Annotated in this window: 56 protein-coding genes and 2 riboswitches (1 of these 58 only partly in view); of the genes, 21 read left to right on the top strand and 35 right to left on the bottom strand. The window is 72.4% G+C overall.

The features are described from left to right. From ABZ899_RS08560 to ABZ899_RS08540, 5 genes are all read left to right on the top strand, one after another. Positions 1-564 carry the 3' portion of an ATP-binding cassette domain-containing protein gene (locus ABZ899_RS08560; RefSeq protein ID WP_361342683.1) on the top strand. 228 nt of this gene lie to the left of the window's left edge, so only the last 564 of its 792 coding nucleotides appear in the window; its start codon lies beyond the left edge, outside the window; its stop codon occupies positions 562-564. Continuing rightward, positions 536-2,620 carry a YhgE/Pip domain-containing protein gene (locus ABZ899_RS08555; protein WP_361342680.1) on the top strand — a complete coding sequence of 695 codons (2,085 nt, stop codon included), beginning with the start codon at positions 536-538 and terminating at the stop codon, positions 2,618-2,620. The genes ABZ899_RS08560 and ABZ899_RS08555 overlap by 29 nt, the downstream gene beginning before the upstream one ends. Positions 2,621-2,643: 23 nt before the next feature. Then, entirely contained in the window at positions 2,644-3,273 is a 630-nt protein-coding gene (locus ABZ899_RS08550; protein WP_361342677.1) for a helix-turn-helix domain-containing protein, read from the top strand. Between the two features lie 381 nt (positions 3,274-3,654). Continuing rightward, the gene (locus tag ABZ899_RS08545) at positions 3,655-4,272 is read left to right on the top strand and encodes a DUF4126 domain-containing protein (protein WP_361342674.1); all 618 of its coding nucleotides are present in this window, start codon (positions 3,655-3,657) and stop codon (positions 4,270-4,272) included. A 55-nt stretch (positions 4,273-4,327) separates the two neighbouring features. Continuing rightward, positions 4,328-5,836: an NAD(P)/FAD-dependent oxidoreductase gene (locus ABZ899_RS08540; RefSeq protein ID WP_361342671.1), complete on the top strand. Its 1,509-nt coding sequence runs from the start codon at positions 4,328-4,330 to the stop codon at positions 5,834-5,836. Positions 5,837-5,866: 30 nt separating this feature from the next. On the opposite strand, the gene ABZ899_RS08535 is transcribed toward ABZ899_RS08540, so the two are convergent. The 6 genes from ABZ899_RS08535 to ABZ899_RS08510 all read right to left on the bottom strand — a co-directional run bounded on the left by ABZ899_RS08535 (position 5,867) and on the right by ABZ899_RS08510 (position 10,877). Further along, on the bottom strand, positions 5,867-6,817 hold the full coding sequence (locus tag ABZ899_RS08535) for a hypothetical protein (RefSeq protein ID WP_361342669.1): 951 nt from the start codon (positions 6,815-6,817) through the stop codon (positions 5,867-5,869). Positions 6,818-6,874: 57 nt separating this feature from the next. Continuing rightward, positions 6,875-7,798 (bottom strand): methylenetetrahydrofolate reductase [NAD(P)H], encoded by a 924-nt coding sequence (metF, locus tag ABZ899_RS08530; protein WP_361342666.1) that lies wholly within the window; start codon positions 7,796-7,798, stop codon positions 6,875-6,877. Positions 7,799-7,978: 180 nt separating this feature from the next. Continuing rightward, a complete protein-coding gene (gene thiE / locus ABZ899_RS08525; protein WP_361342663.1) occupies positions 7,979-8,626 on the bottom strand; it encodes a thiamine phosphate synthase in 648 nt (215 codons plus the stop codon). A 215-nt stretch (positions 8,627-8,841) separates the two neighbouring features. Further along, the gene (locus ABZ899_RS08520) at positions 8,842-9,207 is read right to left on the bottom strand and encodes an Rv2175c family DNA-binding protein (RefSeq protein ID WP_361342661.1); all 366 of its coding nucleotides are present in this window, start codon (positions 9,205-9,207) and stop codon (positions 8,842-8,844) included. Positions 9,208-9,283: 76 nt separating this feature from the next. After that, complete coding sequence (locus tag ABZ899_RS08515) at positions 9,284-10,468, bottom strand: FAD-dependent oxidoreductase (RefSeq protein ID WP_361343547.1); 1,185 nt, start codon at positions 10,466-10,468, stop codon at positions 9,284-9,286. A gap of 61 nt (positions 10,469-10,529) precedes the next feature. After that, positions 10,530-10,877: a hypothetical protein gene (locus ABZ899_RS08510; protein ID WP_361342658.1), complete on the bottom strand. Its 348-nt coding sequence runs from the start codon at positions 10,875-10,877 to the stop codon at positions 10,530-10,532. 52 nt (positions 10,878-10,929) lie between these two features. Continuing rightward, positions 10,930-11,041, top strand: a riboswitch (TPP riboswitch). Between ABZ899_RS08510 and thiO the strand changes: the two genes are divergently transcribed. The 6 genes from thiO (at position 11,039) to ABZ899_RS08480 (ending at position 16,792) form a co-directional block, all read left to right on the top strand. Then, on the top strand, positions 11,039-12,199 hold the full coding sequence (thiO, locus tag ABZ899_RS08505) for a glycine oxidase ThiO (RefSeq protein WP_361342655.1): 1,161 nt from the start codon (positions 11,039-11,041) through the stop codon (positions 12,197-12,199). (Overlaps the previous riboswitch by 3 nt.) Further along, on the top strand, positions 12,196-12,396 hold the full coding sequence (gene thiS / locus ABZ899_RS08500) for a sulfur carrier protein ThiS (protein WP_361342652.1): 201 nt from the start codon (positions 12,196-12,198) through the stop codon (positions 12,394-12,396). Before thiO ends, thiS begins: the two co-directional genes overlap by 4 nt. A 2-nt stretch (positions 12,397-12,398) precedes the next feature. Then, positions 12,399-13,193: a thiazole synthase gene (locus ABZ899_RS08495; RefSeq protein ID WP_361342649.1), complete on the top strand. Its 795-nt coding sequence runs from the start codon at positions 12,399-12,401 to the stop codon at positions 13,191-13,193. A gap of 118 nt (positions 13,194-13,311) precedes the next feature. Then, on the top strand, positions 13,312-15,243 hold the full coding sequence (gene pknB, locus ABZ899_RS08490; RefSeq protein WP_361342647.1) for a Stk1 family PASTA domain-containing Ser/Thr kinase: 1,932 nt from the start codon (positions 13,312-13,314) through the stop codon (positions 15,241-15,243). 90 nt (positions 15,244-15,333) lie between these two features. Then, complete coding sequence (locus tag ABZ899_RS08485) at positions 15,334-16,227, top strand: deoxyribonuclease IV (RefSeq protein WP_361342644.1); 894 nt, start codon at positions 15,334-15,336, stop codon at positions 16,225-16,227. A 73-nt stretch (positions 16,228-16,300) separates the two neighbouring features. Beyond that, positions 16,301-16,792 (top strand): DUF4396 domain-containing protein, encoded by a 492-nt coding sequence (locus ABZ899_RS08480; protein ID WP_361342641.1) that lies wholly within the window; start codon positions 16,301-16,303, stop codon positions 16,790-16,792. Positions 16,793-16,811: 19 nt separating this feature from the next. On the opposite strand, the gene ABZ899_RS08475 is transcribed toward ABZ899_RS08480, so the two are convergent. After that, complete coding sequence (locus ABZ899_RS08475; protein WP_361342638.1) at positions 16,812-17,444, bottom strand: sulfite oxidase-like oxidoreductase; 633 nt, start codon at positions 17,442-17,444, stop codon at positions 16,812-16,814. 175 nt (positions 17,445-17,619) lie between these two features. Here ABZ899_RS08475 and bfr point away from each other — a divergent pair, with 175 nt between their 5' ends. Beyond that, positions 17,620-18,096: a bacterioferritin gene (bfr, locus tag ABZ899_RS08470; protein WP_361342635.1), complete on the top strand. Its 477-nt coding sequence runs from the start codon at positions 17,620-17,622 to the stop codon at positions 18,094-18,096. 21 nt (positions 18,097-18,117) lie between these two features. Here the strand turns inward: bfr and ABZ899_RS08465 are convergent, their stop codons facing one another. Both ABZ899_RS08465 and ABZ899_RS08460 read right to left on the bottom strand, forming a co-directional pair. Next, complete coding sequence (locus tag ABZ899_RS08465) at positions 18,118-18,375, bottom strand: (2Fe-2S)-binding protein (protein WP_361342632.1); 258 nt, start codon at positions 18,373-18,375, stop codon at positions 18,118-18,120. A 109-nt stretch (positions 18,376-18,484) separates the two neighbouring features. Then, complete coding sequence (locus tag ABZ899_RS08460; protein ID WP_361342629.1) at positions 18,485-19,837, bottom strand: class II 3-deoxy-7-phosphoheptulonate synthase; 1,353 nt, start codon at positions 19,835-19,837, stop codon at positions 18,485-18,487. A gap of 96 nt (positions 19,838-19,933) precedes the next feature. On the opposite strand from ABZ899_RS08460, the gene ABZ899_RS08455 reads away from it, so the two are divergent. Both ABZ899_RS08455 and ABZ899_RS08450 read left to right on the top strand, forming a co-directional pair. Then, the gene (locus ABZ899_RS08455) at positions 19,934-19,990 is read left to right on the top strand and encodes a trp operon leader peptide (protein ID WP_079033853.1); all 57 of its coding nucleotides are present in this window, start codon (positions 19,934-19,936) and stop codon (positions 19,988-19,990) included. Positions 19,991-20,084: 94 nt separating this feature from the next. Next, positions 20,085-21,965, top strand: coding sequence for an anthranilate synthase family protein (locus tag ABZ899_RS08450; RefSeq protein ID WP_361342626.1), 1,881 nt, complete (start codon positions 20,085-20,087; stop codon positions 21,963-21,965). Here ABZ899_RS08450 and ABZ899_RS08445 read toward each other — a convergent pair. The 5 genes from ABZ899_RS08445 to ABZ899_RS08425 form a co-directional block, all read right to left on the bottom strand. Continuing rightward, complete coding sequence (locus tag ABZ899_RS08445; protein ID WP_361342623.1) at positions 21,917-22,912, bottom strand: 2-hydroxyacid dehydrogenase; 996 nt, start codon at positions 22,910-22,912, stop codon at positions 21,917-21,919. The two genes, ABZ899_RS08450 and ABZ899_RS08445, sit on opposite strands and share 49 nt — an antisense overlap. 81 nt (positions 22,913-22,993) lie before the next feature. Then, entirely contained in the window at positions 22,994-24,022 is a 1,029-nt protein-coding gene (locus ABZ899_RS08440; RefSeq protein WP_361342620.1) for a 6-phosphofructokinase, read from the bottom strand. A gap of 138 nt (positions 24,023-24,160) precedes the next feature. Beyond that, entirely contained in the window at positions 24,161-24,853 is a 693-nt protein-coding gene (locus ABZ899_RS08435) for a response regulator transcription factor (RefSeq protein ID WP_361342617.1), read from the bottom strand. Further along, positions 24,850-26,085: a DUF5931 domain-containing protein gene (locus ABZ899_RS08430; RefSeq protein ID WP_361342614.1), complete on the bottom strand. Its 1,236-nt coding sequence runs from the start codon at positions 26,083-26,085 to the stop codon at positions 24,850-24,852. Before ABZ899_RS08430 ends, ABZ899_RS08435 begins: the two co-directional genes overlap by 4 nt. Positions 26,086-26,233: 148 nt before the next feature. Then, the gene (locus ABZ899_RS08425; protein WP_361343544.1) at positions 26,234-26,941 is read right to left on the bottom strand and encodes a lysophospholipid acyltransferase family protein; all 708 of its coding nucleotides are present in this window, start codon (positions 26,939-26,941) and stop codon (positions 26,234-26,236) included. A gap of 205 nt (positions 26,942-27,146) precedes the next feature. Here ABZ899_RS08425 and ABZ899_RS08420 point away from each other — a divergent pair, with 205 nt between their 5' ends. Further along, positions 27,147-27,926, top strand: a complete 780-nt coding sequence (locus tag ABZ899_RS08420; RefSeq protein ID WP_361342611.1) for an alpha/beta fold hydrolase — start codon at positions 27,147-27,149, stop codon at positions 27,924-27,926. Then, entirely contained in the window at positions 27,919-28,557 is a 639-nt protein-coding gene (locus tag ABZ899_RS08415; RefSeq protein WP_361342608.1) for a hypothetical protein, read from the top strand. The genes ABZ899_RS08420 and ABZ899_RS08415 overlap by 8 nt, the downstream gene beginning before the upstream one ends. 21 nt (positions 28,558-28,578) lie before the next feature. Here the strand turns inward: ABZ899_RS08415 and ABZ899_RS08410 are convergent, their stop codons facing one another. The 6 genes from ABZ899_RS08410 to ABZ899_RS08385 all read right to left on the bottom strand — a co-directional run bounded on the left by ABZ899_RS08410 (position 28,579) and on the right by ABZ899_RS08385 (position 33,771). Beyond that, complete coding sequence (locus tag ABZ899_RS08410; RefSeq protein ID WP_361342605.1) at positions 28,579-29,334, bottom strand: endonuclease/exonuclease/phosphatase family protein; 756 nt, start codon at positions 29,332-29,334, stop codon at positions 28,579-28,581. A 125-nt stretch (positions 29,335-29,459) separates the two neighbouring features. Beyond that, positions 29,460-30,413 (bottom strand): ROK family glucokinase, encoded by a 954-nt coding sequence (locus tag ABZ899_RS08405; RefSeq protein ID WP_361342602.1) that lies wholly within the window; start codon positions 30,411-30,413, stop codon positions 29,460-29,462. 135 nt (positions 30,414-30,548) lie between these two features. Further along, positions 30,549-31,085 carry a DUF5304 domain-containing protein gene (locus tag ABZ899_RS08400; RefSeq protein ID WP_361342599.1) on the bottom strand — a complete coding sequence of 179 codons (537 nt, stop codon included), beginning with the start codon at positions 31,083-31,085 and terminating at the stop codon, positions 30,549-30,551. 57 nt (positions 31,086-31,142) lie between these two features. After that, complete coding sequence (locus ABZ899_RS08395; RefSeq protein ID WP_361342597.1) at positions 31,143-32,318, bottom strand: ArsA-related P-loop ATPase; 1,176 nt, start codon at positions 32,316-32,318, stop codon at positions 31,143-31,145. A 63-nt stretch (positions 32,319-32,381) separates the two neighbouring features. Continuing rightward, complete coding sequence (locus ABZ899_RS08390) at positions 32,382-32,822, bottom strand: SRPBCC family protein (RefSeq protein ID WP_361342594.1); 441 nt, start codon at positions 32,820-32,822, stop codon at positions 32,382-32,384. Between the two features lie 142 nt (positions 32,823-32,964). Beyond that, entirely contained in the window at positions 32,965-33,771 is an 807-nt protein-coding gene (locus tag ABZ899_RS08385; protein WP_361342592.1) for a metallophosphoesterase, read from the bottom strand. Positions 33,772-34,067: 296 nt separating this feature from the next. Here ABZ899_RS08385 and ABZ899_RS08380 point away from each other — a divergent pair, with 296 nt between their 5' ends. Then, on the top strand, positions 34,068-35,864 hold the full coding sequence (locus tag ABZ899_RS08380) for an AMP-binding protein (protein WP_361342590.1): 1,797 nt from the start codon (positions 34,068-34,070) through the stop codon (positions 35,862-35,864). A gap of 85 nt (positions 35,865-35,949) precedes the next feature. Here ABZ899_RS08380 and ABZ899_RS08375 read toward each other — a convergent pair whose 3' ends face one another. Beyond that, entirely contained in the window at positions 35,950-37,092 is a 1,143-nt protein-coding gene (locus ABZ899_RS08375) for a glycosyltransferase family 4 protein (protein ID WP_361342587.1), read from the bottom strand. A 119-nt stretch (positions 37,093-37,211) separates the two neighbouring features. On the opposite strand from ABZ899_RS08375, the gene ABZ899_RS08370 reads away from it, so the two are divergent. Beyond that, on the top strand, positions 37,212-38,447 hold the full coding sequence (locus ABZ899_RS08370) for a glycosyltransferase 87 family protein (protein ID WP_361343541.1): 1,236 nt from the start codon (positions 37,212-37,214) through the stop codon (positions 38,445-38,447). Between the two features lie 16 nt (positions 38,448-38,463). On the opposite strand, the gene ABZ899_RS08365 is transcribed toward ABZ899_RS08370, so the two are convergent. The 5 genes from ABZ899_RS08365 to ABZ899_RS08345 form a co-directional block, all read right to left on the bottom strand. Next, positions 38,464-39,657 (bottom strand): hypothetical protein, encoded by a 1,194-nt coding sequence (locus ABZ899_RS08365; RefSeq protein WP_361342585.1) that lies wholly within the window; start codon positions 39,655-39,657, stop codon positions 38,464-38,466. A 32-nt stretch (positions 39,658-39,689) separates the two neighbouring features. Next, complete coding sequence (locus ABZ899_RS08360; protein WP_361342582.1) at positions 39,690-40,703, bottom strand: NlpC/P60 family protein; 1,014 nt, start codon at positions 40,701-40,703, stop codon at positions 39,690-39,692. Positions 40,704-40,932: 229 nt separating this feature from the next. Further along, positions 40,933-41,967, bottom strand: a complete 1,035-nt coding sequence (locus ABZ899_RS08355; protein ID WP_361343538.1) for an NlpC/P60 family protein — start codon at positions 41,965-41,967, stop codon at positions 40,933-40,935. Positions 41,968-42,177: 210 nt separating this feature from the next. Further along, positions 42,178-43,521, bottom strand: coding sequence for an NYN domain-containing protein (locus ABZ899_RS08350; protein WP_361342579.1), 1,344 nt, complete (start codon positions 43,519-43,521; stop codon positions 42,178-42,180). Positions 43,522-43,555: 34 nt separating this feature from the next. Beyond that, positions 43,556-43,795, bottom strand: a complete 240-nt coding sequence (locus tag ABZ899_RS08345; RefSeq protein WP_361342576.1) for a hypothetical protein — start codon at positions 43,793-43,795, stop codon at positions 43,556-43,558. A gap of 165 nt (positions 43,796-43,960) precedes the next feature. On the opposite strand from ABZ899_RS08345, the gene ABZ899_RS08340 reads away from it, so the two are divergent. After that, positions 43,961-44,710 carry a rhomboid family intramembrane serine protease gene (locus ABZ899_RS08340; RefSeq protein ID WP_361342573.1) on the top strand — a complete coding sequence of 250 codons (750 nt, stop codon included), beginning with the start codon at positions 43,961-43,963 and terminating at the stop codon, positions 44,708-44,710. Next, positions 44,707-44,988 carry an Lrp/AsnC ligand binding domain-containing protein gene (locus ABZ899_RS08335; RefSeq protein WP_055624522.1) on the top strand — a complete coding sequence of 94 codons (282 nt, stop codon included), beginning with the start codon at positions 44,707-44,709 and terminating at the stop codon, positions 44,986-44,988. The genes ABZ899_RS08340 and ABZ899_RS08335 overlap by 4 nt, the downstream gene beginning before the upstream one ends. 55 nt (positions 44,989-45,043) lie before the next feature. Here the strand turns inward: ABZ899_RS08335 and ABZ899_RS08330 are convergent, their stop codons facing one another. The 6 genes from ABZ899_RS08330 to ABZ899_RS08305 form a co-directional block, all read right to left on the bottom strand. Beyond that, positions 45,044-46,411, bottom strand: a complete 1,368-nt coding sequence (locus tag ABZ899_RS08330) for an aminotransferase class V-fold PLP-dependent enzyme (RefSeq protein ID WP_361342570.1) — start codon at positions 46,409-46,411, stop codon at positions 45,044-45,046. A gap of 126 nt (positions 46,412-46,537) precedes the next feature. Continuing rightward, positions 46,538-46,654, bottom strand: a riboswitch (SAM riboswitch). A 72-nt stretch (positions 46,655-46,726) separates the two neighbouring features. Next, positions 46,727-47,791, bottom strand: coding sequence for an anthranilate phosphoribosyltransferase (gene trpD, locus ABZ899_RS08325; protein ID WP_361342567.1), 1,065 nt, complete (start codon positions 47,789-47,791; stop codon positions 46,727-46,729). Between the two features lie 138 nt (positions 47,792-47,929). Further along, the gene (locus ABZ899_RS08320) at positions 47,930-49,567 is read right to left on the bottom strand and encodes a cytochrome bc complex cytochrome b subunit (RefSeq protein WP_361342564.1); all 1,638 of its coding nucleotides are present in this window, start codon (positions 49,565-49,567) and stop codon (positions 47,930-47,932) included. Continuing rightward, a complete protein-coding gene (locus ABZ899_RS08315; RefSeq protein ID WP_361342561.1) occupies positions 49,564-50,613 on the bottom strand; it encodes a Rieske 2Fe-2S domain-containing protein in 1,050 nt (349 codons plus the stop codon). The genes ABZ899_RS08320 and ABZ899_RS08315 overlap by 4 nt, the downstream gene beginning before the upstream one ends. Further along, the gene (locus ABZ899_RS08310; RefSeq protein ID WP_361342558.1) at positions 50,610-51,422 is read right to left on the bottom strand and encodes a c-type cytochrome; all 813 of its coding nucleotides are present in this window, start codon (positions 51,420-51,422) and stop codon (positions 50,610-50,612) included. The genes ABZ899_RS08315 and ABZ899_RS08310 overlap by 4 nt, the downstream gene beginning before the upstream one ends. 80 nt (positions 51,423-51,502) lie before the next feature. Beyond that, positions 51,503-52,123 (bottom strand): heme-copper oxidase subunit III, encoded by a 621-nt coding sequence (locus ABZ899_RS08305; protein WP_361342556.1) that lies wholly within the window; start codon positions 52,121-52,123, stop codon positions 51,503-51,505. A gap of 147 nt (positions 52,124-52,270) precedes the next feature. On the opposite strand from ABZ899_RS08305, the gene ABZ899_RS08300 reads away from it, so the two are divergent. Continuing rightward, positions 52,271-52,672, top strand: a complete 402-nt coding sequence (locus ABZ899_RS08300; RefSeq protein ID WP_361342553.1) for a hypothetical protein — start codon at positions 52,271-52,273, stop codon at positions 52,670-52,672. Between the two features lie 46 nt (positions 52,673-52,718). Here ABZ899_RS08300 and ABZ899_RS08295 read toward each other — a convergent pair whose 3' ends face one another. From ABZ899_RS08295 to ABZ899_RS08285, 3 genes are all read right to left on the bottom strand, one after another. Further along, positions 52,719-53,969: an Ig-like domain-containing protein gene (locus ABZ899_RS08295; protein ID WP_361342551.1), complete on the bottom strand. Its 1,251-nt coding sequence runs from the start codon at positions 53,967-53,969 to the stop codon at positions 52,719-52,721. Between the two features lie 131 nt (positions 53,970-54,100). Beyond that, complete coding sequence (locus tag ABZ899_RS08290; protein WP_361342549.1) at positions 54,101-54,499, bottom strand: cytochrome c oxidase subunit 4; 399 nt, start codon at positions 54,497-54,499, stop codon at positions 54,101-54,103. Further along, positions 54,496-55,266, bottom strand: a 771-nt coding sequence (locus tag ABZ899_RS08285) for a cbb3-type cytochrome c oxidase subunit I (RefSeq protein ID WP_361342546.1), incomplete at its 5' end; no start/stop codon positions are given. The genes ABZ899_RS08290 and ABZ899_RS08285, both read right to left, overlap by 4 nt.

Here is a 55,266-nt window from a genome sequence, read left to right as displayed (position 1 = left end):
ATGGCGGCGGTGCGGCGCGTCAGCGCCCTCGCCCATGTGCCCGGGGTGACCGACCTCGACCCGGCCCTGACCGTCGCCGAGCACCTGCGGGAACGCGCGCTGCTCCAGTGGCGGTTCGGCGACTCGCTGCGGGCGCTGCTGCGCCCGCGCCACGAGGGGCGGGAGGAGCGGCGGCAGCGGATCGACGGCGCCCTGACCGCCGCGGGCCTGGACCTGGAGTCCCTGCCCAAGGGCGCGCGTACCGCCGTACGCGACCTGGAGCGGGCGGAGGCGCTGCGGCTGTCCCTGGCGCTCGCGCTCGTCGCGCGCCCGCGCGTGCTCGGCGTCGACGACACCGACATGAAGCTCTCGGACGCCGAACGCGCCGAGGTCTGGGCGCTGCTGAAGTCGGTCGCCGAGTCCGGGACCACGGTCCTGGCGGTGTGCCGCGAGGCCCCGGAGGGCACGGTGCGGGTGTCCACCACGGGCGCGGACGGGGCCACCGGAGAAGACGGGGACCGGGACGAGGACGGGACCGACGGAAAGGAGGCCGCCGATGCGCTCACCCAGGCTGGCCGCGCTTGAGCTGCGGCGCTTCGGCCGGGGGAAGCTCCCCCGTGCCGCGCTGGTCGCCCTGCTGGTGCTGCCCCTGCTGTACGGCGCCCTGTACCTGTGGTCCTTCTGGGACCCGTACGGCCGCCTCGACCGCATCCCCGTCGCCCTGGTGAACGAGGACACGGGGACGACCGTGCGCGGGAAGAAGCTCACGGCGGGCGACGACATCACCGAGGGGCTCCACGAGAGCGACGTCTTCGACTGGCGCGAGGTGAGTGCCGACGAGGCCGAGAGGGGCGTCGAGGACGGCACCTACTACCTGTCGCTGACCATGCCGTCCGACTTCAGCGAGCGGATCGCCTCCAGTGCCGGCAAGAGCCCGGAGACGGGCGCCCTGCAGGTGCGGACGAACGACGCCAACAACTACATCGTCGGGCAGATCTCCCGGACGGTGTTCAGCGAGGTGCGCGACGCGGCGTCCACCAAGGCGTCCCGGTCGTTCCTGGACCGGATCTTCGTGTCGTTCTCCGACATCCACGGCGAGACCGTGAAGGCCGCGAACGGCGCCGACAAGCTCGAGGGCGGCATCGGCAAGGCCGAGAAGGGCTCCAAGGACCTCGCCGAGGGGCTCAAGGACGCCAAGGACGGCAGCGGCAAGCTGTCGTCGGGTCTGAAGCGGCTCGACAAGGGTGCGCGGGACCTGGAGGACGGCTCGCGGCGGGTCGCCGCCGGCACCCGGACGCTGGCCGACAAGGTCAACGCCGTCGACAAGAAGGTCGGCCCGTTCCTGGCGGACAACGAGAAGACCATCGGCGACACCGCCCGGCTGGTCTCCGACTCCTCGGGCGCCCTCCGTGACAACCTCGACGACCTCGTCGAGCGCGCGCCGGGAGCCGCCAAGGGCGCCCACGCCGCCTCCGACGTCCTGGACACGGTCTACCGGGAGCGCTGCGAGGACGCCGTCCTGCCCGACCCGGTCTGCGCCGACCTGAAGAAGGCCAAGCAGTCGGCGGCGGACGTGGCGACGATCGCGGACGACCTGAACACCCTGATCGCCGATCAGCACGGCGATCTGAAGAAACTCGACAAGCACCTCGCCACGCTCCAGAAGCAGGCCGACGCCCTCGCCGAGCGCGCGCCCCGCCTCTCGGAGGACCTCGACGACGCCGTCAGCCGGATCAACAAGCTGAACGACGGGGCCGCGAAGGTCGCCGCCGGGGCCAGGAAGCTGCACACGGGACTCGGCACGGCGAGGACCGGCGCCGTGGATCTGGACACCGGTGTGGGCCGGCTGAAGTCGGGCGCGTACGACCTGAACGGCGGCATGTACAAGCTGGTCGACGGCTCCGGCAAGCTCTCGAACGGGCTGCACGAGGGTGCCGGGAAGATCCCCGACTACGACAAGAAGGACCGCGACCAGCGCACCGAGGTGATGGCCGACCCGGTCCAGCTCGTCTCCCGGGACCTGCACAAGGCGCCCAACTACGGCACCGGCTTCGCCCCGTACTTCATCCCGCTGTCCCTGTGGGTGGGCGCGATGGTGGCGTACATGCTGATCGCGCCGATGAACCGGCGCGCGCTCGCCGCGGGCGCCTCGGCGTGGCGGATCGCGCTGGCGGGCTGGCTGCCCGTGGTCGCCATCGGTGTGCTGCAGACCGTGGCGCTGATGTCCGTGCTGCACTGGGCGGTCGGGCTCCAGATGGCGCGGGCGGCCGGGACGGTGGGCTTCCTCTTCCTGGTCACGGCGTGCTTCGCGGCGATCGTGCAGTGGCTGAACGCCCGCTTCGGCGCGGCCGGACGGATCCTCGTCCTGGCGCTGCTGATGCTCCAGCTCACGTCCGCGGGCGGCACCTACCCGGTGCAGACCAGCCCGGGCTTCTTCAACGCCCTGCACCCGTTCCTGCCGATGACCTACGTCGTCGAGGCGCTGCGCCGGCTCATCACGGGCGGCGGTCTGCAGCCGGTGTGGACCGGATGCCTGGTCCTGGCCGCCTTCACGGCCGGCGCCCTGGCGCTGACCGCGCTGTCGGCCCGCCGCCGGCAGGTGTGGACACTCGACCGGCTGCACCCGGAGCTGAGCCTGTGAGCGGGCGCGGGACAATCGGGGCCATGGAAAGCAGCAGCGCCGCGTCGGGCGGCAGCACGCGCCGTGAGGCCACCCGACAGAAGCTCTACGAGGCGGCCGTCACGCTCATCGCCGAACAAGGCTTCTCCGCCACCACGGTGGACGAGATCGCCGAGCGTGCCGGGGTGGCGAAGGGCACCGTCTACTACAACTTCGCCAGCAAGTCGGTCCTCTTCGAGGAGTTGCTGCGGCACGGGGTCGGCCTGCTCACGGCCTCCCTGCGGGACGCGGCCGAGACGACTGCCCGCGAGGGCGGGAGCAGGGTGGACGCGCTCGACGCGATGGTCCGCGCGGGGCTGGTCTTCATCGACCGCTACCCGTCGTTCACCCAGCTCTACGTCGCCGAGCTGTGGCGGACCAACCGCGCCTGGCAGTCCACGCTGATGGTGGTCCGGCAGCAGGCCGTGGCGGTCGTCGAGGGCGTGCTGCGCGAGGGCGTGGAGGGCGGCGAGTTCAGCGACGAGATCGACATCCCGCTGACCGCCGCCGCCCTGGTCGGCATGGTGCTGGTGGCCGCGCTGGACTGGAAGTCGTTCCAGCCGGAGCGCTCCCTGGACGACGTCCACGCGGCGCTGTCCCGGCTGCTGCAGGGCCGGGTGAGCGGGCGCCGCTGAGCCCCGCACCGGCACGCGCACACGAAAGCGCCGGTCCGTGACGGCCGCGTCCCCCGCGGGCCGTCACCGGACCGGCGCCTCCTCGTGCACCCCCGTGCTCCCCCGTTCCCCCTGGACCCCCGTTCGGTCCGTCCCCCGGGTCCCCCGGTCTCGCTCCCGCCGACGCCGGGCCGGCGGAAGGAGCGGGTCCGGGGCCGCTCCGTTCCGGCGCCCCGTGTCGCCGGTGCCGGAGCCGGTCCCCTTCTCCGTGCCTCCACTCTCCCGTCCGGGCAGGTCGCGCCCCATCCGCGCGCGTACTCATCCAGCCCCCTAGGTACGGGTACTCAGAGCTGCGCGCCGGACCTCATGACCCGCCGTCGCCGACTGGCTACGATCCCCTGCGTGTCCGTACTCCCTCTGGTGTTCACAAGCGGCTGGGCCAGCGGCGTCAACGCGTACGCGGTGGTCCTGCTCCTCGGCATATTCGGCGCGACCGGGCTGAGCGACGACGTCCCCGACGCCCTGCAGCGCCCGGACGTCCTGATCGCGGCCGGTGTGCTGTTCCTGTGCGAGGCCGTCGCCGACAAGATCCCGTACGTGGACTCGGCCTGGGACGCGGCGCACACCGTGATCCGCCCGGTGTCCGGCGCGGTCGTCGCCGCGCTGCTCGCCGGTCAGAGCGGATCGGTGCCGGAGCTCGCGGCGGGCGCGCTCGGCGGTTCCACGGCGCTGGTCAGCCATCTGGTCAAGGCCGGGACGCGGATGGCGGTCAACAGCTCCCCCGAGCCCTTCAGCAACATCGTGGTGAGCCTCGCCGAGGACCTCGGGGTGGCCGCGCTCCTCACCTTCGCGATCTTCCACCCGGTCGCGGCCGCCGTCATCACGGGCGCCCTGCTGCTGGCCGGGGTGCTGCTGCTGTCCTTCCTCGTCTCGCGCATCCGCCGCTTCCTGCGTCGCCGGGCCGAGCGGCGGGCCGAGAAGCGCCCGGCACGCACCGCCGTGACCCGGCGCCCCGGCTGAGCTGCGGCGGATCCCGGCGGTCCGGTGGTCGGCGGCGGCCGATAAGGTCCCCTCCATGGCACGGATTGCGGTGATCGGCGCCGGGATGGGCGCCCTTGCGGCCGCGGCCCGGCTGGCCGTCGCGGGCCACCGGGTGGCGGTGTACGAGCGGACGGAGACGTACGGCGGAGCGGTGCGCCGCTTCGAGCGCGACGGCTTCGCCTTCGACACGGGCCCCGGTCTGCTCCCGCTGCCCGCCGTGTACCGCGACCTGTTCGTCAAGACCGGCAAGGAGCCGCTGGAGGAGTGCGTCGACCTCGTCCAGGTCGACCCCTCCGCGCGGCACCTCTTCGCAGACGGCTCCGAGGCCGCGCTGCCGAACGCCTCACGCGCGGGCGTCGTCTCGGCCCTGGACGAGGCTCTGGGCGCCGGAGCGGGGCGCCGCTGGGGCGACTTCCTGGTCCGCGCCCGCGAGACCTGGGACCGCACCCGCAGACCGCTGCTGGAGGAGCCCCTGTGGCCCGACTGGCAGGTGCTGGCCGGCCGTGAGCCCTACCCGTCGGTCCCCCACAAGCGGCTGCTGCGCACCCGCCGCGCCGGCACCCTCGCCGAGGTCGGCGCCTGGGAGCTGCGCGACCCCCGGCTGGCCGCCCTCCTGGAGAGCCACGCCCTCGCGTACGGCCTCGATCCCCGCGAGGCTCCGGCGAACGCGGCGGTGCTGCCGTACATGGAGCACGCCTTCGGGACCTGGTATGTGCGCGGCGGTATGCGGGAGTTGGCGCGGGCGGTGTACGAGCGGTGCGTGGCCCGCCGGGTCGCGTTCCACTTCGGCGCGCGGGTCGCGGCGGTCCCGGAGAAGGACGGCCGGGCGGCCGGGCTGGAGCTGGCCGACGGGACGGCGGTGGAGGCCGATCTCGTGGTGAGCGGGGTCGCGCCGGGCGTACTGGACCGGCTGGTGCGGGGCACGGCGGTGCGCGCCGAGGGCGAGGTCCCGCCGAGGCACGCGGCCCCGAGCCGGCTGACGGTGCTGCTGGCCCTGCGGGGCGGCCGCCCGGACGGCACGGCGCACCGCACGGTGGTGCACGCCGAGGACCGGGACGCCGAGCTGGACGCCCTGTTCGGGGCCGCCGCGGGCATGGCGGCGCGCCCCACGGTCTCGGTGCTGCGGCCCGGCGACCCGGCTCTGGTCCCGGACGCCGGTCATGAGGCGGTCACGCTCGTGGCGACGGTGCCGGCCGGGTCCGGCGGCGGTTCCGCCGAGGAGACGGCCCGGTGTGCGGACGCCCTGGTCACCGTCGCCGAGCGGGCGGTGCCCGATCTGCGGGAGCGCCTGCTGTGGCGCGAGGTCCTGACCCCCGCCGACGTCGCGGAGGCGACGGGCGCGGAGGGCGGCGCGGTTCCGGCTCCGGCGCTGGCCGCCGCGGAGGGGCGGATGCTGCACGCCTCCAACAGCACGGCCCTGGCAGGGCTGTTCACGGTCGGCGGCTGGTCGCACCCCGGCGGCGGGCTTCCGCACGCGGGCATGTCCGGCGCGCTGGTGGCCGGGCTGATCGTGGAAGGGCCTCAGTTCCAGGGCTCCCGGTGAGCCGGGCGTGAGCCCCGGTGCGCGGCCCCGTCAGAAACGGTACTGCTCGTCGTAACCCGGGCCCTGCTGCTGCCCGTTGCCCTGGTAGGGGTACTGCTGCTCGGGCGGGAGCTCGGCGCCGTACTCGTCGGTGCGCTGCTGCGGGACCCAGACACCGCCGGGCGGGGTGCCCTCGGGGTAGGTGCCGGTGGCGTACGGGTCCTGCCCGTAGAACTGCTGGCCGTACTGCTGCTGCCCGTAGGCGTCGTACGAGGCGCCGCCGTAGGTCTGGGTGCCGATGTACGGGTCGGAGTAGGCGGCGTACTGCTGCTGGCCGTTCGCGTCGTAGCCGTACTGCTGCTGGTCGTACCCGGCGTAGCCGTCGTACGAGTAGCTCTGGTCGGCGGTGGCGTACTGCTCCTGGGACTGGCCCGCGTCGGCGTAGCCCTGCTGCTGGGCGGCCGCGTAGGCGGCGTCGCTGTACACGCCGTAGGAGCCGGTGTCCTCCGGCAGGGGCTGCGGCTCGTAGACGGCGGTGGACTCGGCGGCCGCGTCCCGGCCGCCGCGCGCGGGCGTGAAGACGTCGTCGTGGTCGTAGTCGTCGGTGCCGTAGGCGGCCTGGTCGCGGCCGTGGTCGGCGCCGTCGTCCATGTAGCCGTCGGCGGCCTCCAGGTCGGAGACCTCCAGGGTCGGCTCCTGGCGGTCGGCCTCGTCGCGGCGGCGCCTGGCGCCCAGCGGGCCGAGGGCCGGCGCGGACACCGCCCAGCCTGCGGAGAAGCCGCGGCGGAACGACAGCGTGACGTAGGTCTGCCCGATCGCGAACGCCGCGGCGCCCACTCCGATGACGATCACGGACTGCGTGAGCACGCCGAGGACGACGCCGAGGAAGCCGACGAAGGCGACCAGCCGCCAGCGCAGCCGCGCTTTGTACTGCAGCAGCACCTCACCGAGCAGCCACAGCGCGACGACGCCGAACGCGATGTAGAGGACCGTCAAGCCCATGTACGCCCCTCTCCCAGTGGCCGCCTACGCAGTGTGACGTATATCAGGACGACCGGTCTAGGCCTGCGGTGGGTGGTGCAGGCCCAGGTTCTCGTGGATTTCCAGTGTCGCCGTGGAGTTGTTGAGCGTGATGAAGTGCAGTCCGGGCACTCCCTCGGCCAGCAGCCGTGCGCAGAACTCGGTGGCGAACTCGATACCGATGGAGCGTACCGCCGCGGGATCGTCCTTCGCTGTGAGGATCCGCTCTCTCAGGGCGTCCGGGAACTCGGCGTTGGTGAGGGAGGGGATCCGTTCCAGCGTCCGCACGCCGGCGATGGGCATGATCTCCGGGATGATCGGGGTGTCGCAGCCGGCGGCGGCGACCCGGTCGCGCAGCCGCAGATAGTCCTCCGGATCGAAGAACATCTGCGTGATCGCGTAGTCGGCGCCGGCACGGCACTTGTCGACGAAGTGCCGCACGTCGGTGTCCCGGTCGGCGGAGCGCGGGTGCATCGCCGGGAAGGCCGCGACGCCGACGCAGAAGTCCCCCGACGCCTTGATCAGCTCGACGAGTTCGGCGGCGTAGGTGAGGCCGCGGGGGTGCGGCACCCAGTCGCCCAGCGGGTCGCCCGGCGGGTCGCCGCGCAGGGCCAGCATGTTGCGGATCCCCGCGTCGGCGTACTGCCCGATGATGTTCCGCAGGTCGGCCACCGAGTGGTCGACGGCGGTGAGGTGGGCGATCGGCGTGAGCGTGGTGTCCGAGGCGATGGCCTCGGTCGCCTTGACGGTGCCGGCGCGCGTGGAGCCCCCGGCGCCGTACGTCACCGAGACGAAGTCGGGCCGGACGGCCTCGACCCTGCGCAGCGCGTTCCACAGGTTCCGCTCGCCCTTCGGGGTCTTGGGGGCGTAGAACTCGAAGGAATACGTCGTCTTGCCGGTCGCGAGCATCTCGCGCACGGTACGAGCGTGGTCCGACCTGATGGATGCGGTGCCGAGGGCCATACTCGCAGGTTAACCAGGGGTACCCGGTCCCCCAACCGGACGCCGGACATTTGCCCGATTTGTCGCGTCCCTGTCCATCCCTTGGACAGATCGGGACGGAAAAGCGCCCCGCACGGCCCCCGAGATCCTCGGACGCCCACCATCCGAGACGCCGCGGTGCGGAAAATGAGACGAGCCGGTTCAGTCCTGCTTCAGTCGCCCGGCGAACTCGGCCGCGGCCGCGCCCGGGTCGTCCGCCTCCGTGAGGGCCCGTACCACGACGACCCGGCGGGCTCCGGCCTCCAGCACCTGGTCGAGGTTGCCGAGGTCGATGCCGCCGATGGCGAACCAGGGACGCTCGGTGCCGAGGGCGGCGGTGTGGCGGACCAGGTCGAGACCGGGGGCGGGCCGGCCGGGCTTGGTCGGGGTGGGCCAGCAGGGGCCGGTGCAGAAGTAGTCGACGCCCTCCTGGACGGCCGCCGCGGTGGCCTCCGCCTCGGTGTGCGTGGAGCGGCCTATCAGGACGTCGGGGCCGAGGACCGCCCGGGCGGCCGGGACGGGCAGGTCGCCCTGGCCCAGGTGGAGGACGTCGGAGCCGGCGGCATGGGCCACGTCGGCCCGGTCGTTGACCGCGAGGAGCTTGCCGTGCCGGGCGCACGCCTCGGCGAGGACCCTCAGGTGCTCCAGCTCCTCGGCGGCCTCCATGCCCTTGTCGCGCAGCTGCACGATGTCGACGCCACCGGCGAGCACGGCGTCCAGGAACTCCGCGAGGTCGCCCTGGCGCCTGCGGGCGTCGGTGCACAGGTACAGCCGGGCGTCGGCGAGTTGCGCGCGGGCGGTGTCGGACATGCGGAGCCCCCTGGGGTCGGTGGTGCCGGGTGCCGGGCGGGTGCCGGACGCTGGCACGGTACCGGGAGCCGTCGCCGCGGTCCGGCGGCGGGCACGGGTGCACCGCGGGGCGCGGGATACGGACGCCGCGCCCGGGGCGTGCGCCTGCCGGCCGGCGCCCCGGGCCGCGTGTCGTACGCGACCCGGGACCGGCCGGAGGGGCGATGTACGGGCGGTCAGACGGCGAGCGCCTGGGCGCGGCGCTTCACCTCCGTGCCGCGGTTCTCGCTGAGGGCCTGCGCGGGCGTGCCGGGCAGGGAGGGGTCGGGAGTGAAGAGCCACTCCAGCATCTCTTCGTCCGTGAAGCCGTCGTCCCGCAGGAGCGTCAGGGTCCCGGTCAGGCCCTTGACGACCTTGTCCCCGTCGATGAAGGCGGCGGGGACGTGCAGCGCGCGGTTCTCACCCCGGCGTACGGCGATGAGCTGGCCCTCCTTGACCAGCTGCCGGACGCGGGTCACCTCGACGCCGAGCATCTCGGCGATGTCGGGGACGGTGAGCCAGGCGGGGACGAGAGCATCGATCTTTGCGTCAATCTCGGTCACGGGAACAAGCCTGCCATCTGGCACCGACAGTCGGAAGTCAGGCCGGTCCGGCCGGGCGCGGCCGCCTGCCCCCGCGTCACACCGACGCCGCCTTCAGGGGCCGCGCGGGGTCCGTCAGCAGCGAGGCGTCCATCGGCGTGCCCGCCTCGATCAGCCGCCGTCCCTGGGCGAGGTCCCGGGGCCGGCCCACCGCCAGGAGGGCGGCCAGCCGCCCCTCGCGCAGCCAGCACACCGACCAGGCGGGGCCGGCCGGGTCGCCGCGCCACAGCAGCGTGTCGGCGCCCGGGTGGTGTCCGGCGTACTGCACGAACCGGCCGAACTGCTCGGACCAGAAGTAGGGCACGGGGTCGTAGCGCGCGGTGGTCTCGCCGAGGATGTCGGCGGCGACCGTGCGGGGCCCCTGGAGGGCGTTGTCCCAGTGGTGGACCAGCAGCCGCTCGCCGTAGCGCCCGGACGGGAAGGAGGCGCAGTCGCCGACCGCGTACACGTCCGGCGCGGAGGTGCGCAGCCGGTCGTCGGCCAGCACCTCGCCGTGCGCGCCGAGCGCGATGTCCGAGCCGGTGAGCCAGGCGGTGGCGGGCCGGGCCCCGATGCCGACGACGACGGCGCCGGCGGGCACGCGCGTGCCGTCGCCCAGGACGACGGCGCCCTGTTCGACGCGCTCCACGCGCGTGCCGGTGCGCAGCACGGCCCCGCTGTCCGCGTACCAGGCGGCCATCGGCTCGGCCACCTCGGCGGGCAGGGCGCCCGCGAGCGGCCGCTCGGCGGCCTCCACGACGGTCACCGCGCAGCCCGCCTCCCGGGCGGCGGTGGTGAACTCGGCTCCGATCCAGCCCGCGCCGACGACCACGACGTCGTGCTGCCGGGCGAGCACCGGGCGCAGCCGCTCGGCGTCGTCCAGGGTGCGCAGCAGGTGCACGCCGGGGACGCCCTCGGTGCCGGGCAGCCGCAGCGGTTCGGCGCCGGTGGCGAGGACCAGCGCGTCGTAGGGGACGGGCCCGGTCTCGGTGTCCAGGACGCGGTCGGCGGTGCGGACGCCCAGCACCTCGCAGCCGAGCCGCAGTTCGACGCCGAGCGCCTCGAAGTCGACGTCGAAGGCGGAGCCCTCGGCGGTGCCGAGCAGCACGGCCTTGGACAGGGGCGGGCGGTCGTACGGCTGGTGGGGCTCGGCGCCGATCAGGGTGATCGTCCCCGTGAAGCCCTTCTCGCGCAGGGCGACCGCCGTCTGCACACCGGCCATGCCGGCGCCGGCGACGACCACGGACCGCTGCGACTGGGTGGTTGGCTCGCTCACCTGATCACCATAGACACGTGACGTGCCGTCAGTCAGGACGCGGGACCTGCTCGACCACACTGGTGCCGCTGCCCGGCTGCGACTCCCACTCCCAGGTCTCCGTCAGCCGCACGCGCCCGTCGGGGAGTTCGCCCACCGTGGACACGCAGTGGCCCGAGGAGGTCGTGCCGTCCCGCTTGAGCTGCACGTACCGGAAGTCCAGCCGGTCGCCGTCCCGGGTGCCGACGAGGTGCCCGCGCACCACGTCGCCGCCGCTGTACTCGGCCCAGACCACGCCGTCCTGCTCGTGGTACGTGAACCGGGTGCGCGTCCCCACCTGCCCCGGCGCCTGGTCGGCGACGGGGGCGAGGACGAGACCGTCGAGCGAGCGGGCCATGCGGGGAGGCTCCCTTACCGATACCTGGGACTGCGGGCTAGGGTGGCCACCGTAGAGCACTCGCGGGAGCCCGGACGCACCGGGCTGAGAGGGAGGCTGGCGGCCTCCGACCGTACGAACCTGATCCGGGTCATGCCGGCGAAGGGAGGGGCTGGACGCCCATGTCCTCACGTACGTCAGACGTCCTCGTCGTCGGGGGCGGGATCATCGGCCTGGTCACGGCGTGGCGGGCCGCGCAGCGCGGGTTCGCCACGGCCGTGGCGGACCCGGAGCCGGGTGGCGGGGCCGCCCAGGTGGCGGCCGGGATGCTGGCCGCGGTCACCGAACTCCACTACGGGGAACAGACCCTGCTCGCCCTGAACCTCGACTCGGCCCGCCGCTATCCGGACTTCGCGGCCGAGCTCGCCGACCTCACCGGACACCCCCTCGGCTACCGCCGGTGCGGCACGCTGGCCGTGGCCCTCGACGCGGACGACCGCGCCCACCTGCGGGAGCTGCACGCCCTGCAGACCCGTTCGGGGCTGGACTCCGAGTGGCTGACCGGGCGGGAGTGCCGGCGCCTGGAGCCGATGCTCGCGCCCGGAGTGCGCGGCGGGCTGCGGGTGGACGGCGACCACCAGATCGACCCCCGGCTGCTCACCGGGGCGCTGCTGGAGGCGTGCGAGCGGGCCGGTGTGACCTTCCACCGGGCCTGGGCCGGGCGCCTGGACGTCACGGCGGACCGGGCGACGGGGGTCACCACCACGGACGGCACGGCGCTGCGCGCGGACCGGGTGGTCCTCGCGGCCGGCAGTCGGAGCGGCCGGCTCGCGGGCGTCCCGGACGCCGTACGGCCGCCCGTGCGGCCCGTGAAGGGGCAGGTGCTGCGGCTGACCGTGCCGCAGGGCCTCGCGCCGTTCCTGAGCCGGACGGTGCGGGCGATGGTGCGGGGCAGCCAGGTGTACCTGGTGCCGCGCGAGAGCGGGGAGCTGGTCGTCGGGGCGACGAGCGAGGAGCTGGGCTGGGACACCACGGTGACCGCCGGCGGCGTGTACGAGCTGCTGCGCGACGCCCATGAGCTGGTGCCCGGCCTCACCGAGCTGCCGCTGGCCGAGACCCGGGCGGGCCTGCGCCCCGCCTCCCCCGACAACGCGCCGCTGCTCGGCCCGACCGCCCTGGACGGGCTGCTGCTCGCCACCGGGCACCACCGCAACGGCGTGCTCCTCGCGCCGGTCACCGGGGACGTCCTGGCGCACGTCCTGACCACCGGTGAACTGCCGGACGTGGCCCGTGACTTCACGCCGCTGCGGTTCGCCGCCGCCCCCCAGGAGCAGCCGGCATGAACATCTCGCTCAACGGGGAGTTGCGGCGGGTCGCCCCCGGCACGGCGCTCGACGACGCCGTCCGGCTGCTCACCGCGGCCCCCTCCGGGGTGGCCGCCGCCCTGAACGAGACCGTCGTCCCGCGCGCGCAGTGGCCGTCGACGCCGCTGCGCGAGGGGGACCGCGTCGAAGTCCTGACCGCCGTGCAAGGAGGCTGACCATGGCCGACGACCCCCTCGTCATCGGGGACCTGTCCCTCACCTCGCGGCTGATCATGGGCACGGGCGGGGCGCCCAGCCTGGACGTGCTGGAGCGGGCACTCGTGGCGTCCGGGACGGAGCTGACGACCGTCGCGATGCGGCGGGTGGACCCTTCGGTGCACGGCTCGGTCCTCTCCGTGCTCGACCGGCTCGGCATCCGGGTGCTGCCGAACACCGCGGGGTGCTTCACCGCGGGCGAGGCGGTGCTGACGGCCCGCCTCGCCCGCGAGGCGCTCGGCACGGACCTGGTCAAGCTGGAGGTCATCGCCGACGAGCGGACCCTGCTGCCGGACCCGGTCGAGCTGCTGGACGCGGCGGAGACCCTGGTCGACGACGGGTTCACGGTGCTGCCGTACACCAACGACGACCCGGTGCTGGCGCGCAGGCTGGAGGACGCCGGGTGCGCGGCGGTCATGCCGCTGGGCTCCCCCATCGGCTCCGGGCTCGGCATCCGCAATCCGCACAACTTCGCGCTGATCGTGGAGCACGCGCGCGTGCCGGTGATCCTGGACGCGGGAGCCGGGACGGCCTCGGACGCGGCGCTCGCGATGGAGCTGGGCTGCGCGGGCGTGATGCTCGCCTCGGCGGTGACGCGGGCCCAGGAGCCGGTGCTGATGGCCGACGCGATGCGGCACGCGGTGGAGGCGGGCCGGCTGGCCCGCCGGGCGGGCCGGATCCCCCGGCGGCACTTCGCCGAGGCGTCCTCCCCGGTGGACGGCCTGGCGCGGCTGGATCCGGAGCGGCCGGCCTTCTGAACGTGCGTTCGATCAAGGCGCCCGGAGGGTGAGGCGTCCGTCACAGGACGGTCGCAGTCCCGCCCCGATCCCGGCCGGACCGGACGGGGTGTCGGTGTCGGCTCGTACACTCCCCTGCGTGGATACGACCCTTCAGGACCCTCTGGTCGGGCAGGTGCTCGACGGCCGGTATCGCGTGGACGCGCGGATCGCGGTCGGCGGGATGGCCACGGTCTACCGGGCCCTGGACACCCGCCTCGACCGCGTGCTCGCGCTCAAGGTGATGCATCCGGCGCTGGCGGTGGACGGGGCGTTCGTCGAGCGGTTCATCCGGGAGGCGAAGTCCGTCGCCCGGCTGGCCCATCCGAACGTGGTGCAGGTCTTCGACCAGGGCGCCGACGGGTCGTACGTCTATCTCGCGATGGAGTACATCGCCGGCTGCACCCTGCGGGACGTCCTGCGCGAGCGCGGGGCGCTCCAGCCGCGGGCCGCGCTCGACATCCTGGAGCCGGTGCTCGCCGCGCTCGGCGCCGCGCACCGGGCCGGGTTCGTGCACCGGGACATGAAGCCGGAGAACGTGCTGATAGGGGACGACGGCCGGGTCAAGGTCGCCGACTTCGGCCTGGTGCGCTCGGTGGACACCGTGACCAGCACCACCGGGGCCGTCCTCGGCACCGTCTCGTATCTCGCGCCCGAGCAGATAGAGCAGCCGGGCGCCGCCGACGCCCGTGTCGACGTGTACGCCTGCGGTGTCGTCCTGTACGAGATGCTGACCGGCGGGAAGCCGCACGACGGGGACTCACCCGCCGTGGTGCTCTACAAGCACCTGCACGAGGACGTCCCGCCGCCCTCCGCGGTGGTGCCGGGCCTGGCCTACGAGCTCGACGCGCTGGTCGCCTCCGCCACCGCCCGCACCCCGGGCGTCCGTCCGTACGACGCCGTGACCCTGCTCGCGCAGGCCCGAGTGGCGCGCGCGGCCCTCACCGACGAGCAGCTGGACGCGATGCCCCCGCAGGCGCTGTCCGGCGGGCACGACAAAGCCGACGACCGCACGAGCGTGATCCCGCGCGGGCTCACCGCGGCCCGGCCGCTGCCGGTCGACGGGGACGGTCCGGTCGACCGCACCAGCCGCCTGGAGATGCCGCCGCCCCCGCCGTCCGGGCCGCCCCGCGCGCGGGCTTCGCGCCGGCCGCGCGGCCCCCTGGTCGTGGTGGCCGCCGTGCTGCTGGCCCTGGGTCTGGGCGCGGGCATCTGGTACATCAACTCCGGCCAGTTCACCGAGGTCCCGCCGCTGCTGTCGAAGACCGAGGCGCAGGCCCGGGACCGTCTGGAGCAGGACGGGCTCGACGTCGGCCGGGTGCGGCGGGCGTACAGCGACACTTTCGACCGCGGCACCGTCGTCGGCACGGACCCGGAGCCGGGCGCCCGCATCCGGCAGAACGACTCCGTGGACCTGGTCGTCTCCCTCGGCCCGCGGACGGTGAAGGTGCCGGATCTGCGGGACCGCCCGCTCGCCGAGGCGCGGGCCGCGCTGAAGGACCGCGGCCTGGAGCCGGGCATGGTGACGCGCGAGTTCGACGACGAGATCGCGCGCGGCTCCGTGATCTCCTCGTCCCCCGGCGACGGTGCCACGGTCCGCTCAGGCTCCGCGGTCGCGCTCACCGTCAGCAAGGGCAGCCCGGTCGACATCCCGGACGTCACCGGCGCCGGCGAGGAGGACGCGCGGGCCGAGCTGGAGGAGGCCGGACTGAAGGTGAAGATCGCGCCCGCCCGGGTCAACTCCGAGTTCGACGCGGGCCAGGTCGCCCGGCAGTCGCCGCGCGAGGGCCTCCAGGCGGCCGAGGGCGACACCGTCACGCTGACCCTCTCCAAGGGGCCGGAGATGATCGAGGTCCCGGACGTCGTCGGAGAGAGCGTCGACGACGCCACGGACCGCCTGGCGGCCGCCGGTTTCGAGGTCGACGAGGACCGCGGGCTGCTCGGCCTGTTCGGGGACACGGTCAAGAAGCAGTCCGTGAAAGGCGGCGACACGGCGCCCAAGGGGTCGACGATCACCATCACCATCCGGTGAGGCGATCCCCTGGACGCCGACCGCCGGCGGGACGGCCCCGGTCACCGGGCGGGTGACCGGACATTTGCCCCGGCGTGGCACCCTGGACCGGTGAGAAGTCAGCAGTTCGCCACCCCCCTCCCCGGCCCCTCCCGCAATCCTGTCGGCGGCCATGTCCCCGTGGCCGGCGGTCTCAGCTCCGTCGGTCTCGCCTACGCCCGTGACCTGAAGGCCGAGACGGTCCAGGTCTTCGTCGCCAACCCCCGGGGGTGGGCGACCCCGGCCGGCAACCCTCGCCAGGACGAGGAGTTCCGGGCCGCCTGCGCCGCCGAGTCGATACCGGCGTACGTGCACGCCCCGTACCTGATCAACTTCGGCTCGCACACCGAGGCGACCGTCGAGAGGTCGGTGGAGTCGCTGCGGCACTCGCTGCGGCGCGGCCGGGAGATCGGGGCGCTCGGCGTGGTGGTGCACACGGGCAGCGCGACCGGCGGCCGGGACCGCTCCGTCGCCCTGAAGCAGGTCCGCGAGCACCTGCTGCCGCTGCTCGACGAGCTGACCCACGACGACGACCCGTTCCTGCTGCTGGAGTCCACCGCCGGGCAGGGCTCCTCGCTGTGCTCGCGGACCTGGGACTTCGGGCCGTACTTCGAGGCCCTGGACGCCCATCCGAAGCTGGGGGTCTGCCTGGACACCTGCCACATCTACGCGGCCGGCCACGACCTCACCGGCCCCTCCGGGATGCACCAGACCCTGGACCTGCTGGTGGACACGGTCGGCGAGGGCCGGCTGAAGCTGATCCACGCCAACGACTCCAAGGACGTCGTCGGCGCGCACAAGGACCGGCACGAGAACATCGGCGCGGGGCACATCGGGGAGGACCCGTTCCGCGCGCTGATGACCCACCCGGCGACCGCGGGTGTTCCGCTGATCATCGAGACCCCCGGCGGCATGCAGGGGCACGCGGCGGACGTGGAGCGGCTGAAGAAACTCCGCGACGGCTGACCCGCACAGGAATACCCCCAGGGGGTATGTGGTTCTGTGGAGCGAGAAGCGGAACCGCGCGTCAGGGGGCGTCATGGAACATCAGGCACACGCGTCACACGTTCATCACCACCACGAGGCGGCAGCCGCCGGCGGCGGGTGGCAGACCGCCGTCCGGGCCACGCTGCACTGCCTCACCGGCTGCGCCATCGGCGAGGTGCTGGGCATGGTGATCGGCACCGCGCTCGGCTGGAGCGCCGTGCCGACCCTGGTCCTGGCGATCGTCCTGGCCTTCTTCTTCGGCTACGCGCTCACGCTGCGCGGCGTCCTCAGGGCGGGCCTCGGACTGGGCGCCGCCGTGAAGGTGGCGCTGGCCGCCGACACCCTGTCCATCGCGGTGATGGAGCTGGTCGACAACGGCGTGATCGTGCTGTGGCCGGGCGCCATGGACGCCGGGCTCGGCGACCCGCTGTTCTGGTGGGTGCTGGCGATCGCGCTGGCCGTCGCCTTCGCCCTCACCACTCCGGTCAACAAGTGGATGATCGGCCGGGGCCGCGGGCACGCGGTGGTGCACCAGTACCACTGAGTCCCGTCCGCGCCAGGAGTCAGAGCTCGGGGCCGTCCCCGGGCTCCTCCTGATAGGAGTAGCGCTGCTCGCGCCACGGGTCGCCGATGTTGTGGTAGCCGCGCTCCTCCCAGAAGCCGCGCCGGTCGGCGGTCATGTACTCCACGCCGCGGACCCACTTGGGTCCTTTCCAGGCGTACAGATGGGGAACGACCAGACGCAGCGGGAAGCCGTGCTCGGCGGTCAGCAGCTCGCCGTCCCGGTGGGTGGCGAAGATCGCGCGGTCGGAGGCGAAGTCGTCCAGCCGCAGGTTGGAGCTGAAGCCGTATTCGGCCCACACCATGACATGGGTGACGGCGGGCGCCGGCGGCGCGATGTCCAGGATGGTGCGCGCCGGGATGCCGCCCCACTCGGCGCCGAGCATGCTGAACTTAGTCACGCAGTGCAGGTCGGCGACGAGGCTGGTGTACGGCAGGGCCGTGAACTCCTCATGGGTCCAACTGTGCTTCTCGCCGTCGGCCGTGGCGCCGAAGACCCGGAAGTCCCAGCGCTCGGGGCGGAACTTGGGGACCGGGCCGTAGTGCGTGACGGGCCATCCGCGCTGGACGCGCTGCCCCGGCGGGAGCTCGGAGTGTGCTGCTGCCTCACCTTCGCGCTCCACCGGCTGACCCATGCCTCCATCCTGACAGACCCGGGACAGTGCACCTGACCACACCCCCCACCCAACCGCGTAAAACGGACTAAGCGTGGACTTACTTACTAAGTGAAGACTTACTGGACGATCTTCGCGTCCGGTGGAATCATGCGCCGCATCCTGCCAGTCCCTCGCTTGGAAGGAGCCCGAAGCGATGCAGGGCGACCCCGAGGTCCTCGAATTCCTGAACGAGCAGCTCACCGGTGAGCTCACCGCGATCAACCAGTACTGGCTGCACTACCGCATCCAGGACAACAACGGCTGGACGAAGCTCGCGAAGTACACGCGGGAAGAGTCCATCGACGAGATGAAGCACGCGGACAAGCTCACCGAGCGCATCCTCATGCTGGACGGCCTGCCCAACTACCAGCGGCTCTTCCATGTGCGGGTGGGCCAGACGGTCACGGAGATGTTCCAGGCCGACCGGCAGGTGGAGATGGAGGCGATCGACCGCCTCAAGCGCGGCATCGAGCTGATGCGCTCCAAGGGCGACGTCACGTCCGCGAACATCTTCGAGGAGATCCTGGCGGACGAGGAGCACCACATCGACTACCTGGACACCCAGCTGGAGCTCATCGACAAGCTCGGGGAGGCGCTCTACATCGCCCAGCAGATCGAGCAGCCGAGCTAGGGCCGGCCCGGACCTCCCGGTCTAGGCGGCGTCCTCGAGGTCGGAGACGACCGACTCACCGCGGTCGGCGAGTTCACGGCGGGGGCAGGCACCCCGGCCCAGCAGCGCCTGGATACGGCGCACGCACGATCCGCAGTCGGTGCCGGCTTTGCAGGCCGAGGCGACCTGGCGGGGAGTGGAGGCGCCGTTCTCCGCGTGCTTCTTGACCTGCTGCTCGGTGATGCCGAAGCAACTGCAGACGTACACGCGGTTCACCTCCCGGCGGGATCGAAGTGCCATCCCCTGATCGGTGAGGCAAACCTAACCTTACCCGTCCTGGCAGGAGCGCAAAAGTGGTGTGGGGCGCGGATCGTGTGATCCGCGCCCCACACCTTGGTGATCGGAGAGATCACTGGTCGCGGTACATCTCCGCGACCAGGAACGCCAGGTCGAGCGACTGGCTGCGGTTCAGCCGCGGGTCGCAGGCCGTCTCGTAGCGCTGGTGCAGATCGTCGACGAAGATCTCGTCGCCGCCGCCCACGCACTCGGTGACGTCGTCGCCGGTGAGCTCCACGTGGATGCCGCCCGGGTGGGTGCCCAGCGACTTGTGGACCTCGAAGAAGCCCTTGACCTCGTCCAGCACGTCGTCGAAGCGGCGGGTCTTGTGCCCGGAGGCCGCCTCGAAGGTGTTGCCGTGCATCGGGTCGGTCACCCAGGCCACGGTGGCACCGGAGGCGGTGACCTTCTCGACGAGCTCGGGGAGCCTGTCCCGGATCTTGTCGGCGCCCATGCGGACGATGAAGGTCAGCCGGCCCGGCTCGCGGTCCGGGTCGAGGCGGTCGATGTACTGCAGCGCCTCCTCGGCCGTCGTCGTCGGGCCGAGCTTGATGCCGATGGGGTTGCGGATCTTCGAGGCGAACTCGATGTGCGCGCCGTCGAGCTGCCGGGTGCGCTCACCGATCCACACCATGTGCCCGGAGACGTCGTACAGCTGGCCGGTGCGGGAGTCGACCCTGGTCAGCGCGGACTCGTAGTCGAGCAGCAGCGCCTCGTGCGAGGCGTAGAACTCGACCGTCTTGAACTCCTCCGGGTCGGCCCCGCAGGCGTGCATGAAGTTGAGCGCCTGGTCGATCTCGCGGGCCAGCTGCTCGTAGCGCTGCCCGGACGGGGACGACTTCACGAAGTCCTGGTTCCAGGCGTGCACCTGGCGCAGGTCGGCGTAGCCGCCGGTGGTGAAGGCGCGCACCAGGTTGAGCGTGGAGGCGGAGGCGTTGTACATCCGCTTCAGCCGCTCGGGGTCCGGGACGCGGGCCTCCTCGGTGAAGTCGAAGCCGTTGACGGAGTCGCCGCGGTAGGTCGGCAGGGTGACGCCGTCGCGGGTCTCGGTCGGCTTGGAGCGCGGCTTGGAGTACTGGCCGGCGATCCGGCCGACCTTCACGACCGGCACCGAGGCGGCGTACGTGAGCACGGCGCCCATCTGGAGCAGGGTCTTGAGCTTGTTGCGGATGTGGTCCGCGGACACCCCGTCGAACGCCTCGGCGCAGTCGCCGCCCTGGAGGAGGAACGCCTCTCCCTTGGCGACGGCCGCCAGCCGGGCGCGCAGCTGGTCGCACTCGCCCGCGAAGACGAGCGGCGGATACGACTCGAGGTCCGCGATCACTGCGCGCAGAGCCTCGGGGTCGGGGTACTCGGGCTGCTGCGCCGCGGGCAGGTTTCGCCAGGTGTTGCCAGCGCTCGCGCTGGTCTTAGCGTTCACGGTCACGTCCTCAACATTACGGGGTCGTGTCGGGCGTCCCGCCCCATGCCCAGCAATTGAGACACGGCGTACACGACTCGGACATGCGGTAGGGTGCCAGGCATGTTCGCGCACTCGATCCAGAACTGGTGGTGGACCGCTCATCCGGCGGCCCGCTGACTGCGCGTATCCAGACTTCGCGAAGGCCGCCCGAGGGGCGGCCTTCGGTGTTTCCCGGGGTCCGTTCCTCCCAGCGAGAAGGAACATCGGACCCATGCAGCTGCTCGACCTGCTCGACGATCCCCGCCCGTTCGCCCTGCTGCGCCGTCGCGCGCCGGGCCACGACGAGAACACCGTGGAGGTCCTCCTCGGTCCCGTCGCCACCCGCGACCGGCTGGCCGACCTCCCCGACGAGGGCCTGGCGCTGGTGCCCTTCCGGCAGATCCGCGAGCGCGGCTTCGACGTCCGGGACGACGGCACCCCCCTGCTGGTGCTGACGCCCGAGGAGTCGCACACCGTGCCGCTGGCCGACGCCCTGGCGCAGCTCCCGGCCCACGAGGTACGGGTCGAGGGCGGCGGCTTCGACGTCGGCGACGAGGAGTACGCGGAGATCGTCGGGCGGGTGCTGGACGAGGAGATCGGGCGGGGCGAGGGCGCCAACTTCGTGATCCGGCGGACGTACGAGGGCCGGATCGACGGGTTCTCCCGGGCCGACGCGCTCGCGCTGTTCCGGCGGCTGCTGGAGGGCGAGCGGGGCGCGTACTGGACGTTCGTCGTCCACACCGGCGACCGCACGCTGGTCGGGGCCAGCCCCGAGGTGCATGTGCGGATGGCGGGCGGCACGGTCGTGATGAACCCGATCAGCGGGACGTACCGCTACCCCGCGGAGGGGCCGACCCCCGGGCACCTGCTGGACTTCCTCGCCGACGGCAAGGAGATCGAGGAGCTGTCGATGGTGGTCGACGAGGAGCTGAAGATGATGTGCACCGTCGGCGACATGGGCGGGGTCGTCGTCGGGCCCCGGCTGAAGGAGATGGCGCACCTCGCGCACACCGAGTACGAGCTGCGCGGGAAGTCCTCGCTGGACGCGCGGGACGTGCTGCGGGAGACCATGTTCGCGGCGACCGTGACCGGCTCCCCCGTGCAGAACGCCTGCCGGGTCATCGAGCGGCACGAGTCCGGTGGGCGCGGCTACTACGCGGGCGCCCTGGCCCTGCTCGGCCGGGACTCCGGCGGGGCGCAGACCCTCGACTCCCCCATCCTGATCCGCACCGCCGACATCGACGCCGGCGGGCGGCTGCGGGTGCCGGTCGGCGCCACGCTGGTGCGCGGCTCGGACCCGGCAGGCGAGGTGGCCGAGACCCACGCGAAGGCGGCCGGGGTGCTGGCGGCGCTGGGGGTGGGGCCGTCCCGGCCGCGCGCCCGGCACGCGCGCGTGCGGCTCGCCGACGACCCGCGCGTGCGGGCCGCGCTGGACGGGCGGCGGGCGTCGCTGGCTCCGTTCTGGCTGCGGATGCAGGAGCGGGGCGACGAGCTCACCGGTGACGCCCTGGTCGTCGACGCCGAGGACACCTTCACCGCGATGCTGGCGCACCTGCTGCGCGCCGGCGGCCTCGGGGTGAGCGTCCGGCGCTACGACGAGCCGGGGCTGCGGGAGGCGGTGCTCGCGCACGAGGGGCCGGTGGTGCTCGGCCCCGGTCCCGGCGACCCCTGCGATCTGTCCGACCCGAAGATGCGCTTCCTGCGGGACCTGACCGCCGAGGTCGTACGGCACCACCGGCACGGCGTGCTCGGCGTCTGCCTCGGCCATGAGCTGATCGCGGTCGAGCTGGGCCTGGACATCGTGCGCAAGGACGTGCCGTACCAGGGCGCGCAGACCACGATCGACCTGTTCGGGCGGCCGGAGACGGTCGGCTTCTACAACAGCTTCGTGGCGCGCTGCGACGACGAGGCGCTCCAGGAGCTGGCCGCGCACGGCGTCGCGGTCAGCCGGGCGGAGAACGGGGAGGTGCACGCCCTGCGCGGTCCCGGCTTCGCCGGGGTGCAGTTCCACCCCGAGTCGGTGCTGACGCTGAACGGCGCCGCCGTCGTCCGGGAGCTGGTGGGTCAGCTGCGCGGGACCAGCACGTTCTCCGAGCGGCGGCCCGCGGTGTAGTCGAGGACGTTGCGCACGGTGGTGTCGACGATCTGGCCGACGGCGTCCCGGGTGTAGTACGCCTGGTGGGAGGTGACCAGGACGTTCGGGAAGGTGACCAGGCGGGCCAGGGTGTCGTCCTCGATGGCCTGGAGCGACTTGTCCAGGAAGAACAGTCCGGCCTCGGCCTCGTAGACGTCGAGGCCGACCCCGGTGAAGCGGCCCTCGCGCAGTTCGGCGACGAGGGCCGCGGTGTCGATGAGCCCGCCCCGGCTGGAGTTCACGAGGATCGCGTCGTCCTTCATCGTCCGCAGCGCGTCCGCGTCGATCAGCCGGCTGGTCTCGGGCATCAGCGGAACGTGCAGGCTGACCAGGTCGGACTCGGCGAGGAGCCGCTCCTTGGGGACGTACCGCATGCCGAGCTGCATACAGGCGGGGTTCTCGGCGACGTCCCAGCCGAGCAGTTTCATGCCGAACCCGTGGGCGATGCGGGCGAAGGCCTCGCCGATCTTCCCGGTGCCGAGGACGCCCGCGGTGCGGCCGTGCAGGTCGCGGCCCATCAGCCCGTCGAGGCGGAAGTCGAAGTCACGCGTGCGCGTGCAGGCCCGCACGATGCGGCGGTTGACCGCCATGGCGAGGGTCCACGCGAACTCGGCCACCGAGTAGGGCGAGTAGTACGAGACCCGGGCGACGGTCATGCCGAGGTCACCGGCGACATCGAGGTCGATGTTGTTGAAGCCGGTGGAGCGCTGGGCGACCATCCGGGTGCCGCCGGCCGCCAGGGCCCGCAGCACGGAGGCGCCCAGGTCGCAGTTGACGCTGGTGCAGACGATCTCGTGGCCGGCCGCGATGGGGACGGTGTCGTCGTTGAGGAAGACGTCCAGGCAGCGGACGGCGTGGTGGTCCCGGAACGCCTCCTGGATCAGGGGTTTCTCGTCGGCCTGCACGCCGAAGGCGACGATCTCCAAGGCTGCTCCCGCTCGTAGGGCTGTGGGCCGCAATATACGGCCCACAACCCGTCGCCGCCGGGCGGTCGGGCCCGGCGCCGGTCAGCCGAAGAAGACGCCGGCCTCGTCGTAGAGCTTGGCGTCGACCGTCTTCAGCCTGGCCGTCGCCTCGGCGATCGGGACCCGCACGATGTCCGTGCCGCGCAGCGCGACCATCTTGCCGAAGTCGCCGTCGCGGACCGCCTCGATGGCATGCAGTCCGAAGCGGGTGGCGAGCCAGCGGTCGAAGGCGCTCGGGGTGCCGCCGCGCTGGATGTGCCCGAGGACGGTGGTGCGGGCCTCCTTGCCGGTCCGCTTCTCGATCTCCTTGGCCAGCCACTCGCCGACCCCGGAGAGCCGCACGTGCCCGAAGGAGTCGAGCGACTCGTCCTTGAGGACCATGTCGCCGTCCTTGGGCATGGCGCCCTCGGCGACCACCACGATCGGGGCGTACGACGCCTTGAAGCGGGAGGTGATCCAGGCGCAGACCTTATCGACGTCGAAGCGCTGCTCGGGGATGAGGATGACGTTGGCGCCGCCGGCCAGCCCGGAGTGCAGGGCGATCCAGCCGGCGTGACGGCCCATCACCTCGCAGACCAGCACGCGCATGTGGGACTCGGCGGTGGTGTGCAGCCGGTCGATGGCCTCCGTCGCGATGCCGACGGCGGTGTCGAAGCCGAAGGTGTAGTCGGTGGCGGACAGGTCGTTGTCGATGGTCTTCGGCACGCCGACACAGGGCACGCCGTACTCGTCGGACAGCCGGGCGGCGACCCCGAGGGTGTCCTCGCCGCCGATGGCGATCAGTGCCTGGACCTCCTGCTTGGCGAGGTTGTCCTTGATGCGCCGGATGCCGTCCTGTTCCTTGAGGGGGTTGGTGCGCGAGGAGCCGAGGACGGTGCCGCCGCGGGGCAGGATGCCGCGCACGGCCGGGATGTCGAGACGGACGGTGTCGTTCTCGAGCGGACCTCGCCAGCCGTCCCGGAAGCCCACGAATTCGTAGCCGTACTCCTGGACGCCCTTGCGGACGACGGCCCGGATGACGGCGTTGAGACCGGGGCAGTCGCCGCCCCCGGTCAGTACTCCGACCCGCATGGAAATGTCCCTTCGCCGGGGTTGCCTGGTGAGGCCACGCTAATGGTGAGCCAGGTCACACAGCGATGGGTCGGCCCGGCAATTCCGGTGAACGGCCGGGTATTTGGTTTACGGCTCGTCAAGCCGGCGACGCGCGGTTCACTCGTCGTCGAGGCCCCGCTCTATCGCGTACCGCACCAGCTCCACGCGGTTGTGCAGCTGGAGCTTGCCGAGGGTGTTCTGCACGTGGTTCTGCACCGTGCGGTGGGAGATGACGAGGCGTTCGGCGATCTGCTTGTAGCTCAGGCCCTTCGCGACCAGCCGCAGCACCTCGGTCTCCCGCTCGGTGAGCTGCGGGGCGCCCGGCCGCCCGGCCTCCTGCGCGGGCGGCGCCGGCTCGGCGGCCAGCCTGCGGTACTCGCCGAGGACCAGCCCGGCCAGGCCCGGCGTGAACACCGGGTCGCCGACGGCGGTGCGGCGCACCGCGTCCAGCAGCTCCTCGGTCGACGCCGACTTCAGCAGGTAGCCGGTCGCGCCCGACTTCACGGCCTCCAGGACGTCGGCGTGCTCGCCGCTCGCGGACAGCACGAGGACGCGCAGCGCGGGGTTGTGCGCGACGAGCTCCTTGCAGACCTGGACACCGGGCTTGGCGGGCAGGTTCAGGTCGAGCACCAGCACGTCGGGGCCGGCGGCCTTGGCGCGGCGCACCGCCTGCTCGCCGTCGCCCGCGGTGGCCACGACCTCGAAGCCGGACGCGTCCAGATCGCGGGCGACCGCGTCGCGCCACATCGGGTGGTCGTCGACCACCATCACCCTGATCGGCTCCCGCTGTCCGCTCGCGCCGTCCGTCATCGCTGTTCCGCCTTCCCCCGCGAGGCACTGCCGGCCTTCGGTACCTTCAGTTCCACTTCGGTGCCCTGACCCGGCACCGAGATCACCTCGGCGGTGCCGCCGAGGTCGCGCAGCCGTCCGCGGATCGACAGGGCGACCCCGAGCCGGCCCTCGCCCTCGGCCTCGGCGAGCCGGCCCTCGGGGATGCCGGGGCCGTCGTCCCGGACGGTGACGACCACCTCGCCGGGCTCGTCCTCGACGAGGATCCACGCGCGCGCCCCGGCCCCGGCATGCGCGCGCACATTGTCCAGGGCGGCCCCGACGGCCGCCGTCAGCTCTCGCGCGGCGGCCGGGGGCAGCGGCACCGGAGCCCCGGGCTCCGCGAGGCTGACCCGCGCACCGGCGTACCGGGCGAGCAGCGACCGCAGGTCCACCGGCCCGCCGTCGCCGCCGTCGTCCGGCTCCTCCACGGCCCGCACGACGGCGCCCTCGGCGGCGTCCTCCGAGACCCGGGAGACCGGCACCAGTCCGCCGGAGACCAGGGTGCGCAGGGCCACCTCCTGCTCGCCGGCCATCCGGCCGAGCTCGGCCGCCTCGCCGCCGATGACGGCGCCGCGCCGCTGCACCATCGCCAGCACCTGCAGGACGCTGTCGTGGATGTCCCGGGCCAGCCGCTCCCGTTCACGGGTGGCCGCCTCGATCTCCAGGGCGCGGGCGAGGGTGCGCTCGGAGGCGCGGGCGACCTCGACGACGTAGCCGATGGCGATGGACGCGATCCAGACGAGCAGCACCATGTGGATGGTGTCCCGGGTGGGCACCCCGGAGCGCTCGGCCAGGTTGGCGGCGGCCACCAGCGTGGAGGCGAACGCGGCCCAGCGCCAGCCGCCCTTGATGGCGAAGGCCAGCACGGCGCCCGCGGTCCAGATCGACGGCAGGGTGGGCGCCCCGGCGTCGATCCGCTCGGGCGACTCCGCGACCCGGGTCAGCAGGATGCCGACGACGGCGACGGACAGGTCCACGGCGAGGAAGGGCCGGGTGCAGCTCGCGGCGTTGGCGACCCTCGGCAGGGTGGCCAGGGTCCAGACGACCAGGACGGCGAAGTAGCCGACGGCGACCCAGGGCCGGGCCACCTGGTCGTGCGCGCTGACGAACAGGCCGATCGCGTAGACCGCGGTCAGTACCCGGTACCCGGCGAGCGCACGCCACAGCGGCTGCTCGACCGACATCCTCATGACCCGCTCACGCCTGGCCACGCCCCCACCCCCTGTGTGCCGGACCCGGCCCCGGACGGCCCGTGGGGAGCATCTCGCCGATCATGCCGGGCTTCCGGCGCCTGGCACCGCTCGCCGGTCCGGCCCGATCGACGGGACACCCCTGGGCCCTGGGACGCTCCCCGTCCGGCTACCTCGTCTTCTTCGCCTGTTCCTTCTCGGCCTTGGCGGCCTCCGCGATCTGCCGCTTGGCGGCGGTCGCGTACATGTCGACGTACTCCTGGCCGGAGAGCTTCATGATCTCGTACATGACCTCGTCGGTCAGCGCCCGCAGGACGAAACGGTCGTGCTCCATGCCCTGGTACCGGGCGAAGTCCATGGGCTTGCCGATCCGGATGCCCGGCCGCATCAGCTTGGGCATGACCTGCCCGGGCGGCTGGATCTTCTCGGTGTCGATCATGGCGACGGGGATGACCGGCGCCCCGGTGGCGAGCGCCACGCGCGCGAGGCCGCCCGGCTTGCCCCGGTAGAGCCGTCCGTCGGGCGAGCGCGTGCCCTCCGGGTAGATCCCGAACAGCTCGCCCCGCTCCAGCACCTCTATGCCGCTGCTGATGGCCGCCTCGCCCGCGCCGCGCGCGCCCGAGCGGTCCACCGGCAGCTGGCCGACGCCCTTGAAGAACGCCGCCGTCAGCCGGCCCTTCACCCCCGGGGTGGTGAAGTACTCGGCCTTCGCGATGAAGGTCACCTTGCGGTCGAGGACCGCGGGCAGGAAGAACGAGTCGGAGAACGACAGGTGGTTGCTCGCCAGGATCGCGGCACCCTCGAGGGGAACGTTCTCCAGGCCCTCCACCCAGGGCCGGAAGGCGACCTTCAACGGTCCTCCGATGGCCACCTTCATCGCGCCGTACAACAACCCTGTGCCTCCTGTGTGTGTGGAGGAGACCTTAACCCGGAGCGCGGTGGAAGGGTCCGACGGCCCTGGTCGGTGTCAGTGCGGTCGCGTACGGTGAACCTCACCGGGCTGTACCGACACGCGGCTGCCGCGTGAGCCGATGTCGTCGTGCACGTCCATGCCGTCCCTCTCACGAACGGGAGACCGTAAGGTGCCGGTCCTTCCTGGAGCCGAGCCGTACCGCCGCGAGGGCACCGAGGTCGGGGTCCTCCTGTGCCACGGATTCGCCGGCTCCCCGCGGTCGCTTCGCCCCTGGGCGGAGCATCTCGCCGCGCGCGGGTTCACCGTCTCGGTGCCGCTGCTGCCGGGGCACGGCACGCGCTGGGAGGACCTGCGGATCACCGGCTGGCAGGACTGGTACGCCGAGGTGGACCGCGAGCTGCGCGCCCTGCGCGACCGCTGCTCCCAGGTCTTCGTCGGCGGCCTGTCCCTGGGCGGCGCCCTGGCGCTGCGGCTGGCCGCCCGGCACGGCCGGGACGTGTCCGGGGTGGTGGCCGTCGACCCGGCGAGCCGGCCGCACGGCCTTCCCGCGCGCACCCTGCCGATCACGCGTCACCTGGTGCGCACGGGGCCGGGGATCGCCGGCGGCATCGCGAAGGAGGGCGCCGGCGAGCTCGGCTACGACCGGGTGCCACTGCACGCCGCGCACTCCCTGCGGTCCTTCCTCCGCCTGGTCGACGGCGAGCTCCCGCAGGTCACACAGCCCCTGCTGCTCCTGCGCAGCGGACAGGACCGCGTCGCGCCCGCGGCGGACGCGGCCCGGATCCTGAGCCGGGTGTCGTCCACCGACGTGACGGAGATCGTGCTGGAACAGAGCCGTCACGTCGCGACGTTGCACCATGACGCGGACCGGATCCACGAGGAGAGCCTCGCATTCATCGGCCGGCTCGCGACCGGTGCCGGCAAGGAAGGGACGACCGCACGTGGCTGAGCACGACTCCGGCTCCGACCGCGACAGACACGAGGAGCGCGAGCCCGACGAGCAGCATGTCCCGTTCGACGAGGACGCCGCCTGGGCCGCGATCGTCGCCGGGTACGGCGAGGAGCCGACGGACCCGCCCGGGACCAAGCCGTTCAAGTCGGTCGAGGACCTGGCGCTGCTCGAATCGGGCGTCAACGACTCCGTGGCCGGCGCCGCGGAGGCCGAGCCGAAGGGGGAGCGGGCCGAGCCCGGCGACACCGCCGTGAAGGACGACGACGGTGGGGACGCGCCGGTGCGCCCGCTGGGCGCCTCCGTCTCCTTCGCGCCCGGCGTCGGTCCCCGCGACTACAGCGCGCCCGAGCCGTCTGAGGACGACTTCGACGCCGACGACGAGGGCCACTTCGTCCCGCCGGAGCCGCCGCCGCTGCCCGAGGCGGACGCGACCGCGAAGTTCGCCTGGCTCGCGGTGGTCGGCGGGCCGGTGCTGCTGCTGCTCGCCGTCCTGTTCGGCTGGGACATGACGTGGTGGCTGGCCACGCTCGGCATCGGCGGTTTCCTGGGCGGCTTCGGCACGCTGGTGATGCGGCTGAGGACGGACGACGAGGACGGCGACGACCCCGGGCGGGGTGCCGTCGTCTGACCCGGCGCCCGCCGCCCCGGTTCAGCCCTGTTTCGCGGCGGGCACCTTGAGGGCGGCGAGGACCGGCAGATGGTCCGTGGCCGCCCGCAGGTCCTCCTGTGTCACCCCGGGCTGGTCCAGCGGGACACCGCAGCCGAGCACCTCCACGCCCTCGGTGGCGAAGATCGCGTCGATGCGCTGGTGCGGGTCGAGCGGTGTCGAGGTGTGCTCACCGCCCCAGGGGGCGGTGGCCCAGCCGTCCTGGAGGCTGCCGGCGAGCCGGCGGAAGGTGCGGCCGGTGGGCCGGTCGTTCAGGTCTCCCCCGGCGACGGCGTGCTCCACACCGAGCGCGGACAGCCGGTCCAGCAGCATGCCGCCCTGTTCCAGACGCTCGTCCGCGTGCAGGGAGAGGTGGCAGCTGAGGACGCCGAGGCGGGCACCGCCGAAGCGGACCACGGCGGTGGCGAAGCCGCGCCGATGGTGCCCGGGGACCAGCGGCAGCAGCACGTCCTCGGTGCGTTCCACGGTGGCCCGCAGACCGCACAGGATCGCCGGTCCCGCCGCGGGGGCCCCGCCGGTGAGGATGACGAGGTCGGCGGCGCGGGCCAGCCGGGCGAGTTTCTTGCGCCAGCGGAAGAACCGGGGGGCCTCCTGGACGAGGACCAGGTCGGGGGCGCAGGCGCGGATCACGCGGGCGAGGGCCGCGGTGTCGTCGCGCAGGGAGCGGACGTTGTAGCTCAGCACACGGAGGGTGGCCGAACCGTCGGGGTCGGTGCGGGACTCGGGGAGCGGCGCCATGCCGGTCAATGTACGCCCGACGGCCCGGGGCGCGGGGTCATGGGGACGGCCTGCCCGTGGCCGGTCCCGCAGGTCCCCGCGCCCCTGGGCGGTGGCGCGTGCGGTGCCTTACGAGGCGTACCGCGTCACATGATCGGGTCGGGCTCGCGCGCCAGGTCGGCGGCGCCCACGAGTCCGGCCTTGTTGCCGAGCTGCGCGGCGATGACGTCGGCGACCGGGCGCCAGTTGCCGCCCACCAGCCAGCGCTTGTAGGACTTGCGGATGGGGTCGAGGACCAGTTCGCCCTCGTCGGAGAGGCCGCCGCCGACGATGAACGCGGACGGGTCGAACAGCGAGGCCAGGTCGGCGAGGCCGGCGCCGGCCCAGCGGGCGAGCTCCCGGTAGGAGTCGACGGCGACCGGGTCGCCCTGCCGGGCGGCCATGGAGATGTGCTTGCCCTCGACGCCGTCGGGGGTGCCGTCGCCCAGGCCGAGCAGGATCTCGGCGTTCTCCGGGGTGGCGTTGGCGCGCTGCTTGGCGTAGCGCACGAGGGCGCGGCCGGAGGCGTACTGCTCCCAGCAGCCCTGGCTGCCGCAGCCGCACATCAGGCCGTCCGGCACCATGCGGATGTGGCCGAACTCGGCGGCCACGCCGAAGTGCCCGCGGCGCAGCTTGTTGCCGATGATGATGCCGCCGCCGAGGCCGGTGCCCAGTGTGATGCAGATGACGTTGCGGTGGCCCTTGCCCGCGCCGAACTTGTACTCGCCCCAGGCGGCCGCGTTGGCGTCGTTCTCCACGACGACGGGGAGGCCGACGCGGGCCTCGACCTTCTCCTTCAGCGGCTCGTTGCGCCAGTCGATGTTCGGCGCGAAGTACACCTCGGAACGCTGGCGGTTGACGTATCCGGCCGCACCGATGCCCACGCCGACGATCTGGTGCCCGGCGCGCGCGCCCTCCACCGCGGAGGCGATGGCGTCCACGATGCCCTCGGGCGTGCCCGGGGTCGGCACCTTGTGGGTCGAGAGGATGTTGCCTTCCTCGTCGACCACGCCGGCCGCGATCTTCGTGCCGCCGATGTCGACGCCGATGGTGAGTCCCATGAATCCCTCAGTTTCGGTCGAGCCCCGCTACGGCCAACCGTACCCGAGGCCCTTGCCGTCGGGTTCGCGTCGTCCGTTCGGCGGACGGGACCGGGGATCCGCGCCCGTGCCGGGGTGCGCCCGGCACGGGCGGGGTCAGTCGAGGTCGATCCGCTCGCCGGGGCCGGCGTCGTCGCCCCGGTCGCGGCCGTCCCCGGGGGCCTGGCCGCCGCCGTCCCCCGCGGTCCAGCGGCGCTCCTGGTTCTGGGCGGCCGAACGGTAGGCGGCCAGCAGTTCGTTGCCGGCGGCGGCGAGATGATCGAATACATCCGGATTGCGCTCGATGACCGGTTCGACGGCGGCCTTGGCCTGCTCCACGACCTGCTTGACCATCTGCTGGGCGGCGGGTCCGGCGACCGCGCCGAGCAGCGGGGACCGCAGGGTGGAGAGCCGGTCGGCGACGGCGTCGACGAACTTGCGCAGTTCCTCGGCGGCCGAGCCGGGCGGCTGTCCGTCGCGGGCCCGGCGGCGGGCCTTCTCCTCGGCGAGGTCCTCGGCGCAGGCCGTCGCCCAGGCGTCGGCGTCGGCCTTCCGTGCCTCGTCCACGGGCTCGTGCCCGTCGGCGTCGGCCGTCCGTGCCTCGTCCACCGGCTCGTGCCCGTCGGCGTCGGACGGGGGGAGCTGTTCGCTCATGACGGACTCCTGACTACGGCTCGTCCCTACGACGTTACCCGAACGGCGCCGGCCGCTTCACTCGGCGCGGGGCCACAGGCCGGGGTCCGGGGCGAACCGGATCCGCAGCTCGCCGTCGCGCAGCCCGGCCCCGTCCACGGCGCACCTGCGCAGCACGGAGGGCAGCGGCACGATACGCCGGAACTGCCCCGCCGCGAGGACGAGTTCGTCGCCGCGCCGGATCAGGTCGAGCTCGTCGCGGTGCGCGCCGGGCAGGGGGATGCGCCAGACCAGGACGCCGTCGTCGGCGCGCCGGTCGGTGACGGGCCACTCGACCGTGGAGGACGTCCCGTTGACGACGGGCACCGCGAGCGCGGCGAGGTCGTGGACGCCGCGCGGGTCGTGCCCGAGGTGGGCGACCTCGTGGACGTCGTGGGCGCCGCGCCACCCGTCGGTCACCTTGCGCTGGTGGGCGACGGGCCCGGCGAGCCAGCTGCCGGGGCCGGCCTCCGCCTCGGGCAGCACCCGGTTGGCGACCAGCAGGTCGGGGCGCAGCCCGCGCAGGGCGAGGCCGAGCTCCGCGGCGCGCACGGCGTCGGCGCCGCCCGGACCGGGTTCGGCGACGAGCCGTACGACGGTGTCGCGGTCGGCGACGACGGCCTCCACGGCGGCCAGCTCGACGTCCCAGCGGGCGGCGGTCTCGTACAGCCACTCCGCCGGCATCGGGACGCCGGCCAGCCGGCCGAGGACGGGGCGCAGGGCGCGGGCCGCCTGGCGTTCCGGCGGGAGCAGGCGGCGCAGGTAGCGGCGCAGCTCCTCGGGCAGGGAGAGCAGGGCGAGGGCGTGCGCGGTGGCAGGGAGGTCGACGACGAGGAGGTCGTGGGCCTCGGCGAGCGCCGCGTCGCGCAGGGCCCGCAGCAGCGCGAGCTCCTCCGCGCCGGGCAGGGGGGTGACCTCCTCCGGGTCGAGCCGGGCGGCACCGAGCAGGTCGAGGGCGCCGGCCGCCCGCTCCTGGAAGGCGGCGAGGTCGTCGCGGAAGCCGGTGGCGGCGTCGGGGCGCCAGGCGGTGAGCCGGGGCGCGGCCTCGACGGGGGCCGCCCCGGTGCGCACACCGAGGGCCGCGCCGAGGGTGTCGGTGCGGTCGGCGCTCAGCACGAGCGTGCGGGCGCCGTCGGCGGCCGCGGCGAGCGCGGTGGCCGCCGCGACGGTCGTACGGCCGCTGCCGCCCGGGCCGGTGATCAGGATGGTGCGCATAGGGCTGAACCGTAACGGACGGCGCGGTCCCGTCCGGGCGCGGTGCTCCCGGCCGGGGCGGAGCTACTTGGCGGACTCCACGCGCTTCTTCAGACCGGCCAGGGCCCGGTCGATGATGACCTTCTCGGCCTTGCGCTTGATCATCCCCAGCATCGGGATCTTGACGTCCACGGTGAGGGCGTAGGTGACCTCGGTGGCGCCGGCGCCGGCCGGCGCGAGCAGGTAGGAGCCGTCCAGGGAGCGCAGCATCTGGGACTTCACCAGCGTCCAGGACACCTCGTGCTCGCCGGTCCAGGTGTACGCCAGCACCTGGTCGTCCTTGATCGCCCCGGCGTCCATGACGAGGCGGACCTGCTCGGCGCGGCCCTGGCCGTCGGTCGCGAGGACCTCCGCCTCCTTCACCTCGCCGGTCCAGTCCGGGTAGCGGGCGAAGTCGGAGATGACCCCCATGACATCGGCCGGTGCCGCCTCGATCGTGATGCTCGAGCTGGTGTGTTCCGCCATCGCCGTGGCTCCTCCAGAAGCGGCCGGTAAGAAGTGGTGGTGCGCACGCGGGCGCAGCGTGAAGGCTACCGCGCGCGGGGCCGGGCGGAGCCACCCCCACCTGGGCGATCGCGCGGAAACCGCCCGGGGGGCCGGAATCCGTTCACCACTGCAGCGCCCACGGCTTCCCAGACCGGGCGAAGTGGCCGACGTTCACGCACTCGGTGGCGCCGATCCGCATGCGCCGGGCCAGCGGCTGGTGGACGTGTCCGAACAGCGAGTACCGGGGCCGGGTGCGGCGGATCGCCGCCAGCAGCGCCCGGCTGCCGCGCTCGAAGCGCCGCGCGACGGTGTCGTAGACGAGTTCCGGCACCTCCGGCGGGATGTGGGTGCACAGCACGTCCACCTCGCCGACGGCCTCGATCTTCGCGGCGTACTCCTCGTCGCTGATCTCGTAGGGCGTGCGCATCGGGGTGCGCAGGCCGCCGCCGACGAACCCGAAGGTCCAGCCGCCGATCTCGGCCCGCTGCCCGTCGAGGACCGTGACGCCGGGTCCGGCGTACTCCGGCCACAGGGGCGGGATGTCGACATTGCCGTAGGTGGCGTACGTCGGTGTCGGCAGGACCGAGAACATCTCGCGGTACTGCTTGCGGACCGCCTTCTCGATCACCGCGGCCCGGTCCGCGCCGATGCCGGCCCACAGCCGCGTCCCGAGCTCGCGGGCCTCCTCGAAGCGCCGGGCGGTGCGCAGCTCCACGATGCGGTCGGCGTTCTCCACGCCGAACAGGTCGGGGAAGATGCCGCGCGAGTGGTCGGCGTAGTCCAGGAACAGCACCAGGTCGCCGAGGCAGATCAGGGCGTCGGCGCCGTCACCCGCGCGGGCCAGGTCACGGGCGTTGCCGTGCACGTCGCTCACCACGTGCACGCGGGTGCCGCGCGTGCCGTTGTTTCCCGTCGGTGTCGCTGCCATGGCGATCAAGGGTAGGCGTGTGGGGCAGACGTGAACAGTGGCGGCCGAACCGATGGTTACTGGCCAGTCGTCCGAACGCTCGACTACTCTGCGCGCAGAAACACCAATCCGTGTGACGCAGAGAACATCTCGCCGGGACCCCCTGTCGGAGAAGCCATACCGACGGGTAACGTCCGGTCGGTCCAGTCGTGCTCAGGATTTCAACATGTGAATCCCCGAGCACCTGCCCGAGCCTTGGACCGATCGGTCGCATCACACAACGTCGTGGCGCCGGCGCCCTATGAGGAGCAGCAGTCTTGCGCGAGTTCAGCCTTCCGGCTTTGTACGAGGTCCCTGCGGACGGCAACCTCACCGACATCGTCCGCAGAAACGCCGCGCAGCACCCGGACGTGGCCGTCATCGCCCGCAAGGTCGGCGGTGCCTGGCAGGACGTCTCGGCCACCGCGTTCCTCGCCGAGGTGCGCGCGGCCGCCAAGGGCCTGATCGCCGCCGGGGTCCAGCCGGGCGACCGGGTCGGCCTGATGTCCCGCACCCGCTACGAGTGGACCCTGCTGGACTTCGCGATCTGGTCCGCGGGCGCGGTCACCGTGCCGGTGTACGAGACCAGCTCGCCGGAGCAGGTGCAGTGGATCCTCGGCGACTCGGGCGCCACCGCCGTCGTCACGGAGCTGGACGCCCACACCGCGGCCGTCGAGTCGGTGCGCGACCGGCTGCCCGACCTCAAGCACGTCTGGCAGATCGACGCCGGCGGCGTCGAGGAGCTGGGCCGGCTCGGGCAGGACGTCGCCGACGCCACCGTCGAGGAGCGCGGCTCGCTGGCGAAGGCCGACGACCCGGCGACCATCGTGTACACCTCGGGCACCACGGGCCGCCCCAAGGGCTGTGTGCTGACCCACCGCAGCTTCTTCGCCGAGTGCGGCAACATCGTGGAGCGGCTGCGGCCCCTGTTCCGCACCGGCGAGTGCTCGGTCCTGCTCTTCCTGCCGCTGGCCCACGTCTTCGGGCGCCTGGTGCAGATCGCCCCGATGATGGCGCCGATCAAGCTGGGCACCGTCCCGGACATCAAGAACCTCACCGACGAGCTGGCCGCGTTCCGGCCGACGCTGATCCTGGGCGTCCCGCGGGTCTTCGAGAAGGTCTACAACTCCGCCCGGGCCAAGGCGCAGGCCGACGGCAAGGGCAAGATCTTCGACAAGGCGGCGGACACGGCGATCGCGTACAGCCGGGCGCTGGACACGCCGTCCGGGCCGTCCGTCGGCCTGAAGATCAAGCACAAGGTCTTCGACCGGCTGGTCTTCAGCAAGCTGCGCGCGGTCCTCGGCGGGCGCGGCGAGTACGCGATCTCCGGCGGCGCCCCGCTGGGCGAGCGGCTCGGGCACTTCTTCCGCGGCATCGGCTTCACCGTCCTGGAGGGCTACGGCCTGACCGAGTCCTGCGCGGCGACCGCGTTCAACCCGTGGGACCGGCAGAAGATCGGCACGGTCGGCCAGCCGCTGCCGGGTTCCGTGGTGCGCATAGCGGACGACGGCGAGGTGCTGCTGCACGGCGAGCACCTGTTCAAGGAGTACTGGAACAACCCGGGCGCCACCGCGGAGGCGCTGGCCGACGGCTGGTTCCACACCGGTGACATCGGCACCCTCGACGAGGACGGCTACCTCCGCATCACCGGCCGCAAGAAGGAGATCATCGTCACCGCGGGCGGCAAGAACGTCGCCCCGGCAGTGATCGAGGACCGCATCCGGGCGCACGCGCTCGTCGCGGAGTGCATGGTGGTCGGCGACGGCCGTCCGTTCGTGGGCGCGCTCGTCACCATCGACGACGAGTTCCTGGAGCGCTGGTGCGCCGACCACGGCAAGCCGGCCGGTTCCACGGCGGTGTCGCTGCGCGACGACGCGGACCTGCTCGCCGCCGTCCAGTCGGCGATCGACGACGGCAACGCCGCGGTGTCGAAGGCGGAGTCGGTGCGCAAGTTCCGCATCCTGCCGGCCCAGTTCACCGAGGAGTCGGGCCATCTGACGCCGTCGCTGAAGCTCAAGCGCAACGTGGTGGCGAAGGACTTCGCCGACGAGATCGAGGCGATCTACCAGAAGTAGGGCGCGCCGCCCGCACGGCGGTCCTGGGCGCGGTGTCCCCGGCGGGGAACCGCGCCCTCGTGCGTACGGCGTCCGGCGGGACGGTTCAGAGCAGGGCTTCGAGCCGCTCGGCCAGCAGGTCCCAGCGCCACTTCTCCTCGACCCACGCCCGGCCCCGCTCCCCCATGCGGGCCCGCAGCCCGGCGTCCCCCAGCAGCGTGACGATGCGGTCGGCCGCGTCCCGCGGGGAGCCGCCGCGCACGACCCAGCCGGTCTCCCCGTCCAGCACGGCGTCCGGCGCCCCGCCGGAGTCGCCGGCCACGACCGGCAGCCCGGTCGCCGACGCCTCCAGGTAGACGATGCCGAGTCCCTCCACGTCGAGCCCGCCCCGGCGGGTGCGGCACGGCATGGCGAAGACGTCACCGGCACCGTAGTGCGCGGGCAGCTCCGACCACGGCACGGCCCCGGTGAAACGCACCGAGTCGGCGACGCCCGTCTCCCGGGCCAGCCGGCGCAGGTCCCGCTCGTAGGGCCCGCCGCCGACGATCAGCAGCACGGTGTCCGGCTCGGCGGCCAGGATGCGGGGCAGCGCCCGGATCAGGGTGTCCTGGCCCTTGCGCCGCACCAGCCGGGACACGCACACCACGACGGGCCGGTCCGTCAGCCCGAGCCGGGCCCGGACCTCGTCGCCGCCCGATCCGGGGTGGAAGGTCTTCTCGTCGACGCCGGGCGGCAGCTGCACCATCCGCGCGGCCGCCTCGGGCGTCAGGGCGCCCGCGATCCGCGAGCGGGTGTACTCGCCGAGGTAGGTGAGGGTGTCGGTGCTCTCCCCGATCCGGCCCAGCAGCCGCCGGGCCGCGGGCAGTTGCGCCCAGCCCGCCTCGTGGCCGTGGGTCGTGGCCACCAGCCGCTCGGCGCCCGCCCGGCGCAGCGCCGGCGCCATCAGGCCGAGCGGCGCGGCCGCGCCGAACCACACCGACGTGCAGCCGTGCTCACGCAGCAGACCGGCCGCCCGCCGGGTCGCCCCCGGCGTCGGCAGCAGCATCGTCGTCCGGGCCCGTACGACCGTGAAGGGCTGCTCGGCGTCGAAGGCGGCGGTGGCCTCGGCGCCCTCCCGCCCGCGCTTCCAGGTGGAGGCGTGGACGACGAGGCGCTCCGGGTCGAGCCGCAGCGCCATGTTGTGCAGGAACGCCTGGATGCCGCCGGGGCGGGGCGGGAAGTCGTTGGTGACGATCAGGGTCTTGTGCATCGCCGCCGACCCTATCGAAGCCGCCGTTCGCGGCCGGGCCCGGCCGCGTATGTGGCCCGTGCCCCGCCGGACAGGACATCATGTCCATTCGAGCCGGATATCGAACGGACGGGGTTCTGGTGGAGACGACGGGCACGCGGCGGTCCCTGGCGTGGCTGGTGGGCGTCTGGGGCCTGACCAGGACGGCCCTGCTGCTGTTCGTGTTCAAGGTGTACGTCTTCCCCGGCCCGGACGTCACCAGCGACGTGTCGGTCATCTACCACGACTGGTACGAGGTGCTGCGCACCGGCACCTTCCCGCTGGACGACGTCACCTGGCAGTACCCGCCCGCCGCCGCCCTCGCGGTCCTGGCGCCCGCATTGGTCTTCTGGCTGGACTACACCTCGGCGTTCTTCGTCCTCGCCTTCTGCGCGGACCTCGTGGTCCTGCTGCTCCTGCTGTACGCCGGGCTGCGCCCGGGCCGCCTGGTCCGCGGGGCCTGGGTGTGGGTGGTGGGCGTGCCGCTGCTCGGGCCGACGGTGTACGCGCGCTACGACGTGATCGTGACCGCCGTCGCCGTGGCCGCGCTGCTGGCCGGCGCCCGGCGCCCGGCGCTGATGGGCGCACTGACGGCGTTCGGGGCGATGCTCAAGGTGTGGCCGGTGCTGCTGCTGGTGGCGGCCCGCCGGCGGGGGGCGTGGCTGTGGGCGGCGCTGACCGCGGGCGCCCTCGCGACGGCGTTCGCCGTCGCCATGCCCGGCGCGTTCGCGTTCCTGACGTTCCAGCGCGACCGGGGCACCGAGGTCGAGTCGCTGGGCGGGCTGGTCCTCCATGTGGCCCGGCAGCACGGCTGGGACGGCCAGGTCCTGCTGAACTACGGCTCGGTGGAGTTCCTCGGCCCGTACGTCGACGCCGTCAGCTCGGCCGCTCTCGCCCTGAGCGTCCTCGCGTTCGGCTGGCTGTCGCTGTGGCGGCTGCGGGCACGCCGGTTCGCGCCGCACACGCTCGCCGACGCCGCGTTCGTGGCGGTGCTGATGTTCACCACGACCAGCCGGGTGATCAGCCCGCAGTACCTGGTGTGGCTGGTCGGTCTCGCCGCCGTCTGCCTGTGCTTCCGCGGCAGCCCCATGCGCCTCCCCGTCTCCCTGGTGCTCGCCGCGTGCCTGGCGACGGTGCTGGAGTTCCCGGTGTGGTTCGCGCACGTCGTGGCGAGCGACGCCCTCGGCGTCACCCTGCTGTTCGTCCGCAACGGCCTGCTGGTCGCCGCCACCGTGCTGGCGGCCCGCGCGCTGTGGCGCTCCACGACCGGGGGTCCCGCCCCGCTCCCGGTGCCGCGGCCGGCGGAACGCGCCCGGGAGACGTCCCCGCCCTCCTGACACCGGCCGCCCCGGCTCAGCCGAACTCGGCGCGCAGAGAGGCCCGCCACTCCTCGGTGAACCGCTCCGCCGAGGTGCCGAGCACGTCCTCCAGGGCGTCCGCCACCGCGCCCGCGCGGCCGTCGTGCGCGCCGACGGCCCGGTAGAACGCGGCGAGCCGGTCCTCGCCCCAGCGCCCGGCGATCATCCGGCAGGCCATCCAGCCGCTCTCGTACGCCTGCGCGAGGCGCCCGGCCTCGCCGGTGAAGCCGAAGTCCGCGTCGGCCGGGAGCGCGGCGGGCACCCGTCCCTCGCGCACCGCGCGCGCCAGCTCGGGCGCCGCCTCGGCCGGGGTGCGGGCGCCGCCCAGGTAGCCGATCCAGTCGGCGTAGCCCTCCGAGAGCCACAGCGGGGTCGCGCGGGTGGTGTGGGCGCGGGTGGCGACGTGGGTGGTCTCGTGGGTGAGGACGACCTGCCGGCCGAGGTCGCCGAGGACGCCGTAGGCGTCCGGGTTGACGATGATCCGGTCCGCCGGGGCCTCGGCCGGGGCGTCGGTCTCCCCGGTGGTGACGGCGGCGATCCCCCGGTAGGACGACTCGGGCGAGCCGAGCAGCGCCGCCATGCCGGTCAGGGACTTCGGGACGAGGACGACGACGTGCCCGGACCAGTCGCTGTCCCAGGCCCGTGACACGGCGGGCACCGCGCGGTCCGCGAGCCGCGCGAATCCGCGCAGGTCGTCCTCGGACCTGCCGACGCCCAGGACGAGGCTGTGGTCGCCGCGGACGGCCTCGACCGGGCCCTGGTCCCACAGCTGCTCGGCGGAGCCCTCGGCGGGCCGGTCCGTCTTCACGTACCAGGCGCCGTCGGCGTCCCGGCCGAGGGCGAGGGTGCGGCCGGCGGTGACGGGCGCCCGGTCGTAGCCCTCGACGCGGTAGCGCAGCTCGGCCTCGGCCACCGCCTCGTCGCCGTCCCGGCGCAGCCCGGTGACGCGGTAGGACCAGTCGGCGAGGGGCACCTCGCGCAGATGCGCGGACCAGCCGCTCGCGCCGGTGCGCAGATACGCCGTGCGGTCGTGGTGGAGCAGTGCGGCGGCACGCCGGTCCAGGAGCCGCTGCACCTCCGCGCGGGTGCCGTCGGCGCCGGGCCGCCCGCCGCAGCCGACGAGCCCGGCGAGCAGCAGGCAGAGGGCGACGACGACCCGTGTTCCCGGCATCCGCCCGCGACCAGACATTTCCCGATCGTACGGCGGGGCGGGCGCGGAGGTCAGACCCTGGTGACCGTCGCCCCGGGGATCATGCCCACCGGGTCGTAGCGCACGGGCGCCCCCGGGTAGGGGGCGTGGATCACCTGGCCGTTGCCCATGTACATCCCGACGTGGCTGGCGTCGGAGCGGTAGGTGACGATGTCGCCGGGCCGGGCCTCGGAGAGCGGGACCTGCCTTCCGGCGTACCGCTGGCCCTGCGAGGTGCGCGGCAGACCGACGCCGGCCTGGGCGTAGGACCACTGGATCAGGCCCGAGCAGTCGAAGCCGGACGGCCCGTTGGCGCCCCACACGTAGGGGCGGCCGAGGGCGGACTGGGCGGCGGCGACGGCGGCGGCCGCCCGGCCGGAGGCGGGCAGGGCGTCGCCGAAGCCGGGCAGTTCGGTTCGGCCGGAGCGGGAGGCCCGGTCGTAGGCGGCGCGGTCGGCGGCCGTCAGGGAGTTGAGGAGCCGGCGCGCCTGGGTGAGCTTCCGCTCGACGGTGCGCTTGTGCGTGGCGACGGCCTGGCGGCTCTTGTCGAGCTCGGCGAGTTTCCCGGCCGCCTCGGAGCGCTCCTGGGCGAGTTCGCGCATGGCGTCCTGGAGCTCCTTGAGCTCGCCCGCGTGGTGGGCGCTGATCCGGGCGAGGGTGGCGGCCCGGTCGAGGTAGTCGCCCGGGTCGTCGGCGAGCAGCAGGGCGAGGGACGGGTCGATGCCGCCCGAGCGGTACTGGGCGCCGGCCAGCGAACCGAGCGCGTCCCGCTTGGAGTTGATGTCCTGCTGCTGGCGGGCGATGCGGTCCTGGGCGCTCCTGACCTCGGTGCGCAGCTTCTCGGCGCGTTCCTCGGCCCGGTTGTACGCCTCGGTGGCCTTCTCGGCCTTCGTGTAGAGGCGGTCCACCTCGGCCCGGGTGTCGTCGTGCGGCGCGGCGACCGCCGGTACGGCGCCGAGGGCGGCGGCCGCTGCGGACAGGACGCACAGCGCTGCGCCGGCGCCCCGGTCGAACCCGGGTGATTCAAGGCGACGATGGGACCCCACGGGAAGCCGCGCTCCTTCCGCTGGCGGACAACGACTGCTCCCCCGGCGTCGGGGGAAACGCGGCAGACAGTAGCTCCGTGAGAGGGGCGGCCACCAACGGCCGTCGCGGGCACACACCGTGACGCCCCGCCTCTGACGCAGGTCATCGGCGGGGCGCGGGGTCAGGCGGTGGTGCCGTAATTCGCCCGATCGGGCGGCACTCCATGTTGATCTTGCGGGGTGCTCCGGGTCAGATCCGGACGCCGAACTGGAACGGCATGTTGTTGATCGACTCGTAGCGCACGACCGTGCCGGAGCGCGGGGCGTGCAGGATCTGGCCGTTGCCCGCGTAGAAGCCGACGTGGTGCTGGTCGCCGTAGAAGATGACCAGGTCGCCGACCTTGAGCTGGGACTGGCTGTAGATCTTGGTGCCGTAGTTGGCCTGCGCCTGCGAGGTGCGCGGGATGCCGACGCCGGCCTGGGCGAAGGCCCAGGAGGTCAGGCCCGAGCAGTCGAAGGAGGACGGGCCGGAGGCGCCGTAGACGTAGGGCGAGCCGATCTTGCTCTGGGCGGCCTGGAAGGCGGCCATGGCGCGGCCCGTGCCGGGGGCGGTGTTGCCGAGGTCCACGCGGTCGGAGGCGGAGCGGCTGGCGCGGGCGTCCTCGGCGGCGAGGGCGGCCTTCTCGGCGGCGGTGAGGCTGTTGAGCAGCTTCTGCGCCTCGCCCAGCTTGGCCTGGACTTCCTTCTTCTTCTTGCCCAGCTCGGTGCGGGTGGAGGAGAGGTCCTTGAGCTTGTCCGCGGCCTCGGCGCGCTGCTGCGCCAGCTCGCGCTGCTTCTCCTGGATCTTCTTCAGCGACTCGACCTGCTGAGCGCTCAGCTGGTCCATCGTGGACGCCTTGTCCAGGTAGTCGTCCGGGTCGGCCGACAGGAACAGCTGGACGGAGGAGTCGATGCTGCCGGTGCGGTACTGCGCGGCGGCGGCGAGACCCATGGCGTCGCGGAGCTCGTTCAGGTCCTCCTGGCCCCGGGCGACGTTGTCCTGGATCGTGGAGATCTCCTTCTGGAGCTTCTCCTGCTTCTCCTTGGCCCCGTTGTACTTCTCGGTGGCCTGCTCGGCCTGCTCGTAGAGGGCGTCGACCTTCGCCTTGACCTCGTCCTTGCTGGGCTTCTCGCTGGGTGCCGCGTTGGCCGCCTGGGAACTGATGGCCACGGCGGCGGCTGCCGCGGTGGTGAGCACGGTCACACGTGCACGGCTGGGCTGCTTGGGTCGACGGTGGGACGCCACGGAGGTGAACTCCTTCTTCTGAGTGATCACCCGCTCGGAGGTTCGAGCCCAGACCCTAGTGACCCTCTTGTGATCAGATCAAATCCTCACCGGAAAAATCTCACCCCAGCCGTCATTCTTTACACACAACTCACAGGTCGTCACGCGAGATTGACGCTGGGTGGCGCGATCGCCCCGCCAATTCGGGCATAGTGCCTGTACGTTGGCGCTTCAGGACAGGCGCTTGAGAAGTACCGCAGATGCCACGGGGCGCGCGCCGGCGCGTGCGACCCCGTCCGCCACCTCGCGGTCCGTCGAGGCGACGATGACCGGCCGGCCGGGCGGCTCGGCGCGGACGAGCTGACGGATCAGCTCGTCGGCCGTCACCCCCGGCTTGGAGAACAGCACCCGCACGCCGCGCGGCGGTGCCAGCAGCACCGGCGCGGCCAGTTCGGCCCCGTCGAAGACACAGGTCACCTCGGCGCCGGTCTGCGCGGCGAGCTGCGAGAGCTGGCCGAGGAGCCGCAGGCGCTGCTTCTCCAGCGGCATCTGCGGATAGCCGGTCTTGGTGACGTTGTAGCCGTCGACCACCAAGTGCGCCTGCGGCAGGGCGAGTAGCTGGTCGAGGATGGCCGGGTCGTGCTCGGACAGCGCCCGCGCGGCGATGTCCTTCGGGGACATCCGGCCCGGCTCGACGGCGTCCACGGTCTCGGCGGGCCGCACCGACACCGGCGGCAGCGCCAGCTCGCGCCGAAGTCCCTGGGTGGCGTCCAGCAGGGTGTCCAGGAGCAGCCGTACGCGCATGTCCTCCACGCTGCGCCCCTCGCGGGCGGCGCGGCGGGTGGCCTCCAGGGCCGCCTCGGACTCCGCGAGCCGCGCCTTGAGCCGCCGGGTCTCGCTCTCGGCCGCCGACACCTGGGTGTTCCCCTCGGCCCGTACGGCCTCGGTCTCGACCTGGGCCTTGCGCAGGGCCGCCTCGCCGCGCTTGACGTCGCTGAGGGCCGAGCGCAGCTTGCGGTGCAGGGACTCGGCCTCCTTCTTCGCCGCGTCCAGCTCCGCGCGCAGCCGCTCGGTCTCGTGCCGGGTGTGCTCGCGGGCCTGCGCCAGCTCCTCGCGCAGCCGCTCCAGCTCGGCACGGCTCTCCTCGCCGGCCCGCTCGGCGTCGGCCCGCTGGGCCTCCTCACCGGCCGCGGTGACCAGCTTGACCCAGCCCGCGGGCCGCAGCACATAGGCCGCGGCCGCCACGTCGAGCGGGTCCGCGGCCGCGGGCGCCGAGCCGGCGTCGAGGGCGCCGGTGAGCTCCGGCTGGGCCTCTCTGAGCTTCTCCCCGATCCGCTGGCGGAACAGCGGATCGGTCTCCAGCGCGGCCGCCATCGCGTTCCCCGCGAACTTGGCCCGGCGGTTCGGCGCGAATCTGGCGTACTGCCGCAGCTGCGCGGGCAGTTCGCCCACGGTCAGTCCGCCGAACCCGTCGGACACGATCTGCACGACCCTGCGGCGCACACCGTCGGGCAGCGGACGGTCGAGCACCTCAGCGGCGCCGTCGTCCGGCCCCCCGCCTTGTGTCTCCACCATCCGTCACCCCAATACGTGTGCGGTGCCGTCCCTGTCAGGAATCGGCGCCCGGCCTGTCCACGAGCTCCACCTTGTCCACCGCGTTGCACCAGCGGCAGCGGACCGCCTCGATCGTCTCACTGAGCACCTCGCGCTCCTCGACCTTGGGCTCGCCGGCCAGATCGAGGTGGACGTACTCGACGACCTTGGACGAACGCGTCACGTCGAAGCGGGTGAGGTTGCCGCAGAGAGTGCAGCGCCACCGCGTCGTCTCGGTGGGCAGGGGAACCGTCATCGTGACCGCGCTCTTTCCTTCTAGGCCTTCTATTGTCCGCCACGCCCCGGGCTGGCGGGGCGTGTGGCTCGTAACCCTACGGCCTGGCGGGTACTCGCCGCCCGCCCGTCCGCGGCGGCGAGGCGGTCTGCGGGAGTGCGTCCCGTTACGTCATGCTCTGTATTCATGATCCGCACCTGGCGCCCGGCGCGCTCCCCGGCCCGGTCCGGCACCGCGGCCCGCAGGCCGTCGGCGCCGGTGACGCACACACTGATCGTCCTGTGCGCCGCGCTGTTCCTGGCCGGGCCGGCGGCCGGCCTCAATCCGGCGTTCGGCGCCGGCGAGGAGCTGCTCGCCGCGCAGCGGGCCTACTTCCACCGCTGGGGCGTGGTGCCTGCGGACCTCTTCGCGGGCACGCCCCGGGCGGCGCTCACCCCGGTCACGGCCCTCTTCGTGCACGGCAGCTGGGTGCACCTGCTCGGCAACATGCTCTTCCTCTACGTGTTCGGCGCGATGACCGAGGAGCGGATGGGCCGGGTGCAGTTCACGCTGTTCTGCCTGGGCTGCGGTTATCTGGCCCTGCTGGGCTACGCGGCCGCGAACGACGACTCCACCCAGCCTCTGGTCGGCGCCTCCGGGGCGATCTCGGCGGTCCTCGGCGCGTTCCTCTTCCTGTTCCCCACGGCACGGGTGACAAGCCTGCTGCCGTTCCTGCTCTTCCTACCGCTGCGCTTCCCCGCCTGGATCGTGCTGCCCTTCTGGGTGGCCGTCCAGTGGGTCGCGGCCGGCCGGGCGGGACCGGGGCCGGGGGTGGCGTACCTGGCGCATCTGGTGGGCTTCGGCCTGGGCTTCGGCTACGCGTGGGCGCGCTTCGGGCGGCGCACTAGAGTGAGGAGCACCCGAGCTCCGGCCCCCGAGGGAGAGAACAAGCCGTGATCACCGCGATCGTCCTCATCAAGACCAGCGTGGACCGGATCCCCGAGATCGCCGAGCAGATCGCGTCGCTGGACAGCGTCAGCGAGGTCTTCTCGGTCACCGGCACCTACGACCTGATCGCGATGGTGCGGGTGAAGCGGCACGAGGACCTGGCGGAGGTCATCCCGGGCCGGATCAGCAAGATCCCCGGCGTCGAGGGCACGGACACCCACGTCGCCTTCCGCACCTACTCCCAGCACGACCTGGAGGCCGCGTTCGCCATCGGCCTCGACAGCTGAGACGGCGTTTCCCGGCGGCGCCGGCCGTGCCGGCGCGCCGCCGGGCGCGGGCCGCTCAGGCCGAGGTGTCGGGCACGCAACGGCCGTTCTCGGTCCGGTAGTTCCACCGGGCGCCGTCCGTCACCAGTTCCCGCACGGCCGTCACGAACCGCTCGACGTGCTCGTCCGGCGTCCCGGCGCCGAAGCTGACCCGGATCGCGTTGAGGGACTTCTCGCCCGGCGCCGCCTCCGGGGCACCGCACTCCCCCTGGGTCTGCGGGTCGCTGCCCAGCAGGGTCCGCACCAGCGGGTGGGCGCAGAACAGTCCGTCGCGGACCCCGATGCCGTACTCCGCGGACAGGGCGGCCGCGAAGTGGGAGCTGTTCCAGCCCTCCACGACGAAGGAGATCACACCGACGCGCGGGGCGTCGTCGCCGAACAGCGACAGCACGCGGACCTCGGGCACCTCGGCGAGGCCGGCCCGCACCTTCTCGATCAGGTACCGCTCCCGGGCGACCAGGCCGTCGAAGCCGGCCTCGGTGAGGGCCTTGCAGGCGGAGGCGACGGCGTAGGCGCCGATGACGTTCGGGGAGCCGGCCTCGTGGCGGGCGGCGCCGTCGTGCCACTCGACGTCGAGTCCCCCGTCCTCGCGCCGGGTCACCGTGCGGCTGGCGCCGCCGCCCGCGAGGTACGGCTCCGCCGCGTGCAGCCAGTCGGAGCGGCCCGCGAGGACGCCGGAGCCGAACGGGGCGTACAGCTTGTGCCCGGAGAAGGCGACCCAGTCGACGTCCAGGTCGCGGACGCTCACCGGGTGGTGCGGGGCGAGCTGCGCGGCGTCCAGCACGATCCGGGCGCCGTGCGCGTGCGCGGCCGCCGCCAGCTCCCGTACGGGCCACAGCTCGCCGGTGACGTTGGAGGCGCCGGTGACGCAGACCAGGGCCGGGCCGTGGGGGTCGCGGTCGGCCAGGGCGCGCTCCAGGGTCCGCACGGCCTCGCCGGGGGTGCGGGGCGCGTCGAGGAAGGTGACGCCGGCGTCGCGCCACGGCAGCAGGGAGGCGTGGTGCTCGGTCTCGAAGACGAAGACGTGGCAGCCGGCCGGGAGGGCGGCGGCGAGCAGGTTGAGCGAGTCGGTGGTGGAGCGGGTGAAGACGACCTGGTCGTCGTCGCGGCAGCCGAGGAACTCGGCGACGGTCCGGCGGGCGTTCTCGAACAGGTCGGTGGAGAGCTGCGAGAGGTACCCGGCGCCCCGGTGGACGCTGCCGTAGTACGGCGCGTAGGCGGCCACGTCGTCCCAGACCCGCTGCAGGGCGGGGGCGCTGGCGGCGTAGTCGAGGGCGGCGTAGGTGACCTCGCCACCGGTGACGAGCGGGACGGTGACATCGCCGCCCAGAACGGGCAGCGGGGCACAGATGTCCTGGACGGAGGCAGCGCTGGAGACAGACATGACGGAACTCCGTGAGAGAAAGAGTGAAGGTGAAGAAGGGTGTGCGGAGGCGGGGCTCGGCGGCCCTATCGCATTCGCTTGCTCACGGAGGACTCCTCGACGACCAGGATCCCTGGAATCGTGAGGGATCCGCGCTTGCCGCAGACCTCGCTGCCTGCGGCCTGGTCTTCACCCGGGGCACCCCGCCACGGACGGAGGGTTGCCGGACAGTCGGCCGGGGCCTCATGACTGTCACTCATGACCTGGTACGGGAAAGTACGCGAGATGATCGTCGTCCCGCAACCCGTGTCCGGATCGCGGGACGGCACTCGTTCGTCAGGCGTTGCTGGCGGCCACCCAGCGCTCCAGCGTCCGCTTGGCCGCGCCGGAGTCGATGGACTCGGCGGCCTTCGCCATGCCGAGCCGGATCTGCTCGGTGAGCGGGGCGTCCGCGGGGTCCAGCGCGACCAGCGCGGCGGCCGAGTTGAGCAGGACGGCGTCCCGGACGGGCCCGGTCTCCCCGTCCAGCAGCCGCCGGGCGACCTCCGCGTTGTAGGAGGCGTCGGCGCCGCGCAGGGCCTCCACCGGCACCAGTTCGATGCCGATGTCCCGCGGGTCGAAGCTCTCCTCGCGGACCACGCCGTCGCGTACCACCCACACGCGTGAGGTGGCCGTCGTCGTCAGCTCGTCGAGGCCGTCGTCGCCGCGGAACACCAGCGCGGACGAGCCCCGCTCGGCGAGGACACCCGCGATCAGCCCCGCCATGCGGGTGTCGAAGCAGCCGACGGCCGAGGCGCCGACGCGGGCCGGGTTGGTCAGCGGGCCGAGCAGGTTGAACGAGGTCGGGATGCCCAGGTCCCGGCGTACCCCGCCGACGAACCGCATCGAGGGGTGGAACTTGGCGGCGAAGCAGAAGGTGATCCCGGCCTCGTCGACCACCCGGGCCACCCCTTCGGGCGACAGGTCCAGGTTGATCCCCAGCTTCTCCAGCACGTCGGAGGAGCCGCTCGCCGAGGAGGAGGCGCGGTTGCCGTGCTTGACGACCTTGGCGCCGGCCCCGGCGATCACGACGGCGGACATCGTGGAGATGTTGACCGTCCTGGCCCGGTCGCCCCCGGTGCCGACGATGTCCACGGCGGGCCCCGGGATGTCCAGCGGCTGCGCGTGCGCGTACATCGCCTCGACCAGGCCGTTGATCTCCTCGACCGTCTCGCCCTTGGCGCGCAGGGCGACCATGAACCCGGCGATCTGCGCGTCGGAGGCCTCGCCGCTCATGAACCGGTCCATCGCCCAGGCGGTGTCGGCGGCGCTCAGATCCCGGCCGGCCAGCAGGGCGCTCAGGACCTCGGGCCAGGAACGGCCCGCCGCGGTGTCGCCTCCAGCGGGGGTCACAGCGCTCATAAGCCGCTCCAGGGTCAGGTGTCCCGCACTTCGGGACATCGGTCTCAACGAGGTCCACCCTATCCAGGCGCCGGACACGGAGAGGGGCCCCGTCCGAAGACCGGACGGGGCCCCTCTGCGTGTGTGGCGGTGCAGCGATCAGTGGTGGCCGTGGCCGCTCGTGATCTCCTTGTACTCGTCGACGGTCGGCTTGGGGATCTGGCCGTCCGGGCCGTAGTACGACTTGCTGAGCTTGGCGCGCAGCTTCTCGGACGCCTTCACCTTGCGCTCGACGCCGTTCTCGTCGACCGCCGGGCCGATCTCGGCCGGCTTGTACTGCTCGTGCGCGGTGAGCGTGTACATCGCGTCCTGGCTGAGCGGCTCGTGGATCTCGATGTACTCACCGTGCGGCAGGCGCTTGATGATGCCCGACTCGCGGCCGTGCAGCACCTTGTCCTTGTCCCGGCGCTGGAGGCCGAGGCAGATGCGCTTGGTGATGATGAACGCGAGGACCGGTCCGACGAAGAAGCTGATCCGGACGAACCAGGTGACCGCGTTGATCGACAGGTGGAAGTGGGTGGCCCACAGGTCGTTGCCACCGCCGACCAGCCCGATCATGTACACCGTGATCCAGGCGACGCCGAACGCGGTGCGCGTCGGGGCGTTGCGCGGGCGGTCCAGGATGTGGTGCTCGCGCTTGTCGCCGGTGACCCAGGCCTCGATGAACGGGTAGACCGCGATCGCCGCGAGGACCACGCCGAAGAGCACCAGCGGGATGAACACGCCGAGGACCAGCGTGTGACCCCACAGGTTGATCTCCCAGCCCGGCATGTAGCGGACCAGACCCTCGGCGAAGCCCATGTACCAGTCGGGCTGGGCGCCGGTGGAGACCATGTCCGGACGGTAGGGGCCGATGGCCCACACCGGGTTGATCTGCGCGATGGCCGCGATGACCGCGATGACACCGAAGACCAGGAAGAAGAAGCCTCCGGCCTTGGCCATGTAGACCGGCAGCAGCGGCATGCCGACGACGTTCTTGTTGGTCTTTCCGGGGCCCGCGAACTGCGTGTGCTTGTGGTAGAAGACCAGGATCAGGTGGCCGACGACCAGGCCGAGCATGATGCCCGGCAGCAGCAGGATGTGGATCGAGTAGAACCGGGCCACGAAGTCGACGCCCGGGAACTCACCGCCGAAGAGGAAGAACGAGATGTACGTGCCGACGATCGGCATGGACAGGATCGCGCCCTCGGTGAAGCGGACACCGGTGCCGGAGAGCAGGTCGTCCGGGAGCGAGTAGCCGGTGAAACCGGTGAACATGCCCAGGACGAACAGCAGGAAGCCGAACAGCCAGTTGATCTCACGCGGCTTGCGGAACGCGCCCGTGAAGAACACGCGCATCATGTGCACGAACATGCCGGCGAGGAAGATCAGCGCCGCCCAGTGGTGGATCTGCCGGATGAGCAGACCGCCGCGCACGTCGAAGGAGATGTGCAGCGTGGAGCTGAACGCCTCGCTCATCAGCTGGCCCTGCAGCGGGACGTAGCTGCCGTGGTACTCCACCTCGTTCATCGACGGGTGGAAGAACAGCGTCAGGTACACACCCGTGAGGATGATGATGATGAAGCTGTAGAGGCAGACCTCACCCAGCATGAACGACCAGTGGTCGGGGAAGATCTTGCGCATGTTGGCCTTGGCCAGGGAGTAGATCCCCAGACGGCCGTCGGCCCAGTCGGCGACGCGTTCGCCGGCCGGCGCCTTCCCGCGAGCGCGGGACTCGTTGGTCTCTGAAGTGCTCATCCGCGCTCCCAGAATGCAGGACCGACGGGCTCCGTGAAGTCGCCGAGCGCCTCGAGGTAGCCCTCGTCGTTCACACCGATGCGCAGCTGCGGCAGGGGGTGACCGGCCGGGCCGAAGATGACCTTGGCGCCGTCGGAGAGGTCGAAGGTGGACTGGTGGCAGGGGCAGAGCGCGTGGTGCGTCTGCTGTTCGTACAGGGAGATCGGGCAGCCGACGTGGGTGCAGATCTTCGAGTACGCCACGATGCCCTGGTAGGACCAGTCGAGTTCGTGCTTGTCCTTGATGTCGTCCGGCTGGAGCCGGATGATCATCAGGGCCGCCTTGGCGATCTCGTTCTGGAAATCGTGGTCGTGCTCCTCCAGGCCCTCGGGCTTGGCGAAGGTCAGCGAACCGACCGCGACGTCCTCGGGACGCAGCGGCTCGTTCGTGTTCATGTTGACGAGCAGCTTGCCCTTGGACCACAGCGTGTGGCGCAGCTTGGTGCCGGGCAGCGGGCCGAGGTCGCGCAGCAGCACGACGCCGGAGAGCGGGAACAGGGCCAGCGCGCCGAACATCGTGTTGCGGATCAGCTTGCGGCGGCCCAGCGCCGACTCCTTGGCGCCCTGCTTGAAGTCGGCCATGACCTTGGCCTTGACGTCGGGGTCGGCGGCGATCGGGTGCCGCTCGTCCGCCACCTCGACGTCGGACATCAGCGTGCGGGCCCAGTGGACCGCGCCGGCGCCGATGCTGAACAGCGCCGCGCCGAGGGTCAGGCCCAGCGCGAAGTTCAGCGCGTTGAGGTGACCGATCGGGAAGACGAAGATCGACTTGTCGTGCGGGATCGCCACGTACGAGGCGATGAAGCCGACGGTGGCCAGCATGGACACCGTGAACAGCAGGGCGACCGTGCGCTCGGACCGCTTGGCGGCCCGCTCGTCGACGTCCTGGATCCGGTGCTCGTGCGGAGGCAGCCCCGGGTCGGCGAAGGGGTGCTTCTCGTCCGCCACCGCTACGTGGGCGCCCTGCTCAGCGGGCAGCTTCTCTTCTGGGATGTCTTGGCTACTCATGACTTCCTGGCCTTTGCGGTCCGAGCTGCGACCCAGATGGCGACCGCGATCAGGGAACCGAGGCCGAAGATCCAGGCGAAGAGGCCCTCGCTGACCGGCCCGAGGCCGCCCAGCTCCAGACCGCCCGGGTTCACCGTCTCGTCACTGTTGACCGCGTGCAGGTACGCGATGATGTCCTTCTTGTTCTGCTCCGACAGGGTGGTGTCGGGGAAGGACGGCATGTTCTGCGGGCCCGTCTGCATGGCCTCGTAGATGTGCTTGGGCTCGACGCCCTCCAGGCTCGGGGCGTACTTGCCCTTCGTCAGGGCGCCGCCCTTGCCGGTGAAGTTGTGGCACTGGGCGCAGTTGTTGCGGAAGAGCTCACCGCCCTTGCCGATGTCCGCGCCCTCGGGGTCGTACTGGTCCTTCGTCGGGACGGACGGACCGGCGCCCAGCGAGGCGACGTACGCCGCGAGCTGGTCGATCTCGGCCTGCGAGTAGATGTTCTTCTTCCGCGGGACCTGGGCGCCCTGGGAGGTGGCGGCCGGCATGCGGCCCGTCGAGACCTGGAAGTCCACGGCGGCCGCGCCGACGCCCACCAGGCTCGGACCGTCGGAGGTGCCCTGACCATTGGTTCCGTGGCAGCTGGCGCAGCCGACGGTGTAGAGCTTCTTGCCCTCCTCGATGGTGAGGGACTGGGCGGATTCCTCGGCCTGCGCCTTGTCCGCGGGCGCGAACACGGCGTACAGCCCCCCCGTGCACGCCAGCGCGAGGAGTAGGACGACGACTGCCGCCAGCGGATGGCGTCGTCGTGCGGAGAGCTTTTTCACGGATTACCCCGGTGTCAGGATCTTCTGCGTCGATGCTTCTGGTAGGTGCGTTGGTGGAACGCGCGCGGGATCGGGCCCGGCTACTTGATCATGTAGATCGTGGCGAAGAGACCGATCCAGACGACATCGACGAAGTGCCAGTAGTAGGACACGACGATCGCAGCGGTCGCCTGTTCGTGCGTGAACCTCCGGGCCGCGTAGGTGCGGCCGAGGACCAGCAGGAAGGCGATGAGACCGCCTGTCACGTGCAGTCCGTGGAAGCCGGTGGTCAGGTAGAACACCGAGCCGTACGGGTCCGACGAGAGCGAGAGGCCCTCGTGCTTGACCAGCTCCGTGTACTCGAACACCTGACCGCCGATGAAGATCGCACCCATGATGAAGGTGACGATGAACCAGCCCCGGAGCTTCTTCACGTCACCGCGCTCGGCGGCGAAGACGCCGAGCTGGCAGGTGAGAGAGGAGAGCACCAGGATCGTGGTGTTCGTCGCCGAGAACGGGAAGTTCAAGGCCTCGGCCTTCTCACTCCAGAACTCGGGTCCCGTCACCGATCGCAGGGTGAAGTACATCGCGAAGAGGGCCGCGAAGAACATCAGCTCGGAACTCAGCCAGATGATGGTTCCGACGCTGGTGAGGTTCGGCCTGTTGACCGACGGGTGCGCGTGCCCGGTTTCTACTGTCGTTGCTGTCGCCACGACCGACATTATGTCGGTCGCTTATCCCGCCCTCACTCCGGGGGGTGCCGTTCGGAGTGTCTTCCCCCTTCATACCGGTGTTGACGTGGTCTTCGAGGGAGTAGCATCCGGCCCAACGGGCCCTGTCCTTACGACGCCGACGTCACGGAGGAACCCATGCAGCCGACCGCCACGGTGCTGGTCTACAGCGACGACTCCAACACCCGCGAGCAGGTGCGGCTCGCCACCGGGCGCCGGCCCGCACCGGACGTGCCGGTGGTGGAGTTCGTGGAGTGCGCGACGCCGGCCGCCGTCGTCAGGGAGCTGGACAAGGGCGGGATCGACGTCTGCGTCCTGGACGGCGAGGCCGTGCCGATGGGCGGCATGGGCGTCTGCCGGCAGATCAAGGACGAGATCTTCGACTGCCCTCCGGTGCTGCTTCTCATGGGACGCCCGCAGGACGCGTGGCTCGCCACCTGGAGCCGCGCCGAGGCGGCCGTGACGCTTCCCGTGGAGCCCGTGGAGTTCGCCCAGGCCCTGGCCTCGCTGCTGCGGGCCAAGCGCCTCCAGAGCGCCTAGGTCGGCACCCGCCAGGGCGGGTCGCACGGGCCCCCGGGCCTCCCGGTCAGACGTTCTGCGGTCTCAGCCTGGCCCGTTCCGCCGGGCTGGGGCCGTCCGGCGTGCCGCCCACGAGGGCGCTGCCGACGCGCCACTTGGGCCAACTGAGGTTCCAGTCGCCGTAGCCGTTGCCGAAGGGCGCCATCATCTCGCCGCCGGAGTTCACCACCTCGACGACGTCGCCTTCCTTGATGGTGTCGTAGAACCAGGCCGCGTTGTCGTTGCTCATGCCCGTGCAGCCGTGGCTGACGTTGGCGTAGCCCTGGGAGCCGGTCGACCAGGGGGCGGCGTGGACGTACTCACCGCTGTTGGTGAGGCGTACCGAGTGATGCACGATCAGGTCGTAGAAGTCGGACGAACCTATGCTCGCGCTGGTCATCCGAACGGTGCCCTCCTTGGCCAGGACGACCTTGACGCCGTTGCGCGTGTCGTAGCCGGGCTTGCCCGTGGTGACCGGGATCTCGCGGATGACCTCGCCGTTGCGGTAGACGGTCATCATGTGCGACGCGGCGTCCGTCACGGCGATGACCCGGTCGCCGATGTCGAGGGTGAGCGGCTTGGACTTCCCGCCCCGCAGGCGGTCGCTGACCCGGATGCCCTCCAGGCTGCTGCGCGCCCGTACGGTGGCGCCGGCCGGCCAGTAGTCCTTGGGCCGGTAGTGGAGTTCCTTGTCGTCGACCCAGTGCCAGGCACCGTCGACGGCGGGTATGGACTCCACCCGCAGGGACCGCTCGACCGTGGCCCGCTGCTCCTTGGTCGTGACCGGTGCGCTCAGCTTCGCCGTGACGGGCTGGCCCACCCCGTACGTGCCGGTCCTGGGGCCGAAGGCCACCGTCAGCTGCTTGTTGCTGGTCTGTCTGCTGGTGTCGAAGGTGACGACCCTGCGCCCGGGGGCGCCGTCCTCGTCCTCCGTGCTCACCCGGACCGTGTAGCGGGCGTCGGCGGCCAGCGGGGACGTGCTGTGCCACCGGGTGCCGTCGGCGGAGAGTTCGCCCGCCACACGACGTCCTGCGGCGTCCTGGGCGACGACGTCGGTGATGCGGCCGTCGGAGTCCTCGGAGGTGATCTCCAGGGGCTTGTCCGGGTCGACCTTCCGGCCGTCGCCTATGGGGCCGTTGAAGGCGATCTGCTCCGCCGCGTCGTACGGCTCGGCGGAGAGCGGGTTGCCGTCGCTGCTGCAGCCTGCGGCACTCGCGCCTATCGCGATCAGCAGCAGCGCGCAGCCTATGACGGTGCTCGTGCGCGGTGTATTGCTCATGGCCTCACGCTAGGAAGCGGGGCGGGGAGCGGCGCGCCGAGTCATGCGTTCGGGTGACGGGGGACGGGACAGAGACGGGAGCCCGGACTCTCCTGACGGAGGGTCCGGGCTCCCGGTGGGACGAGCTCAGGTCACTGGGTGCGGTTCTCACCGCGGTAGTACTCGAAGACCCAGCCCCAGATACCGATGAGGATCATCGGCAGCGAGAAGTACATCAGCCACCAGCCGACCGCGATCGACAAGAACGCGAGAGCGCCACCGATCGCGAGGGAGAGCGGCTGCCAGCTGTGCGGGCTGAAGAACCCGACCTCGCCGGCGTCGTCCGCGACGTCCGCCTCTTTGTCGTCCTGCGCGCCCGCGTCGACCCGCCGGGCGGTGAAGCCCAGGTAGAAGCCGATCATGATCGAGAGACCGAAGGCCAGGAAGAGCGCCGTGGTACCGGCCGGCTCCTTCGACCACACGCCATAGACGATCGCCATGACGAGGATGAAGATGCTCAGCCACATGAACATCCTGCCTTGGATCTTCACTTGCCGGCCTCCTTGCCACCAGCCAGAGCCTTGTCACCGTGAGGCGCGTTCTCGAGCTGGTCGAGTGCGGCGATCTCAGGGTGATGCAGGTCGAACGCCGGGGATTCGGAACGGATCCGCGGCAGGATGATGAAGTTGTGCCGCGGCGGCGGGCAGGACGTCGCCCATTCGAGCGAACGGCCGTAGCCCCACGGGTCGTCGACGCCGACCGGCTTGCCGTACTTGGCCGTCTTCCAGACGTTGTAGAGGAACGGCAGGAGCGACAGGCCGAGCACGAACGAGCTGATCGTCGAGACGGTGTTCAGGGCGGTGAAGCCGTCGGCCGCGAGGTAGTCCGCGTAGCGACGGGGCATGCCCTCGGCACCCAGCCAGTGCTGGACCAGGAAGGTGCCGTGGAAGCCGATGAACAGCGTCCAGAAGGTGATCTTGCCGAGACGCTCGTCGAGCATCTTGCCGGTCATCTTCGGCCACCAGAAGTGGAAGCCGGAGAACATCGCGAAGACGACGGTGCCGAACACCACGTAGTGGAAGTGGGCCACCACGAAGTAGGAGTCGGAGACGTGGAAGTCCATCGGCGGCGAGGCCAGGATGACGCCGGTCAGACCACCGAAGGTGAAGGTGATCAGGAAGCCGACCGCCCAGAGCATCGGTGTCTCGAAGGACAACGAGCCCTTCCACATCGTTCCGATCCAGTTGAAGAACTTCACGCCGGTGGGGACGGCGATGAGGAACGTCATGAAGGAGAAGAACGGCAGCAGCACTCCGCC

Source organism: Streptomyces sp. NPDC046859 (genome assembly GCF_040645135.1).
GTDB lineage: Bacteria > Actinomycetota > Actinomycetes > Streptomycetales > Streptomycetaceae > Streptomyces.
Note: the sequence above shows the minus strand (reverse complement) of the source record. Positions and strands in the feature narration are given on the sequence as shown.

Excerpts from the sequence above, each read along its gene's own strand:
- ABZ899_RS08555 (WP_361342680.1), top strand. The coding sequence starts at position 536 with ATGCGCTCACCCAGGCTGGCCGCGCTTGAGCTGCGGCGCTTCGGCCGG.
- ABZ899_RS08550 (WP_361342677.1), top strand. The coding sequence starts at position 2,644 with ATGGAAAGCAGCAGCGCCGCGTCGGGCGGCAGCACGCGCCGTGAGGCC.
- ABZ899_RS08540 (WP_361342671.1), top strand. The coding sequence starts at position 4,328 with ATGGCACGGATTGCGGTGATCGGCGCCGGGATGGGCGCCCTTGCGGCC.
- ABZ899_RS08535 (WP_361342669.1), bottom strand. The coding sequence starts at position 6,817 with ATGGGCTTGACGGTCCTCTACATCGCGTTCGGCGTCGTCGCGCTGTGG.
- metF (WP_361342666.1), bottom strand. The coding sequence starts at position 7,798 with ATGGCCCTCGGCACCGCATCCATCAGGTCGGACCACGCTCGTACCGTG.
- thiE (WP_361342663.1), bottom strand. The coding sequence starts at position 8,626 with ATGTCCGACACCGCCCGCGCGCAACTCGCCGACGCCCGGCTGTACCTG.
- ABZ899_RS08510 (WP_361342658.1), bottom strand. The coding sequence starts at position 10,877 with ATGGCCCGCTCGCTCGACGGTCTCGTCCTCGCCCCCGTCGCCGACCAG.
- thiO (WP_361342655.1), top strand. The coding sequence starts at position 11,039 with ATGTCCTCACGTACGTCAGACGTCCTCGTCGTCGGGGGCGGGATCATC.
- thiS (WP_361342652.1), top strand. The coding sequence starts at position 12,196 with ATGAACATCTCGCTCAACGGGGAGTTGCGGCGGGTCGCCCCCGGCACG.
- ABZ899_RS08495 (WP_361342649.1), top strand. The coding sequence starts at position 12,399 with ATGGCCGACGACCCCCTCGTCATCGGGGACCTGTCCCTCACCTCGCGG.
- ABZ899_RS08480 (WP_361342641.1), top strand. The coding sequence starts at position 16,301 with ATGGAACATCAGGCACACGCGTCACACGTTCATCACCACCACGAGGCG.
- ABZ899_RS08475 (WP_361342638.1), bottom strand. The coding sequence starts at position 17,444 with ATGGGTCAGCCGGTGGAGCGCGAAGGTGAGGCAGCAGCACACTCCGAG.
- bfr (WP_361342635.1), top strand. The coding sequence starts at position 17,620 with ATGCAGGGCGACCCCGAGGTCCTCGAATTCCTGAACGAGCAGCTCACC.
- ABZ899_RS08465 (WP_361342632.1), bottom strand. The coding sequence starts at position 18,375 with ATGGCACTTCGATCCCGCCGGGAGGTGAACCGCGTGTACGTCTGCAGT.
- ABZ899_RS08450 (WP_361342626.1), top strand. The coding sequence starts at position 20,085 with ATGCAGCTGCTCGACCTGCTCGACGATCCCCGCCCGTTCGCCCTGCTG.
- ABZ899_RS08440 (WP_361342620.1), bottom strand. The coding sequence starts at position 24,022 with ATGCGGGTCGGAGTACTGACCGGGGGCGGCGACTGCCCCGGTCTCAAC.
- ABZ899_RS08435 (WP_361342617.1), bottom strand. The coding sequence starts at position 24,853 with ATGACGGACGGCGCGAGCGGACAGCGGGAGCCGATCAGGGTGATGGTG.
- ABZ899_RS08425 (WP_361343544.1), bottom strand. The coding sequence starts at position 26,941 with ATGAAGGTGGCCATCGGAGGACCGTTGAAGGTCGCCTTCCGGCCCTGG.
- ABZ899_RS08410 (WP_361342605.1), bottom strand. The coding sequence starts at position 29,334 with ATGGCGCCGCTCCCCGAGTCCCGCACCGACCCCGACGGTTCGGCCACC.
- ABZ899_RS08405 (WP_361342602.1), bottom strand. The coding sequence starts at position 30,413 with ATGGGACTCACCATCGGCGTCGACATCGGCGGCACGAAGATCGCGGCC.
- ABZ899_RS08400 (WP_361342599.1), bottom strand. The coding sequence starts at position 31,085 with ATGAGCGAACAGCTCCCCCCGTCCGACGCCGACGGGCACGAGCCGGTG.
- ABZ899_RS08395 (WP_361342597.1), bottom strand. The coding sequence starts at position 32,318 with ATGCGCACCATCCTGATCACCGGCCCGGGCGGCAGCGGCCGTACGACC.
- ABZ899_RS08390 (WP_361342594.1), bottom strand. The coding sequence starts at position 32,822 with ATGGCGGAACACACCAGCTCGAGCATCACGATCGAGGCGGCACCGGCC.
- ABZ899_RS08385 (WP_361342592.1), bottom strand. The coding sequence starts at position 33,771 with ATGGCAGCGACACCGACGGGAAACAACGGCACGCGCGGCACCCGCGTG.
- ABZ899_RS08375 (WP_361342587.1), bottom strand. The coding sequence starts at position 37,092 with ATGCACAAGACCCTGATCGTCACCAACGACTTCCCGCCCCGCCCCGGC.
- ABZ899_RS08365 (WP_361342585.1), bottom strand. The coding sequence starts at position 39,657 with ATGTCTGGTCGCGGGCGGATGCCGGGAACACGGGTCGTCGTCGCCCTC.
- ABZ899_RS08350 (WP_361342579.1), bottom strand. The coding sequence starts at position 43,521 with ATGGTGGAGACACAAGGCGGGGGGCCGGACGACGGCGCCGCTGAGGTG.
- ABZ899_RS08345 (WP_361342576.1), bottom strand. The coding sequence starts at position 43,795 with ATGACGGTTCCCCTGCCCACCGAGACGACGCGGTGGCGCTGCACTCTC.
- ABZ899_RS08340 (WP_361342573.1), top strand. The coding sequence starts at position 43,961 with ATGATCCGCACCTGGCGCCCGGCGCGCTCCCCGGCCCGGTCCGGCACC.
- ABZ899_RS08330 (WP_361342570.1), bottom strand. The coding sequence starts at position 46,411 with ATGTCTGTCTCCAGCGCTGCCTCCGTCCAGGACATCTGTGCCCCGCTG.
- trpD (WP_361342567.1), bottom strand. The coding sequence starts at position 47,791 with ATGAGCGCTGTGACCCCCGCTGGAGGCGACACCGCGGCGGGCCGTTCC.
- ABZ899_RS08320 (WP_361342564.1), bottom strand. The coding sequence starts at position 49,567 with ATGAGCACTTCAGAGACCAACGAGTCCCGCGCTCGCGGGAAGGCGCCG.
- ABZ899_RS08315 (WP_361342561.1), bottom strand. The coding sequence starts at position 50,613 with ATGAGTAGCCAAGACATCCCAGAAGAGAAGCTGCCCGCTGAGCAGGGC.
- ABZ899_RS08305 (WP_361342556.1), bottom strand. The coding sequence starts at position 52,123 with ATGTCGGTCGTGGCGACAGCAACGACAGTAGAAACCGGGCACGCGCAC.
- ABZ899_RS08300 (WP_361342553.1), top strand. The coding sequence starts at position 52,271 with ATGCAGCCGACCGCCACGGTGCTGGTCTACAGCGACGACTCCAACACC.
- ABZ899_RS08295 (WP_361342551.1), bottom strand. The coding sequence starts at position 53,969 with ATGAGCAATACACCGCGCACGAGCACCGTCATAGGCTGCGCGCTGCTG.